Raw genomic sequence first — 53,155 nt, forward strand, 5'->3', positions numbered from 1 at the left:
AGGTCGACGGCGACCGGCTGTCCGGCCTTGTTCCACAGCACCTGCCCGCGGACGCGGTGCTTGCGTCCGCTGCGCAGGGTGTCGGCGAGCGGGGACTCCTCGAAGGGGAAGGGGGAGCCGTCGGCGCGGGAGTGCTGGATGAGGCCGTGCAGTTCGCGGTTGCCGAGGTCGGTGGCGCGGTAGCCGAGGATCTGGGCGGCGGCCGGGTTGACCAGCACCACCCGTCCGTCGGTGTCGGTGCCCACGACGCCCTCGGCGGCGGCGCGCAGGATCATCTCGGTCTGCCGCTGCGAGCGGGCCAGCTCGGCCTCGGTGTCCACGGTCTGCGAGAGGTCACGGACCACGAGCATCAGCAGCTCGTCGCCCGTGTACGAGGGCTGTGGCTCGCGATAGGCGTCGCGTCCGTCGAGATGGGCGCTGGTGAGCTCGACGGGGAACTCGGAGCCGTCGGTACGGCGCGCGGTCATCCGCTTGGGTTTGGCGCGGCCGCCCTCGTCCTCGCCGGGCCGGCGCATGGAGCCGGGGATCAGCTTGGAGTCGAACTCGGGCAGGAGGTCGAGCACGCCCCGGCCGACGAGCCCGGTACCGGGGCTCTCCATGATCTCGAGCGCGATCGAATTGGCGTTGACGACCGTGCCGTTGGCGTTGACGAGCAACAGCGCGTCCGGAAGAGCGTCGAGTATTGCTGCGAGGCGAGCAGCGCCTCGGGATGGCCTGCTGCTCACGACGAGCTTCCTCCCTGACCAACAACTACCGGCAAGTCACGGGAGGAGTCTAAGGCCACAGGCCCGCGATGGGGTGGCCGATGTATGGCGGATACCGCCCATCCCGCGCATCCTCCCAGGTCAGGAACGCCCACTCGGAAGCAGAGGTTCCAACTCGTCCCAGCGGCGGATCTCGCATCCGTTGGTCCGCCGGAACGTGGCGTCCACCTTGTGGCCGTTCCAGGTTCCGGTGATCCGGGCGGTGGCGGGGCCCCCGTGCTGCATGGTGCAGATCTGCCGCCTGGAGACGGGGGTGAAGGGGTCCTTCCCCTCGCGGGCGAACTGATCCAGCCGGGCGCAGGCCCCTTCCGCCTCCGGGTGGTCGCCGCCGACGGGGCCGCATTCGAGCCGGTACTCCCGGTCCAGCCGACGGTTCCCGGTGTCGGCCATGGCGATGGTGAGGCGGTCGGGTGTCGCCAGCAGCCGGCCCAGCGGGAGCGGGGGCAGTGGCCCGGCCACCGTGGCGGCCAGGGCGGAGGTGACGGCGAAGGCGGCGAGACGCAGCATGGGGCACTCCAGGTCGTCCGTACGTCGTACGCCTGCCCAACGACGCAGGCGCGCTGACGTTGCGTGCCGCGGCTGCTTTAAGGCTTTGCCCTCCGCCCGTCCCGCCTAGTACCGTAGGAGCGGATTGGTGAGGGGCCCTGCGCCTGTGTCATCATCTGCACGCACCCTCGTACGCGGGGGTGTGCTGGAGGCGTCGCCTAGTCCGGTCTATGGCGCCGCACTGCTAATGCGGTTTGGGTCTTACCACCCATCGAGGGTTCAAATCCCTCCGCCTCCGCACCTCATCGAAGCCCCGGTCCTGACGGACCGGGGCTTCGATGCGTTCCCGGGCGATCCGGTCCGCTCGGCCCTCTCCGCGAACCCATCCGGATGATCTCCATCCGGCTCGTTTCCGCAGGTCAGCAGTGGTTTGGGTAATGGATTTCGCGTCCCGGCGAGGTCCATGTATTGTTGTTCTCGCAAGGCCAACGGGGCGCAAAACCCCGGGAAGCCCAAGCACTCGTAGCTTAACGGATAGAGCATCTGACTACGGATCAGAAGGTTGCAGGTTCGAATCCTGCCGAGTGCACGCAGATCAAAGGCCCCCTGGAGATTCTCCAGGGGGCCTTTGACATCAACGGGTGACATCAACGTGTGAAGCCGGACCGATCAGGCAGCCGGGGACTCCTCCCGAGCGTCGCCCTCCTCCTCGCCGGATTCGTCAACGCCGAGTGCGTCATCCATCCGGTCGGCGGCGGCCCGCAGCGTCGTCTGCATGACGTGTGCGTACGTATCCAGCGTCATCGTGATCGTGCTGTGCCCGAGCGTCTCCATGATCGTGCGAGCGTCCACACCCTGTGCGAGCAGCAGTGAGGCGCACGTGTGGCGCAGGTCGTGCACGCGGACCCGGCGGACCTTGGCATTGCCGCACAAGATCGTGAGCATCCGGTTCAGGCTGCGCGGATCGGTGGCGCGGCCGGTCGCCGTCGTGAAGATCAGTCCGCTCGGCTGGTGGGCGACCGGCTGCCACTTCTCGCCGGCCACCTTCCGGGCTGTCTCCTGCTGCTTCTGGTGGGCGAGCAGCGCGTCCACGCACCGCTTGGGGAGCGACACGGTACGGATGGAGCGCGCCGTCTTCGGGGTGCCGAAGATCAGCTCTCGCCGGATTCGCTGGAGGTTGCGTCGGACCCTGAGCTGTCCGCCCACCAGGTCGACGTCCGACCACGTGAGTGCCAGGACTTCTCCGCGCCGCAGCCCGGTCGAGATCAGCAGGAGCCACAGCGCGTACAGGCGGTGAGGCCGGGCGGTCTTCAGGAGCATCCGCACTTCTGCCGCGTCCAGGGGGTGCACTTCGTCTCGCTTCACGGTGGGTGTCTCCACGATCCGGGCGACGTTGCGCGCCACGAGTTCTTCACGCACTGCCTGCTGGAGTGCCGAGCGGAGCACGGCGTGCAGGTACTGGACCGTTCGAGCTGACGGCCGGCGGGCACAGCACCGACCCACCGCGCAACAGGTCCGGTCCTCCTTGGCGCGCGCGGCATCGGCTCCACGCATGCAGCAGAGACACCCCGCTTTGAAGTCGGCGAGGAACCGTCGGACGTCGGTGGGCGACAGCCGGTTGAGCCGCTTCGTACCGAGCGCGGGACGGATGTAGAGGCGAGACAGCCCCTCGTAGCTGCTGAGCGTCGCGGGCTTGAGCCGGTTCGGCGCGATGGCGGCGAGCCAGTACGTCAGGTACTCCCCGAAGGCCATCGACGACGTCGCGGCCGGGATGCCCTGGCGTGTCTTGTCTTGCAGCTCGATGAGCTTGTCGCTCACCTCCTCGCGGGTCTTGCCGTAGACGAACTTCCGGACCCGAGTGCCGTCCGGCCGGTACACGTAGGCAGCAGCCTGATAGCGGCCGTCCTTGCGCTTTGTGATGGTGCCTTCTCCGTTGGCGCGCCTCTTGGCCATCAGGCGGCCTCCTCAAGCTTGTTGCGCAGGTACGTGTGGAGTGACTCAAGCGGAACGCGCCGTGCACGCCCCTCGGTGTAGCTGGGCAGCGCACCTGAGCGGATCAGGTCGTAGACCTTGCTGCGGCTGAGTCGCAGGGCATGCATGACCTCGGGAACGGTGACGACTTCATGGGTGGGCGGAAGGGCGGTGGACACGCAGCCTCCAGGGATCGGGAATGGCCCTTAGCTCGCTGGGGATCCGCAACAGCCGCAACACCGCAACATGCCTGGTCAGCGGCGTGTGTTTGTTGCGGGTCGCGGATTTGTTGCGGATGGGCGCCGCCACACGCGGGGTGGCGGCGCCCGCGGGGTGGTGCTGGTCAGCCGGCGATGTGGAGCGGGAGTGTGGCGGTTTCCGGGGGCGTGTTGCGGATGTCGGTGGGGGTATCCGCAACAGATTCACCCCCTGTGACCTGCAATGTTGCGGATGTTTTGGATGTTGCGGACCTGAGCGGGGGGAGGGGGCAGTAGCGGGTCCACGCGTCGGAGAGGTCTTCGGCGAAGTAGCCCTTGGGCGTGCCGGAGGGCAGGCGGAAGGTTCGGGGCTTGATGGGCTTGTTCGCCGGGGTGACGTACTGGCTGAGCATCTTGGCCAGGGTCCGGGAGGTGATCGGCTTGTCGTCGAGATCGGCCCACGGGGAGTCGTCCAGGGCGAGGAGGCATTCGAGGATCACGGCGGTGGGCATGCGGTCTGCTCCGGAGAACACCTTGTCCCGCAGGTCGGTCAGCAGCCGGATACCGAGGGACGCTTCCTCGTTGTCGTGGGCGGCGTTGATCAGTTCTACACAGGCGGCGCGGGCCCGCTCGGGCCAGTCGCCGCCGGCGGCGTCGGCGACGGCGAGGAGAGGCTCCCACACGTCGGCGGGCCGGTCGGTGACCCCTTCGGGCATCTCGGGCCAGGCTTCGGAGACCTGGTCGCGGACGGTGTCGGCCCACTGGGCGAGGCGGTCGCGCAGGGCGTGGCCCTGCTTCTCGTGCTGGCGCCGACGGTAGGACTCGCAGGTCTCGTTCGGGGCGCGCTTGCGCATGCGGATGATGACCGAGCGGGACAGGATCGTGTCGGGGAGGGAGCCGAGCCCGGCCATGGCGACCGCGCAGAACGAGGAGAACCACCCGGCGGTCTGGTTGGCTCCGTCACCGACGCAGCGCAGGGAGTTGCCGCCCCGGCGGTAACCGGAGTTCAGGAACCCGCGGACGGGTTCGTTGTCCCCGGCCTTGGGGCCGAACACGGTGTCAATCTCGTCGAAGAGGAGCGTCGGGGGTCCTTCAGGCGCGTCGACCAGGCGGAAGAGCGCGTTCGGGGACGCGTTGACCGTAGTCGCGGCTCGCGGAGTCAAGGTCTCGATGATCTCCAGTGCGCGTGACTTCCCCGACCCCGGCTCCGGGGACAGGAACGCAATGCGGGCGGTCCCGTCGAAAGCGTCGATGAGGTGGGCGTGTGCGTCCCACAGGGTGACTGCGACGTAGGCCGCTTGCCTGGGGAAGACGTTGAAGCGGCGGTGGAAGGCCTCCACCTCGTCGAACAGAGCGGCTCCGTCGATGGGTGCGGCCTGGGGCTTGTGGTCGCTCATCAGGCGGCCTTCCCTTCCTGGGATACGAGCAGGGGGCAGGTGGTGCGGTGATGGTTGTGGTCGGTGATCAGTGCGAGCGCGCGTTGCTGGCCTGCGGCGAAGAGGTCCCGGCCGCACTGGCACCACGACCGGACGGACGGGGTGACGCCGCGACCAGGAGTGACGATGTGGAGCCAGGCGACGGGCCGGCGTCCGTCGTCGGCGTGGGGGTCAGGGCGAACAGATGAAGGGACGCCTTCGGCGACGACCTTCGGCGCGCTACGGCCGTCGGGGGCGGGGGCTGGTTCGGCGGGGCGGATCCCGGGAGGGGTGGGGGTGGGGCCTTCCAAGGGGGGATGGGGTTGGGTGGTCATGCGGTCTTCCGGGCGCGGACCGTGCGGGCGGAGCTGTCGAGGGCGCTGCGGATCGTGGCGCGGCACTCGGCCACGGTGAGTCCGCGCTCTTCCCCTGCCGCTTGGAAGGCCTCCTCGACCTCGTCGCGGGGGAGGTCGCCCCATGCGACGAAGCGCCCCACCTTGAAGGCGCTGCGGTTGAGCGTGTTGTTCGCCTGCTTCGCGGGCGCACTGCGGACGAGGTCGCACTCGGCGTCCAGTGCTGCGCGGGCCGCGGTGCCGCTGCGGACCGCTCCGGGCATCCGGAGGCAGAGCGGGCGTGGTGTCGGGGGCTGGAGGAGGGCCAGGAGCCAGGCGGGGAGTGCGGCGACGGGTGAGTCGTCGGTGACCTGGTAGGCACCGGCCGCTGTGGTGCTGCCGGGGGCGACGACGTATCCGCCGTGGGCGCGGGTGTCGATGAGCGGGGCGAGTCTGCCTGCGGTGTTCCCGAGGCGGATTCCGTCGGGGGTGGTGAAGTACAGGTGGGTGCCGCCGGAGGGAGTCCGCACGGTGAGGGTGGCCGGGACGGTCTGCCCGGCGCGCTCGCAGAGCGCCAGCAGGTTCTCCGCGCCGCCAGGCGCGTCCTGACTGCTGTCGGGCTTGGGCATGTCGAGGTCGATCACGATCAGCCCGGCGGGGCCGGTGGCCAGGCCGATGTTGTACGGCTTGTGGCTCCAGCACCGGACGATGAGCGCCTCGTCGGTGGTGGCACGCTGCTCCCACTTCACGTGCCCGTCGCCGCATACGCCGGTGTGGGGGCAGCGGTCCTGGCGGTGCAGGGCAGGGTTCTTGGCCCCGGGGCGGAGCGGGAAGACCGGCCAGCCCCGGGCGGCAATATCGCGGGCCGCGTGCAGCACGTCGTTCATGCGGCCGCTGCCGGGGTGAGGGCGGCGAGGTGGGTCAGGGCGTGGGCGCCGATCCAGTGGGTGTAGGCGGGCGGGATGCATTCGCGGATCCCGTCCCGGTTCATCCACGGCACTTCCATGACCTGGCGGGCCAGGTCGACGCCGGAGAAGTTCCCGACGAACTGGCCGTACCAGCCGTCGGGGACGGGGCGGCCCATCTTGGCCTGCGGGACGGTGTGGGCAGGGTGCGGGAGCTGGGGGAGGGTGAAGCCGCCGCCGGTCTCGAAGTACCGGTGCCGGTAGGTGCGCAGGCCGAACATGGCGCCGCAGAGCATGACCGGCTGACGGAGCTTGTGGGCTGCGCCGCGGACGTTCTCCATGACCCACGGCCGCCCCGTGGCGTTGAGCGCGTAGCGGGTGGGGCCGATCAGGTCGGGGTGGCTGTTGCCCTGGATTCGCTGGCAGTCGGTGTCGTGCTGGCAGGGCGGGGAGGCGTGGATGAAGGCGAAGCCGGCGCCGAACTTCGCGATGTAGTCGATGGCGTCGGACTGGTGGAAGCCGAGCGGGTAGCGGGTCTGTGCGTTCTTGTCGACGCCGGTCACGTCGAATCCGGCGCGGTGGTAGCCCATGCCGGCGCCGCCCTGGCAGCAGTACGCGTCCAGTAACAGGGGCCGGTGCTCTCGCGGGATGTCGGTGGGGTGGGTCATGCTGGATACCTCCAGTAGGTGCTGGATGAGGGCGGCCCCGGTCATTGGCGTGAGGGGGCCGCCTTCGGCGTTCAGCGGTGGTTGACGGTGCCGTTGGCGCGGCCGAACATCCCGGACGCGCTGATGTGCTGGGTGATGTGCGTGGTCGGCCGGGCGGTGGTCCGGCGGGGCCGGGCTACGGCGACGACTGCTCCGGCGGCGATGAGGGCGACGGCGGCCCAGAGGGCTTCGGTCAGGGCGATCAGTCCCGGTGCGGCGTAGGCGAGGCCGGCGGAGGCGGCCGCGATGCCTCCGCCGACAGTCGGGGCGAGGAGCGCGGTGGTCTTGGCCCACGCGGGGACCGGCTGCGCGGCCGGTGCCTCCGGCTGGGCGGTGTAGGCGAGGGTGTGGGTGCCGTCGGGGAGGGTGACGTACTGGACGCCGGGCGGTATCTCGGCGGGCAGCATCCGCGGTTCGGGGACGGCGGGCGGGTAGAGGATCGCGTCTCCGTACCGGAGCGGCGCCGGGGTGGTCGGGTGGGCGGGTTCGTAGGTCATGGCGGACTCCAGGGGAAGGCCGGCAGGGCCCGGGCCGGGGTGGCTGGGGCCCTGTCTGGGCGGGATGTCTGGGGTGTCAGGGCGGGTGTCTGGTGGGGGTGTCTGACGCGTCAGACACCCGTCTGACACCCCTCGCGCGCACGTATGACCTGTGTTTGGGGCTGCTGGCCTGGCAGGGGTGTCAGACACCGTCTGACGCGTCAGGCCGCTGCCTGGTACGGGACGATCCGGTAGCGGCCGACCTCGCTGGTCTCGGCGAGACGGCCGGCCATGACGAACTGGGCGACCTGTCCGGAGACCCAGGAACGGCCGCGGCCGTAGCGGTCGCAGTAGGCCATGAAGTCCGCCGGGCCGACCACGTCCCGGCCCTCGTCCTCGAACTCGTCGAGGACTTCCTCCATCGCCGCGCGGGCCTCGGCGGTGCTGATCTTCGGACGCGGTTCGTCAGCCGGCGGCCGGGCCGCGAACTGGACGACCTGCTCAACTGGGGGGAGTTCCTGCTCCGCGTCGATGGACTCCCCCTCCACGTAGTCGTCCTCCTCATCGACCTCCCGGTCGTAGTCGTCCTCGCCGGGGTAGTAGCCGTCCTCCTCGTCCTCGTCCGGGCCGTAGCCGTTGGGCATGGTGTTCTCCGGCTGGTCGGTGTTGCCAGGCAGCGGGTAGCGGGTGCGGCCGGTGAACGCCCGGTCGGCGGAGCGGGCGGCCGCTCCGGCGGTGACCGGGTCGATCGCGGCGCGGGTGCCGTCGAAGGTGACGGTGACCCAGTTGAGGTAGTCGACGCTGCACAGGTAGTCCCGCATGGGGGTGGCCCACGCGTGGTTGGGGACGCCGTTGGCGACGAGGTAGGAGTAGCCGGGCTTCTTGTCCTTCCACACGTGCGGGGCGGCGCCGGCGTCGAGGACGTCGTCGTCGAGGGCGAAGCGGGCGTCCTGCTCGGTGCGGACGCCGTGGCACCAGGAGGAGCCGAGGGAGCCGCGGGTGTCGGTGGAGACCTGGTTGCCTGAGGCCCGCTGCATGGACAGGACGATGGAGACGCCGGCGGAGCGGGCTTCCTGGGCGAGGCCGGTGAACACGTCGTCGTCGGTCTCACGGATCGTCTTCGCGGCTTCCTCGAACCAGGCGACGAGGTAGGGCATGCCAGGGGAGCCGTCGGTCTGGGGCGCGGCGCAGGCGGGGACCCATTGCTTGTAGCCGTACTTAGCCAGCCACGCCGTCCTCGCGGGGATGACCGCGGTGAGGGCTTTGATCATGGATTTGGTGGAGGGCATGTCGAGGGCGGCCCAGTCGATCGCGGGCAGGAGCGGGCCGAGGGTCTGCTCTGCCTTGGACGGGTCCGACGCCCACACGATCACGTCCCGCCGGGTCAGGATCTCCGCGAGCGCGGTCAGCCCGCCCTCGGACTTGCCCGAGCCGGTCATGCCCATGAGCAGGAGCATCATGGCGTTGCGGGCCTCATCCGGGTCGCCCGGGAACCACATGACCGCCGGCGTCCCGTCCTCGTAGATCCCGACGACGACGGGGTAGCTGATCGACTCCCCGGGGGCGCTGGGGCCGGGGCAGGGCACCGTGTTCTTCAGCAGGTCCAGCGGGACCACGGTCAGCATCACCCTGGACGCTGAGTCCGGGTTCTCCTGGATCCGGATCGCAGTCTTCGGCACGTCCAGCGCGCCCGCGATGCGGGTCAGGTTCTTGCTGACGTCGTCCGGAGTCAGTTCGCCGCGCGGCAGCTGCAAGTCGAAGGAGGCCTTGTTCGGTCCGACTTCCGTGCGGAGGACCTGGGTCTTGGCCAGGCCGACCTTCTCCAGGAATCCGCCGTCCGTGCCGGCGGTGGTGCCTTCGACGTTCTTGCGAAGGATCTGGCGGATGTTCCATGACAAGGCGAGGGCGGGGGCGCCGATGAAGTACAGCTCTCCCAGCGGCCCCGCTCCGGGTCCGGCGATCGCCGCGGCGGTGAACCAGGTGGATGCGGCGGCGACGGTGACGGCGGAGTGCAGGCGGCGCTGCTGGGTGGTCGACTTGCCCGCCCACCAGGTCAGGCCGGTGAGGGCGACGGAGGCGAGGGTGAGGCCGGCGGTCACGCCGGGCTCGCCGGACCAGAAGTAGTGGGCGGGCAGTGAGGCCAGGCCCGCACCGGTACCGGCGAGCCACGGCGGCAGGTGGGGCTTTGCGCGGTGGAGCAGGTACTCGCCGATCCCGCCGCCCTCGCCGTGGGCGTCGTACTGCTGCCGGGTGTCGTCGGCCGTGGTGGTTCGGGGCATGTTCTGACCTCCCTGCGATCAGGTGTCGGTTAGCCGTTGAAGTCGAAGCGGCGGCCCTGGCGCGGGCGGGCGTGCGGGGCGAGCTGGGGGTCGAACTCCCGCTGGAACGCGGCGTAGGTGGCGGCGAGGTTCTTTGCGGTGCCGAGGGCGTCTTCGGCGGCCTTCTTCATCCGCCGTGACACCCGCCGGGCCCGGGCCCGGGAGCCGAACGGGCGGCCCTCGGGGTCCGGGATCTCCTTGAGGACGGCGTTGAGCATCTCGGCGGCGTTGGCCAGCTCGAACGACATCTGCAGGAACAGCCCGCGGCCGCCCTCGCAGTAGTTGCGGATGTCCACGTTGGAGAAGAACTCCGGGTCACCCAACGGGGAGTGCATCCGCCCGCCCCGCTGACCCTGCCCGCCGCCCTGCTGGCCGCGGCTGTTCCGCGGGCCCCCGCCACCGCTCTGCACGCCCGGGTCGCTGATGTGGAAGTGGTACTCCCGTGACTTGCTGCGGTTCGTCGTCCGCGACCGCGACTTGCTGCCGGGGGCGCCGGCCGGGCCCGGCTGCTGCCACGGACCCTGCTGCCATCCGCCCTGCTGCTGGCCGCCGCTGCCGTTCTGGGGACGGCGGGGGCCGGGGGTGCCGTTGTTGGGCATCCAGGTGTTGTTCGACATCAGCGGGTCCCCTTAGCGGTGAGGGTGGAGCGCAGGCGGGCGAACAGCCACGTGATCTGGGCGTGGAGGGTGATCAGCGACCACAGGCCCATCAGGACCGGTTCGGCGGGCCCGACCCACAGGGCCAGGGCGAGCCAGGTCAGAGAGGCCAGTGCGAGGACCGCCAGGGAGGTGCGGCGGGCGCGTTCGGCGGGTGTGCCGGCCGGGCGGCTCTTGGCCTTCCAGCCCTGGATCGCCAGCGGGATGGCGGCGGCCGGGGCCGCTGCGAGCGCGGCCCACGGGGTGATCAGGTGGACGATGCCCGTGACGGGCAGCAGCAGGATCGCGAGGCCGGTCGGGGCCCAGGTCCGGCGGTGCTTCCACACCCAGCGGCCGGACGCGGCGGCGGCCCGCTGGGTCAGGGTGGGGTCGTCGGAGACGACCACGATGATCTGCGGCCCCTGGCGGTGTCCGCGCTGGCGGGGGATGTGAACGGTGGGCGCGGCGCCCTTCGCGGTGTGTGTGCGGGTACGGCGAGACACAGCAGAACTCCTTCAGGCAGCAGAGAGGGTTCGGGCGGCGCGCTGTTCAGGGAAGTCGTGGCAGGCCACGCACATGCCGAGCGAGGCCGGGATCACGTACGGGAGGTGATCGCGGCAGACCGGGCACCGGCGGCGGGCCGCGTCCGCCTTGGCGAGCGCCGCCCACCGGTTCGGGGTCATCGGCCGGACCGGCTTCGCGAGGTCGATCCGGTACAGGTAGGCGACCAGCGGGCCCCGCCGCCGGCGGGGCCGCTCCAGCTGGGCTACAACGTCCTGGCCGCCGGGCCGGAGCCCGGCAGCGCGGAGCTGACGACGGGTGGCCAGACCCTCAGGCGCGAGGCGCCACTGGTAGACCGGCAGGGTGCTCATCGGCCGAGGGCCGGAGCGGTGGCGGCGTTGCCGTCGCGGTGTTCCTGGTAGCGGGCGGAGGCCCAGCCGACCGACCAGCCGGACAGTTCCGCGGCGACCCGGACCGGCACCCCGGCCGCGAACGCGGCGGCCACGGTGGCGCGTGCCTGCTCCTCGGGCAGCTTGGCCGGCGGAGGTCCGGCGGCGAGGAGGGCGGCGCGTTCACGCTCCATCCGCTCCTGTTCACGGACCCGTTCACGGCGCTCACGCTCGGCCTGCTCCTGGGCCTCCAGCTCGCGCTGCTGCGCGGCTTGACGCTCCAGGCGTTCACGTTCGGCCTCGGCCTGTTCACGCTCGTGTTCACGGCGTTCAGCCGCTTCCCGCTCCGCCCGGTCGGCAGCCTCGGCCCGCTCGGATTCCTCGCGCCGGATCCGGTCCTGCCGGTCGGCTTCCTCGCGGGCCAGACGGGCCTCGTGGTCACGTTGTTCACGGGCGGCCCGGAGCCGGTTCTCCTCCCGCTCCGCCGCCGCCCGTTCCCGGACGTCCTGCTCGGCCCGCTTGCGGGCTTCCACGGCCAGGATGGCCGTGGTCAGGGCCCGCCGGTAGGCGAGTCCTGCTTCCGCGGTGACGATCAGGAGGAGTGGGGCGACGGAGTGCACGGCGACCCCGACGAGGTCTCCGGCCAGTGCGGATACGCCGATGTTCAGGGCGAGGGTCATGGTTCCGGTCATCCACCGCAGCGCCACCGGCCAGGCCCCGCCGTGCCCGCTGAGACGGGCCAGGACGGAGTCGAGGCGGACCACGATGACCACCGCCGCGTCGACGACGAGGGGCAGGATCGGGGCCGTCCACTGCCACTCAGCCGGCGTGTGGGCGGCCATGAGGGGGGTGACGGTGAGGACGGAGTAGAGCATGGCCCCGCCGACGATCAGCCACGTTCCGACCGACAGGGCACGCTCGGATGAACGGATCTGAACACGGTTCACGATCCGCCCTCCGCCCGTGAACGCTCCCCGTCGGAGATGAGGATCTTGGCGAAGCCGATCAGCTGCACGCGCCCGCCGGAGTAGGTGGTCTCGGCCCTCAAGACGAGAGTGCGGCCACCCTCCTGAACACCGTGAGACACCTTCCGGGACGGGATCCCCAGAGCCACACACCACGTCTCGAACCCGTCCAGGTCATCGTGGAAGGCGAGCTCCAGCACGTCGGGGCAGACCTTGGAGATCGACACACTCGGCACCGGAAGGTGCCGGTAGCGGTCCTCGAAGATGCGCAGCGCCATCAGCGGCGCGGCCATGGCCGAGAGGGGCATCGGAGTGCTCATGCAGCACCGCCCGGCATGCCCACAGCGGCGGCGGCCTGGTTGGTCAGGTCCCGGCGGATGGCGAGCATCCGCCGACGGGCCCGGCGGATCCGCTGCTCGTCCAGCTCGGACGGCACCCGGTCCAGAACGGCGATCTGCGCGTCGAGCAACGCGACCCGCGCCTCGATGAGGGGCATCTCGCGCTCGATCGCCTCCAGCTCCGCATCCGACGGCTCCAAGCCGTCGGACCACGGGGTAACAAGGTCCTGAAGTGCGGCGATGGACTTCATGGGTCTTGCTCCTTCAACAGAGGAACGGGACTCAGCAGCCCTCGGCGCGGGAACGCCGGGGGCTGCACTGCGTTGGCTCAGGCCAGGGGCACACTTGATCCTGCTGCGCCTCTTGCTCAACTTGTTGGTACAAGCTGATGCAGTGATGTTGCACCCACGGACAGTGAGTCGTCAAGGGATTGGGGCCCACATGTACCAACAAGTTGAGCGAGTGCGTCATGATGGGCAGATGAACAAGCAGCCGAAGTACCGGCAGGTTGCCGACGCGCTCCGTCGGGAGATCGACAACGGCGTCTACCCGCCGGGATCTCGCCTGCCATCTGAGAGTGAACTCTCAGTCCGCTTCGACGCGTCGCGGAACACCGTGCGGTCGGGGCTGAACCAACTGGTCAGCGAAGGGTTGATCTCGTCCAGCCAAGGGCTTGGGTATGAGGTTCGCAAGCACGAGGTGTTCGAGTTGAACGCGTCGCGCTTCGAGAACCTGACCTTCGAGCAGAACGGCGACGCCTACAACACGGACGTCACCAACGCCGGACGCCGACCGAGCCAGACGTTTCGGGTTGAGATGACGCCGGCCACTTCGTACGTCGCCGAGCGACTGACCGTGGATGGCGGCTCGACCACGGTTCTCCGCTTCTGTCATCGGTTCGTGGATGACGTGCCGTGGTCAACGCAGGCGACGTACTACCCGGATTGGCTGGCCAAGGAGGCGCCCCGGCTCGCCGAGCCGGGCGATATCGCGGAGGGGACGACGCGGTATCTCGCTGCTGCCGGCATCGAGCAGATCGGGTACTTTGACGAGATCGCCACTCGGATGCCGACGCCGGATGAAGCCCGCCTCCTGGACATAGGAGCCGGCATTCCGGTGCTGCTCTGGACCCGTACGGGCTACTCGGACGAGCGGCCCATCCGGTGCACGATCACTACCTTCCGGGGCGACCTCAACCGGATGAACTACGAGATCGGTGACCTGTCCGCCCGACCCGAGAACGAGCCGACGTGATCATCGAGAGTGCGACACCCGCCGACGTGGCCAAGCTGCTCGCCTTCCGTGAGGAGGCAGCAGCCTGGCTGAGTGAGCTTGGCTCCGACCAGTGGCGCCGCCCGTACCCGGCGGACCGGCTGCTGGCCACCATCGAGGCCGAGACAGTCTTCATGGTCCGTGATGGGGATGTCACCGCCGCGACGATCACGCTGACGCATGATGCTGAGGCCGGATTGTGGTCAGGCGAGGAGCTCGCCGAGTCGTCGATGTTCGTGAACAAACTGACGGTTGCTAGGACGCATGCGGGACTCGACCTCGGCGGGCGGCTGCTCGATTGGGCCGGCGACCGGGCGTATCGTTCCGCCGCGTCATGGCTCCGTCTTGATGCGTGGACGACGAACGCGGACCTACAGCGCTATTACCTGCGCCACGGCTTTGAACACGTCCGCACTGTCACGGAAGGTGGGGCGGTGAACGGCGGGCCTCGCGTCTCGGGGTGGCTTGCTCAGCGTCCGGCACGGCTCGATGCGGGCCATGGCCTCACGGACAAGACGACCGCGCCGACATCTATCCGGACGGTCTGACATCAGTCGCTGACATCAACGTCCGCGCACACCAGCAGACAGCCGTGGACGTGGCTCCGCTCTGACGGTCCCTCAATGGCTCAGGCGGGAGAGGTTGACCTCACCTGCTCAGCGCGATCGTTAGTAGTAGAGCCATAGGGGGAATGAGCCGGTCCTCGTGTCAAGTGTGAACATCACTTCGCCTGGGCCTTGTGCTGGAGGCTGATTCGCCAATGTTGCGCACGACTCCGGGCTTCCAGCGTTCCCATTCCAGTGCCATTGCTTATCTGAACTGTCTTCTGCGGTCCTTCTCTTGTACTCGGATGCTTCCTCTGGTGTGGCTTCTCGATCGAAGGGAAGCTCCTCATAGTCCTGGGTGCCCATGGCTTTCCTCCTCTGTTCCTGTTTCCAGCATGCTTGGAGTTGCACAGGTTCGCCATTTCGCGGCTCCCATCCCATGCGACACGGGTTTGAGCCGTGGGTGAGCCATGGTCATCACTGAGCACGGGTCAAACGGGCCATCAGGGAAGCCCGGCGTCGCTGCGTCTGTCACCGCATCTTCCCGTCTGGCCGATGTGATGCTCGTTGCCAGGGCGGTCGAAGGCTGGAACGCCAACGCCATCAGCGGCACAGTCTCTGTCAGCACGGGCGCACGCGCCTACGGATCAGAAGGTTGCAGGTTCGAATCCTGCCGAGTGCACAGCAGAGCAGAAGCCCCCAGGAGAAATCCTGGGGGCTTCTGTCGTATGTCCTGACGGCCCGCCGTCTCCTCCTTGATGGGGACGGGGTCCCCCGGAGGATGTCAGGGCTGAGATGGCTCTGGCGGGGGACGTGGACGAGTGGCCGGCCTCGGTACGGTTTCTGGAGATCGTCCGAATCCGGAAATCCGGAGCTGGAAAACGGGGGCACTCATGGGACTGTTCGGGAACGCGCACACCGTCGACCCTGTGTCGGCGCAGCGGGACTACGCGCGGCTGCTGGGGCAGGGGGAGCAGGTGCATGCCGCGTACCTGCTGATCCGGGACACGATCCTGTTCACCGACCGGCGGCTGGTGCTCGTCGACAAGCAGGGGCTCACGGGGAAGAAGGTGGAGTACCACTCCATCCCGTACCGGAGCATCACGCACTTCTCCGTCGAGACCGCCGGGCACTTCGATCTCGACGCCGAGCTCAAGATATGGATATCCGGCAGCCCGGCGCCGATCGAGAAGACCTTCACCAAGGGCGTCGACATCTACGAGGTGCAGGCGATCCTGACCCAGTTCGTCGCCCGGTAGGCGGCGGCTGGGCCCTCAGAGGACCCGGGGCAGGCCGGTCACCGACATCACCAGGGAGTAGAGGGAGGTGGTGGCGGTGATGAAGAGGCGGTTGTTCTTGGCGCCGCCGAAGGCGATGTTCGAGACCGGTTCGGGGACGCGGAGGCGGCCGATCAGGGTGCCGTCCGCGGCGTAGCACTGGACGCCGTTCTCCATCGCGGCCGCCCACAGCCGGCCTTCGTCGTCGAAGCGGATGTTGTCGACCCCGGGGCAGGTGGTGAAGACGCGGTCGTCGGTGAGGGTGCCGTCGTCGGTGACCTTGAAGGCGCGGATGTGGCCGGCCCGGGTGTCCGCGGCGTACAGCTCGCTCTCGTCGGGGGAGAAGACCAGGCCGTTGGGGCCGAGGAAGCCGTCGGCGACCGTCCGGACCTCGCCGGTCGAGGGGTCGGCCCGGTAGAGGTTGCAGGCGCCGATCTCGCTGGGTGCGCGATGGCCCTCGTAGTCGCTGGTGATGCCGAAGTCCGGGTCGGAGAACCAGATGGAGCCGTCCGAGCGGACGACCGCGTCGTTCGGGCTGTTGAGCCGCTTGCCGTCGAAGCGGTCGGCGATGACGGTGAGGCTGCCGTCCGGTTCAGTGCGGGTGACGCGCCGGTTGCCCTGTTCACAGGTGATCAGGCGGCCTTCGCGGTCCAGGGTGTTGCCGTTGGAGTGGCCGGCCGGGGAGCGGAAGACGGAGACGGCGCCGGTCGCCTCGTCCCAGCGCAGCATCCGGTCGTTGGGGATGTCGCTCCACACCAGTTGCCGCCAGGCGGGCAGGTAGAGCGGGCCCTCCGCCCAGCGGCAGTCGTCGTAGAGCCGGTCCAGCCGGGCGTCGCCGTTGGCGCAGCGGCCGATCCGGAAGCGCTCGTCCAGAATCTCGTACAAGGTGAGGTCGGCTATGGCAGACATGATTCCCCCTGGAAGAGTCACGCCGAATCTTGTTCGGTCTGATGGTGAGATTGCAGGATCAGGTACCGTCTTCGCAAGGGTCGACAGGCCCATGAGAGGAAGATTGCGTGGACGACATCGACCGTGCGCTCGTCCTGCGCCTGCAGCAGGACGCCGGCCAGTCGTACGCCGCTCTCGGTACGGCCGTCGGACTCTCGGCGGGGGCCACCCATGAGCGGGTACGGAAACTGCGCGAGCGCGGGGTGATCCGGCGGACCACCGTCGACGTCGACCCGGCGGCCGTCGGCAGCGGAGTCCTGGCCTACGTGATGGTCGACTCCAACGCCTGGATGGGCGAGTCCGGTGCCGACTTCGCCGCGATCCCCGAGATCCAGGAGGCGCACATCATCGCGGGCAGTGCGTCCGTGCTGGTCAAGGTGCGTACGGCCTCGACCGAACAGCTGCAGGACGTGCTGCGCCGCCTCTACGCCATCGACGGCGTCAGCGGTACGCACGCCACCGTCGTCCTGGACACCTTCTTCGAGCGGCCGCTCCCGCTGTGACCTGGTGGTGCACCGGAATCCGGTGGAAGGACGGCCGCCCCGCCATCGGGTGGTACGGGGAGGGCCGCGGCGAGCGGGTGAGCGAGCTCGCGTACGGGCAGCGGATCGCCTTCACCGCACGCGGGGAGCGGCACTGCCTCGGTGTGTGGCGGGCCGGGAAGCGGACGCCCTGCCCCACCGCGGACACCGTGCCGGGCCGCGCCGGGAACGCGCAGTGCCCCGAGTGCGCCCGCCTCGACCGGTCGTTCTCCGTGGCGGCCGACACCAACGCCGCCGATCCGCGCACCTACCGGGTCTACCTGGCCTGGTTCGGTCCCGGCATGGTCAAGGTCGGGATCACCGCCGAGGAGCGCGGCCCGGCCCGGCTGCTGGAGCAGGGAGCGGTGGCATGGGCCTGGCTCGGCCGCGGTCCGCTGATGGCCACCCGGCGCACCGAGGAACTGCTGCGGGCGGCGCTCGGGGTGCCCGACCGGATCGCGTACGCCCGTAAGCGCGGCGTACGGGCCCACCTGCCGGCCGCGCCCGACCGGGCCCGGGAGGTCGCCGAGCTGCACGCACGGGCGGCGGCGCTGGCCGGATGGCCGGAGTCACTGGAGCGGGTGGAGTGCGAAGTGGCCGACCATGCCGGGGCGTTCGGGCTGGACGCCCTGCCGGACCTGCCCGGGCCGGCGCGGGTGCTCACCGAGATGGTGTCCGGCGGGTCCGTCGTGGGCCGGCTGGCGGGCGCGGCCGGTCCCGATCTGCACCTCGCGGACGGACTGGTGGTGGACACCCGGCTGCTGGCGGGCTGGGAGCTCACCGCTCCGGGGAACGAGGCCGTGACCTCGGTCCCGACGGCGCAGATCCCGTCCCCCTCCTCCGCTCCCGCCGAGCAGGGCGGGCTGTTCTGACACCGGTGGACCGCGGCTCGGATCGTGGCGGCCATGGTCAAAACTTGGATCCCTTTGGCCTTCCGGGGCCGATTCCGGTGGACATGCCAGGGGCGCTCCGCCGAGGGTGTCGGACATGACCACTCAGCCGGTACCGGCCTTCGAACCGCCCTATGTCATGGCCGTTTTCAGCAACATCCGCACCGATGACGACAGCGGATACCCCGAGGTCCTCGCACGGATGAAGGAGATCGTCCGGACGAACCCGGGATACCTCGGATACGAGTCCGCGCGTACCCCCGGAGGCCTCGGCATCACCGTCGCCTACTTCCGCGACCACGAGTCCCTCGCCGTGTGGCGGGAGGACCTGGAGCACCAGTCGGCCATGAAGCAGGGCCGCTCCGACTGGTACGAGAGCTACACCCTGCACGTCGCGACCGTCGAGCGGAGCCACGGCTTTGTCCGCAACGGCTGAGGCGGTCCGCGCCTTCCGGGAGCGGCTCGGGCTGCCCGGACTGGTCGACGTCCACACCCACTTCATGCCCGAGCGGGTCCTGGACAAGGTGTGGGACTACTTCGACGCGGTCGGCCCGCTGACCGGCGTCGAGTGGCCCATCACCTACCGGCACGAGGAGGAGCAGCGCGTCGCGCTCCTGCGGGAGTTCGGGGTCCGGGCCTTCACCGCCATGCTCTACCCGCACAAGCCGGCGATGGCCGCCTGGCTCAACGCCTGGTCCGCCGATTTCGCCGCCCGTACCCCCGACTGCCTGCACACCGCGACGTTCTTCCCGGAGGAGGGCGTGAGCGCGTATGTCCGCCAGGCCGTCGAGTCCGGAGCCCGGATCTTCAAGTCGCACCTCCAGGTCGGCGGCTACGACCCGAACGACGACCGGCTCGACCCCGTCTGGGGGCTGCTCGCCGAGGCCGGCCTCCCGATCGTGATCCACTGCGCCTCCGGTCCCGTCCCTGGCAAGCACACCGGACCCGAGCCGGTCGCCCGGCTGCTGGCCCGCCACCCGAGGCTGCCGCTGGTCATCGCCCACATGGGCATGCCCGAGTACACCGACTTCCTCGACCTCGCCGACCGGTACGCCGAGGTGCGCCTCGACACCACCATGGCCTTCACCGACTTCTCCGAGCAGATGTGCGGCTTCCCGCCCGGGGATCTCGGACGCCTCGCGGACCTCGGCGACCGGATCCTCCTCGGAACCGACTTCCCGAACATCCCCTACCCCTACGAGCACCAGCTCGCCGCGCTCGAACGGCTCGGCCTCGGCGACGACTGGCTGCGGGCGGTCTGCCACGACAACGGCGCCCGGCTGTTCCGCCTCGACGGCTGACGCCCCTGCGCCCTGCTCCGGCTCCCGGCCCCGGCGCCCTGCCTTCCTTCCCGGATCTCCTTTCTCAGGAAATTCACAGGAAGGCACAAGAACGCTCTCAGAGGCACGGGACAGCGTGTTCGGTATGACTGCGACGACCACCTCCCATGCGTCCACGTCCACCCACCACCCCATGGCCCTGGTGCGGCCCGACGGCGGCCCCTGCCGGGTGCTCGTCGTCGACGACGAGGCCTCGCTCTCCGAGCTGCTGTCCATGGCCCTGCGCTACGAGGGCTGCGAGGTCCGCACCGCCGGCGACGGGGCGGGCGCGGTACGGGCGGCACGCGAGTTCCGGCCCGACGTGGTCGTCCTCGACATCATGCTTCCCGATATGGACGGCCTGGCCGTCCTCGGGCGCCTGCGCCGGGAGATCCCCCAGGTGCCCGTGCTGTTCCTGACCGCCAAGGACTCGTTGGAGGACCGGATCGCGGGCCTTACGGCGGGCGGCGACGACTACGTCACCAAGCCCTTCAGCCTGGAGGAGGTCGTGGCCCGGCTGCGCGGCCTGGTCCGGCGCTCCGGCGCGGCGCAGGCCGCGCGCGGCGGTTCGGTGCTGACCGTCGGCGATCTGCGGCTGGACGAGGACAGCCACGAGGTGGTGCGGGGCGGCCGGGAGATCCACCTGACCGCCACCGAGTTCGAGCTGCTGCGCTACCTGATGCGCAACCCCCGGCGCGTGCTGAGCAAGGCGCAGATCCTGGACCGGGTGTGGTCCTACGACTTCGGCGGCCAGGCCAATGTGGTCGAGCTCTACATCTCCTACCTGCGCAGGAAGCTGGACAGCGGCCTCGGTATGCCGCCGATGATCCACACCCGGCGCGGCGCCGGTTACCTGATCAAGCCGGCCGAGTAGTGGCCCTCCGCACGAAACGGCGCCCGCGCGGCCGCCGGCCCTGGTCGCTGCGTACCCGGCTCGTCGTCTCGGCGGTGGCGCTGATCGCCGTGGTGGGTGCGGCCATCGGGACCGTCACCACCTTCGCCCTGCGCTCGTACCTGGTCACCGAGCTCGACGAGCAGCTGAAGGCTTCCGTGAAGATGGCCGTCCGGGCGCCCGGCGGGAAGCCGGCCCGGGAGAACAGCGCCGGCTTCGTCATGGCTCCCGGCAGCCCGCTGGACGCCGCCGGGATCCGGCTCGATCCCGCCGGGACCGTCCTCGGGACGGCCCGCAACGTCCGCGCCGAGGGATGGTCGGTCGACCAGCCCCCGCCGCTGACAGAGGCCCAGGGCAAAGCCCTGGCCCAGGCCGCCCGGACGGTCGCGGAAGGCAGGCCGGAGCCGGTGGACGCGGAGCTCCCGGGTCTCGGCAGCTACCGGGTGCTGCTCGCGCCCGACGGCACTCTCGCCCTCGGTTTCCCCCTGAGCGACGTCGACTCCACCGTGCGCGCCCTGGTCGGGGTGGAGCTGTGCGTCACCCTGGCCGGGCTGATCGCGGCCTCCCTCGCCGGGCAGGCCCTGGTCGGGGTCGCGCTGCGCCCGCTGCGCCGGGTGGCCGCCACCGCCACCCGGGTCTCCGAACTTCCCCTGCACAAGGGCGAGCCGGCCCTCCACGAGCGGGTCCCGGACGCCGAGGCCGACCCCCGTACCGAAGTGGGGCAGGTCGGCGCGGCCCTCAACCGCATGCTGGGCCATGTCTCCTCCGCCCTCACCGCCCGCCAGCAGAGCGAGATGCAGGTCCGGCAGTTCGTCGCCGACGCCAGCCACGAGCTGCGCACCCCGCTGGCCTCCATCCGCGGCTACGCCGAACTGACCCGCCGAGGACGGGAGGAACCCGGCCCCGACACCCGGCACGCCCTGGGCCGGATCGAGTCCGAGGCCACCCGGATGACCGGCCTGGTAGAGGACCTGCTGCTGCTGGCCCGGCTCGATGCGGGCCGCCCGCTTTCCACCGGCGACGCCGACACCGACCTGGCCCCGCTCGTCGTCGACGCCGTCAGCGACGCCCGGGCCGCGGGTCCCGAGCACCACTGGCGCCTGAGCCTGCCCGAGGAGCCGGCCCCGATCCGGGCCGACCCGGCCCGGATCCAGCAGGTGCTGGTGAACCTGCTCGCCAATGCCCGTACGCACACCCCTCCGGGCACCACCGTCACCGCGCATGTTTCACGTGAAACATCCGCCGTCCGGCTGCGGATCGAGGACGACGGGCCCGGCATCGCACCCGACCTGCTCCCCCGCGTCTTCGAGCGCTTCGCCCGCGGCGACGCCTCCCGCTCCCGCGCGGCGGGCTCCACCGGACTCGGGCTGGCCATCGTCCAGGCCGTGGTCACCGCGCACGGCGGGCGGGTCGGTGTACGGAGCGAGCCCGGACGGACCTGCTTCGAGGTCCTGCTGCCGCATGCGCAGCCGGACCGGACGGACTCACAGGCAGGGCACAGGCTCAGCACACAACGGTGACAGGGCGCCCCGCGAGTGTCGGAACATGCGAACCGACACCTCTCCCGGGGCCCTTCCGGCACGGGCGCCCCTCGCGCCCGTGCCCGGCGAGCCCGTCCTCGACGTGGTGATCCCTGTCTTCAACGAGGAGAAGGACCTCGGCCCGTGCGTGCGCAGACTGCACGAGCACCTCAGCCGGACCTTCCCCTATCCCTTCCGGATCACGGTCGCCGACAACGCGAGCACCGACCGCACCCCTGAGGTCGCGCGTGGGCTCGCCGCCGCGCTGGACGGCGTACGCAGCACCCGACTGGAGGAAAAGGGCCGGGGCCGGGCCCTGCGCCAGGTGTGGTCCGGTTCCGACGCCCCCGTCCTCGCCTACATGGACGTGGACCTCTCCACCGACCTCAACGCCCTGCTGCCGCTGGTCGCACCGCTGATCTCCGGCCACTCCGACCTCGCCATCGGCACCCGCCTGGCCCGGTCCTCACGGGTGGTGCGGGGCGCGAAGCGGGAGTTCATCTCGCGGGCCTACAACCTCCTCCTGCGGTCCTCCCTCGCCGCCCGGTTCAGCGACGCGCAGTGCGGATTCAAGGCGATCCGGCGCGAGGTCGCCGAGCGGCTGCTGCCGCTGGTGGAGGACACGGGCTGGTTCTTCGACACCGAACTGCTCGTGCTCGCCGAACGGGCCGGGCTGCGGATCCACGAGGTGCCGGTGGACTGGGTCGACGACCCCGACTCCACCGTCCACATCGTCCGGACCGCCACCGAGGACCTCAAGGGCGTCTGGCGCGTGGGCCGGGCACTGGCGGTCGGCGCGCTCCCGCTGGACCGGCTCGCCCGCCCCTTCGGCGACGATCCGCGCGACCGCGCCGCACTGCCCGGAGTGGAGGGCGGACTCGCCCGCCAGCTGCTCGGCTTCTGCGCCGTCGGAGCGCTGTCCACCGTGCTCTACCTGCTCCTGTACTCCGCCTTCCGCGCCGGGACCGGCCCGCAGTTCGCCAACGGCGCCGCGCTGCTGCTCTCCGCGCTCGCCAACACCGCCGCCAACCGCCGGCTCACCTTCGGGGTGCGCGGCCGGGACCGGGCCGTGCGCCACCAGGCCCAGGGCCTCGTGGTGTTCGGCATCGGGCTGGCCCTCACCAGCGGCTCCCTCGCCGCGCTCGGGGCGGCCACCGCCGATCCCGCGCACAGCACCGAACTGGCCGTGCTGATCACCGCCAACCTCGCCGCCACCGTGCTGCGCTTCCTGCTCTTCCGCGCCTGGGTCTTCCCCGAGCGGCGCGACACTCCCGTGAAGGACGACATTCGATGACCACGGCAGCACCCTCGCTCTTCCCGGTCCCCGAGGCCCGCGCCGGCACCGGCCGCCGCGCGGCGGCCGACCGTCCTCGCTGGGAGCTTCCCGCCCTGGCCGGGCTGCTGATCGCCACCGCCGCCCTGCTCCTGTGGGACCTCGGCGCCTCCGGCTACGCCAACTCCTTCTACTCCGCCGCCGTGCAGGCGGGCAGTGAGAGCTGGAAGGCCTTCTTCTTCGGCTCCTCCGACGCCGGCAACTCCATCACCGTCGACAAGCCCCCGGCGGCCCTGTGGCCGATGATGCTGTCCGTCCGGCTCTTCGGGCTCGGCGCCTGGCAGATCCTCGTGCCGCAGGCCCTGATGGGCGTCGCGACCACCGGTGTGCTGTACGCCGCCGTGCGCCGCCAGTTCGGTCCCGCGGCCGGGCTGCTGAGCGGCGCCGTCTTCGCGCTGACGCCCGTCGCCGCGCTGATGTTCCGCTTCAACAACCCCGACGCGCTGCTGACCCTGCTGCTGACCGTCACCGTGTACTGCGTGCTGCGCGCCCTCGACGGGGCCCGCACCCAGTGGCTGGTCTGGGCCGGGGTGGCGGTCGGCTTCGCCTTCCTCACCAAGACCCTGCAGGCCTTCGTCATCCTGCCGCCGCTGGCCCTCCTGTACGCCGTCTGCGGGCCCACCGGGCTGCGCAAGCGGCTCGGTCAGTTGCTGCTGGCGGGGCTCGCGATGCTGGTGGCCGGCGGCTGGTGGGTCGCCGTTGTCGAGCTGTGGCCGGCCTCCTCCCGCCCGTACATCGGCGGCTCGCAGAACAACTCCTTCCTGGAGCTGACCCTCGGCTACAACGGCCTCGGCCGGATCAACGGCAACGAGACCGGCAGCGTGGGCGGCGGCGGCCGGGGCGGCGCCGGAGGCGGTGGCGGAGGCTGGGGAGAGACCGGCATCGACCGGCTCTTCTCGGGCAACATCGGCGGGCAGATCGCCTGGCTGCTGCCGGCGGCCCTGGTACTGCTGGTGGCCGGTCTGCTGATCACCTGGCGGGCCCGCCGGGCCACCGACTCGCTGGAGGGCACGGCCCGGGCGGCGTTCCTGGCCTGGGGCGGCTCGATGCTGATCACCGCGGCCGTCTTCAGCTACATGCAGGGCATCTTCCACGAGTACTACACGGTGGCGCTGGCGCCGTTCGTGGCCGCGCTGATCGGCATGGGCGTGGCCGTGCTGTGGGAGGAGCGGGGCGGCAAGGCGGCCGCGCTCACCCTGTCCGGCACGCTCGCCCTGACGGCGGTCTGGTCGTACGTGCTGCTCGGCCGGGCGACCGGCTATCTGCCGTGGCTGCGCTGGGCGGTCCTGGTGGGCGGGCTGCTCGTCGCGGCCGCGCTGCCGTTCGCCGCGCGGGCCGGGCGCCGGGCGCTGCAGGCCACGGCGGCGCTGGGCGTGGTGGCGGCGCTGGCCGGGCCGTTCGCGTACTGCCTGACCACCGTGAGCACCGCGCACACCGGCTCCATCGTGACCGCCGGACCGGCGGTGGCGGGCGGCCGGGGCGGACCGGGCGGGATGATGGGCGGCCCCGGCGGCTTCGGCGGACCCGGCGAGATGCTCCAGGGTGGCCAGGGCCGCCAGGGCGGGATGCCGAACGGCGGCCGACCGGGCGCGGGGCAGCAGGGCGGTATGCCGCCGCAGGGCGCGATGCCGCAGGGCGCGATGCCGCAGGGCGGGATGGCCCCGGGCGGGATGCCGCAGGGCCAGGGCCAGGGCGGTGCGGGCGCAGGGCCCGGCGGCGAGCGGTTCGGCGGCGGCCAGGGCGGTCCGGGCGGCCTGCTGAACGGTGCCCGGGTGAGCGCGGAGGCCAAGAAGGCCCTCACCACCGACGCCGACGAGTACACGTGGGCGGCGGCCGCGATCGGCGCTCAGAACGCGGCGAGCTACCAGCTGGCCTCCGGGGCGCCCGTCATGCCGATCGGCGGCTTCAACGGCAGCGACCCCTCGCCGACCCTGGAGCAGTTCCAGAAGTACGTGCGGGACGGGAAGATCCACTGGTTCATCGGCCAGAGCACCACCACCGACGGCGCCGAGGGCGGCATGCCCGGGGGCGGCGGCCAGGGCGGCGGTCGGGGCGGCCCGGGCGGGGGCACCAGCACGGACATCGAGACCTGGGTCAAGGCCACCTTCAAGGCGTCCACGGTCGGCGGAGCCACCTTCTACGACCTGACGGCTCCGACGGCCTGATCCGGTCTCACGGCAGCGGACCCCGCCCGCTGTTCCGGCCCGATCGGCGGGACACCCCCTAGCATCAAGAGGGCGGACCGGGCATTCCGGACTGATCCACCTGTCGTGAGGAGGGTGCCTGCATGGTGACCGCGGCCGATCCCGGCGAGACCCGCACCAGTGTGTGGCTGGCCGCCAGGCCTGCCGCACCCACCAGACGCCGCAGCGAGGCACCCTCCGGGCTGCACCGGGAGCGGATCACCGCCGCCACCGTACGGCTGCTCGACGCCGACGGGCTGGCCCGGTTCTCGATGCGGCGGCTGGCCGCCGGGCTCGGGGTGACCGCGAAGTCCCTGTACTGGTACGTGGACACCAAGCAGGATCTGCTCGAACTCGCCCTGGACAGCGCCCTGGGCGAGCTGGAACTGCCGCCCGAGACGGCGGAGAGTGCGGTGGCGAGTACGGCAGCGAGTGCGGTGGCGAGTGCGGCGGCGAGCGCGGTGGCGAGCGGCGAGCCGGGCTGGCCGGGACGGCTGCGGGCGCTGGCCCGCGGCTACCGGCGGGTGCTGGGGGACCACCCGTGGGTTGCTCCGCTCACCGCCGCGTTCCCGAACATCGGCCCGCACGCGCGGGCCTTCGACGCCGCCCTCCAGCGGCTGCTGGACGCCACCGGCCTGGTGGACGCCGCCCGCACCGGCGCCCACCTGGCCGTCTCGCAGTTCCTGCACGGATGCGGCGGGACGGTCCGGCGGGCGCCGGAGGGCGACTTCTGCCTCGCGCTCGACATCCTGATCGCGGGCATCGAGGCCAAGGCTCCGGCCGGTCGGGCCCGGCAGGATCCCGAAGAGGCGAATTAGGCCTTGACGGCGGTCTCGGCGGGGGCCGGCTCGTTCGACGCCGCCGGGGCGTGTGCCGCCGGCTTCGACTTCAGGGCGACCTCCTTGATGAACACCACCAGGACCAGTCCGAGCAGCGCGAACGGGGCGGCGTAGAGGAAGACGTCGCCGACGCCGTGCCCGTATGCGGACTCGATGACCTCGCGGATCGGCGCGGGCAGCTTGTCGAGGTCGGGGATCCCGCCCCCGGCGGTGCCGCCGTGGCCGAGGGCCGCGGCTTTCGGGCCGAGGGCGGCGAGACCGTCCTGGACGTAGTGCGTCACCCGGTGGGCCATGACCGCGCCCAGCGCGGAGACGCCCATGGCGCCGCCGAGGGAGCGGAAGAAGGTGACGACCGAGCTGGCGACGCCCAGGTCCTCGGGGGCCACCTGGTTCTGGGTGGCGAGGACCAGGTTCTGCATCATCATGCCGAGACCGAGGCCGGTCACCGCCATGTAGATCGCGATGTGCCAGTACGGGGTGTCGTGGCGCAGGGTGCCCAGCAGACCCAGGCCGGCCGTCAGCAGGACGCCGCCGGAGACGAGCCAGGCCTTCCACTTGCCGGTCTTGGTGATCACCTGACCGGAAACCGTGGAGGAGACGAAGAGGCCGGCGATCATCGGAATCGTGAGGATTCCGGACATCGTCGGGGACTCACCGCGGGCCAACTGGAAGAACTGGCTGAAAAACACGGTCCCCGAGAACATCGCGATGCCCACGAACAGGGAGGCCGCCGAGGCGAGGCTGATGGTCTTGTTGCGGAACAGCCGCAGCGGGATGATCGGGTCGCTCGCGCGGGACTCGACGAGGACGAAGAGCAGGCCGAGCAGCAGCGCGCCGCCCGTCATCGCCCAGGTCTGCCAGGAGATCCACTCGTAGGAGTCGCCGGCCTGCGTGACCCAGATCAGCAGCAGCGAGACGGCGCCGCTGATCAGGAAGGCGCCCAGCCAGTCGACCTTGACGTCGCGGCGCACGACCGGGAGGTGCAGGGTGCGCTGGAGCACGATCAGCGCGATGATCGCGAACGGCACGCCGACGTAGAAGCACCAGCGCCAGCCCAGCCACTCGGTGTCGGTGATGACACCGCCCAGCAGCGGGCCGCCGACGGTGGCGACGGCGAAGACCGCGCCCAGGTAGCCGCTGTACCGGCCGCGCTCGCGCGGGGAGATCATCGCGGCCATCACGATCTGCGCCAGGGCGGAGAGGCCGCCGACGCCGATGCCCTGGACCACGCGGCAGGCGATCAGCGTGCCGGTGTTCTGGGACATGCCCGCGACCACGGATCCGAGGACGTAGATCACGAGGGATATCTGGACCAGCAGCTTCTTGCTGAAGAGGTCGGACAGCTTGCCCCACAGCGGGGTGGCGGCCGTCATCGACAGCAGCGCGGCGGTGACCACCCAGGTGTACGAGGACTGGGTGCCGCCCAGGTCGCTGATGATCTGGGGGAGGGCGTTGGAGACGATCGTGGACGACAGGATCGCCACGAACATGCCGAGCATCAGCCCGGACAGCGCCTTCATGATCTGCGGGTGGGTCATGGTCACGGAGGTGGCCGCGGGGGTGGTCGCGGGGGTGGTCGCGGACGCGGGCGGGTCGTCGGTCGTCGTCTCCGACTGGGCCATGTCTTTCCTTTGTCTAGAAGCTCGATCGGAGTCGGGCCAGCAGGGTGTTGAGTACGTCGATGTCCTGGGGGGACCAGTCGTGCAGGGCTCTTTCCAGCGAGGCCGTGCACCGGGCACCGAGCTCGGCGAGGAGCGCCCGCCCGGCCGGGGTGAGCCGCAGGATCCGGCAGCGCCCGTCGCCCGGGTCGGTCTCGCGCTCGATCCAGCCGCGGTCGGCGATGTGCGTGACGTGCCGGCTGGTCACGGAGATGTCGACGCCCATGAACTCGGTCAGGCGGCTCAGCCGCATCTCCCCGTGCCGGTCGAGCAGGGTGAGGACGGCGGCGGCGCCGGGCGGGCAGTCCGGGGGCAGGCAGCGCGCGAGCTCGCGCTTGACCGCGCCGATTCCGGTGAGCTGGCGGGCCAGCTCCGCGTACGGAGCGGTCGGCGCGACCGCAGGCGGTGCGGCCGGTGCGGTCGGAGCAGGCGGTGCGGTCGGTGCGCTCTGCACGGTCGGAGCGGTCTGCACGGTCACCGGGTCCCCCATCTTGTTGCTTGAGGCAACCATAGAAGCGCATGGTTGCTACAGGCAAATGAATCTGGGGGTGGGGCGGTAAAGGAATCGGAAAACCGGCTAGGGTCCTGCTCCATGGCTGACAACCACAACTCACAGGTCCCCGAGGGCAGCTACGACCCCGCGGGCAGCACGCAGATGTTCAAGGCCTTCGTCGAGGAGGCCGCACCGGCCCGTCAGGCGGGTCCTGGGGCCCGTCAGCAGCGCCGCGCGGAGCAGCGGTCCGGGGCGTCCTCGAACCCCGCCCTGAAGGTGGGGCTGGTCCTCGCCCTCGTGCTCGTCATCGGCGTGGCCGCCTGGGTGGCCCTGACCTGACGGCCCCGGGCGGCGCCCCGAGGACGCCTCACCACGCCTCACCGCACCGCACCGCGCCTCACCGCACCTCACCGCACCTCGGCTCAGCTCCAGGTGGCGGTGACCTTCCGGGTGTCCACGTGCATGCCCAGCGGCACCCGCCAGGACTCCACGCACACCGTGTAGGTCTGCGTCTTCGAGGTCCCGCCCGCCACCGGTGCCGGCAGGGGCTGGCTCGTGGTGATCGTGGCCCAGTCGATGCCGAGGGCGCCGATGATGTGCGTCGCGAAGCTGACCGTGCCCGAACGGGCCGCGGTGGTCCCGGTGTTGGTGAAGGTCACGGTGACCCGCTCGCACCAGCGGTCGGCCGCGGCCGCCCTGACCGGCACGGACAGCGTCAGCCGGGCCGGTGTGGACGCGGGCGGGGCCGGCGGTGTCGTCCCGGGCCTGCCGGGCGGGCCCGTCGGGGTGCCCGGTGAGGTCGGCGAGGTGGGTGAGGTCGGCGAGGTGGGTGAGGCCGGGGCGGTGGGCGCCGTCGGCGTGCCGGGTGTGCCGGGAGGCGGTGAGGTCCTGCCCGGGTCCGAGGGGGTGCCGGGGGCGCCTGCGGAGCCGCCGGGGCCGGTGGTCGTGGCTCCGCCCGGGGCGGAGCCACCAGGGCTCCCGGATCCCGCGGTCCCGGTCGGCGTACTGGAGGTTGTGTCCGACTGCGCGGATCCGCCCGCCACGTCCGGGCCTCCGAGCTGCTGGAACTCCACCCGGCCCCGCGGGGCCACGTTCTCCCCCGCGCCCCGTTCGGGGCCCGGGGCCGCGGCGCCCACGGCGACGTAGCCGTCCCGCGCCGGGCCGCCGCAGCCGGTGAGGCCGGCGGCGGCCGTGCAGCACAGGGCGAGCAGGGTGGTGGCGGCGGCCGCTCGCGATCCCTTTCGCATCGCGCCAGTTTTCCTGACGGATCGTCAATTTGGAAGCGCGAGGCGCCGGATCACTCCCCGATGAGGCCTACGCGCAGTTGCGCGAGGGTTCGGGTCAGCAGCCGGGAGACGTGCATCTGGGAGATGCCGACCTCCTCGCCGATCTGCGACTGCGTCATGTTCGCGAAGAAGCGCAGCATGATGATCTGCCGTTCCCGGGGCGGGAGTTTGGCGAGCAGCGGCTTCAGGGACTCGCGGTACTCGACGCCCTCCAGCGCGGTGTCCTCGTACCCGAGGCGGTCCGCGAGGGAGCCCTCGCCGCCCTCGTCCTCGGGGGAGGGCGAGTCGAGCGAGGAGGCGGTGTAGGCGTTGCCGACGGCGAGGCCGTCGACGACGTCCTCCTCCGAGACCCCGAGCACGGCGGCGAGCTCCGGCACGGTCGGCGAGCGGTCCAGCTTCTGGGCGAGCTCGTCACTGGCCTTGGTCAGCGCCAGGCGCAGTTCCTGGAGCCGGCGCGGGACGCGGACGGACCAGGAGGTGTCCCGAAAGAATCGTTTGATCTCGCCCACGACGGTCGGCATCGCGAACGTCGGGAACTCGACGCCGCGTTCGCAGTCGAAGCGGTCGATCGCCTTGATCAGGCCGATGGTGCCGACCTGGACGATGTCTTCCATCGGCTCGTTGCGGCTGCGGAATCGGGCGGCTGCGTAGCGCACGAGAGGCAGGTTCAGCTCGATCAGGGTGTCGCGTACGTACGCCCGTTCGGGGCTGTCCGCATCCAGGGCGGCGAGCCGCAGGAAGAGGGAGCGGGAGAGGGTCCGGGTGTCGATGGCTTCCGAGCGGTCGGGCGCTGCAGGTGCTGTGGGCGCAGGCGCGCTCTTGACGAGCGTGAGCACCTTGGAGCTGCCCTGGTCTACGGACATGCCACCCCCTTGAGGTCGCGGACGGTCGCGTACTGCGCGCCCGTCGGAGGAACGCAGCCTCCACCTGAATACCGGAGGCGGGGCTGCGGCAAACGCGGTTCACGCAGAATGTCACATGTCGGCAACGCGCTGTAGCGCCATGTCGACATATATCTCCAGCGACAGAGAGGGCCAGAGGGTGATTAGCCCGATCTGTCGGGAAACATGTGAATGATCTCCACTCGTTCCGGTTACGCCTCGATCCTGTTTGCGGATCTCAGTCGGGCGAAACTCCGGGCGAGGAGTCGGGAGACGTGCATCTGGGAGACACCGAGCTCCACGCTGATCTGTGACTGCGTCAGATTGTTGTAGTACCGCAGGAGCAGGATCCGTTGCTCGCGTTCGGGCAGCTGTACGAGGAGGTGGCGGACGAGGTCGCGGTGCTCGACCCCGGCCAGCTCCGGGTCCTCGTAGCCGAGGCGGTCCAGCAGCCCGGGCATGCCGTCGCCCTCCTGGGCGGCCTCCAGGGAGGTCGCGTGGTAGCTGCGCCCGGCCTCGATGCAGGACAGCACCTCGTCCTCGGTGATGCGCAGCCGCTCGGCGATCTCGGCGGTGGTCGGGGTGCGGCCGTGGAGGGTCGTGAGGTCCTCGGTGGCGGCGTTGACCTGGACCCAGAGCTCATGGAGGCGGCGCGGCACGTGGACGGTGCGGACGTTGTCGCGGAAGTACCGTTTGATCTCGCCCACGACGGTCGGCATCGCGAAGGTCGGGAACTGCACGCCCCGGTCCGGGTCGAACCGGTCGATGGCGTTGATCAGGCCGATGGTGCCGACCTGGACCACGTCCTCCATCGGCTCGTTGCGGCTGCGGAAGCGCGCGGCCGCATACCGGACGAGGGGGAGGTTGGCCTCGATGAGGGCCCCGCGCACCCGGCTGTGCTCGCCGGTGCCCGGCTCCAGGCTCTTCAGCTGGCCGAAGAGGACCTGGGTGAGCGCCCGGGTGTCCGCGCCCCTGCTCGGGGGTCTCGGCGCGACCGGGGGCTCCTCGGGCGGCTCCTGGCGGGGCTCCTGGCGGTGTTCCCGCTGGGGCTCCGGCTGGGGCGGTACCTGGGGGTCCTGCTGGGGTGGTACTTGAGGCGCAGTACTGGCCGGCACGGTCACGCCACCCCTTCAGTCAACTCATTCATCAAAAGCGGTCATAGCATCACAAGAGATGTGCACTGTGTGCAAGCACCGTATAGCTCCGTGTTGAGGGCAAATTGGGCATATCGGGGCAATACGCCCAACGATAGGTATACAAAAAGCCCCCCACCCGTCGGAGTGGGGGGCCGGAAGGCCGGTAACCGCTTCAGCGTACGGGTCAGCGCACCAGTTCGGTCATGAACTCGCCGATGCCGGAGGCGGCATCCGATATCCCCTGGAAGCCTATTTCCACGATCTCGGCCGCTCTCTTCGGCTGGGTGATGATCACGAAGAGGGCGAACACGGTGAGGGCACCCGTGATGAGCTTCTTGGTGTCCACGTGCGGGCGGCCTCCCCAACCGGTCCGAGCAAGTCGGGTGAGTCTAACCGGTCAAGATTGGACACTCGCCTGCCCTTTAAGGACCAATGGCCCGGTACTCCGGGTCCTTTGCCGTGGAGCGTGCGGTCGCGGTGGGCGCAGGATGGGTGTGCGCCCACCGGTTCTGGCAGGAAACCGGCGGGTGAGGGGCAGGGCCTCACTGCGGGGTCCGGGCCGCGGGCTTCCCCCTGATCGCGGCCCGGACCGGCAGGTCCGTCCTCGTCGGGGGAAGTGGTTTGTCCCCCTGATGCCACTTCCCCCGTTCCACGCGAAGAAGGTCCCGACTCCGGTCGGGGCCTTCTTCGCGTGGCCCCCGTGGCCCGTGCGGGCCACGGGGGCGTACGGGGGCGTACGGGGTGCTCGGGCGCGCTCAGGGCGTACGGGGGCGCACGAGGGGCGTGCGGAGGCTGAGGCGGTTCAGGCCCCCGGTGGCTACTCCAGGCCGCCGGCCAGGTCCGTGAGGGGCTGTACGGGCGCGATGACGGGGGCCAGGTGGTCGGGCAGTTCCATCAGTGCGTTGAGCTGGTTCGCGCCGGCGCTGAGCTGCGACCCGATCTCCTGGACGGACGTGGGCTGGGCCCCGGCCGGCATCCCCGGGGCGGCCGCCGGCAGGTCCGGGAGGGTGAGCGGGGAGACCGGGGCGGCCGAGGCGGCCGAGGCGGCGGGTGCGGCGAGGCCCGCGGCGGCCCCCGCGAGGGCGAGGGCGGCGAGCATGCGCTGGGTCTTGGTCATGCCGTGACAACGGCCGAAGGGGCGGGCGGTCACGCGGGTGTCCTCCGGAGAGGCGACCCGGAATACGCCGAGAGCCCCGACCCTTGCGGGTCGGGGCTCTCGATCGAAGCGGTAGTGGAGGGATTTGAACCCCCGATGGGTTGCCCCATACTCGCTTTCGAGGCGAGCTCCTTCGGCCACTCGGACACACTACCGAGATGGATCCTAGCCTAAGGAACCCCATCCGCTGAAATCGTTGGGTACGGGGGCGTCGCGGCGGCCGTACACAGGCCTTTTCCGGGCCCTGGGCGCCGGTCCCGGGCCGGTCCGCCGGTTCAGAGGTCGCGGAAGAAGTCCGTCAGCTGCCGCGCGCACTCGTCGGCCAGGACACCGCGGACCACCTCGGGACGGTGGTTGAGCCTGCGGTCCCGTACGAGGTCCCACAGCGACCCGGCGGCGCCCGCCTTCTCGTCGTCCGCGCCGTAGACGACCCGGGCGACGCGCGACTGGACGAGCGCGCCCGCGCACATGACGCACGGCTCCAGGGTCACCACGAGGGTGCACCCCGGAAGGCGCCATTCCCCGAGCTCGGCGGCCGCCCGGCGCAGTGCCACGATCTCGGCGTGCGCGGTGGGGTCGCCGGTCGCCTCGCGCTCGTTGTACCCGGTGGCGAGGATCCGCCCGTCCGGGCCCAGCACGACGGCGCCGACCGGCACATCGCCGGCCGGCACCGCCCGGGCGGCCTCCTGGAGCGCCAGGCGCATGGAGTCCCGCCACGGGTCCCGTACGGGATCGTCGGTGTTCGCAGGGAGCACTAGCGGACGGCCTCCAGGACCTCGGTGGCGCCGAGGGAGTCGGCGATCTCCGAGAGTGCGTCCCCGTCCAGGGTCATCAGTTGTTTGTTGGTCACCCCGAGATCGTCCAGCAGCCGGGGGTCACCGAGCGGACCGGCCGGTACCGGTTCCGCACCGGTCCCGCCCACCTCGTCCTCGTCGGCGTCCTCGTCCGCGAACGCGGCGACGGCATCCTCCTCGCCGTCCTCGGTGCCGTCCAGGTCCAGGTCGTCGAGTTCGTCGTCCTCCTCGTCGCTGCCCAGCAGCTCTTTGGTCAGCATCGAGCCGTAGGAGCTGCGGGAGGCCGCGGAGGCGTTCGATACGAAGTACCGCGGGTCCTCCTCGCCGTCCACGCGGACGACGCCGAACCAGGCGTCCTCCTGCTCGATGAGGGCGACCACCGTGTCGTCGTCGACAGCGGCGGACCGGGCGAGATCGATCAGATCACTGAGGGACTCGACGTCGTCGAGTTCCATGTCGCTCGCTTCCCACCCGTCTTCGGTGCGCGCGAGCAGTGCGGCGAAATACACCGTGACTCTCCCACTGGTCATAGGCGTGCCGGTTGGAGGTCCCCCCGGCCGGAGGTTGGGGCACAGCGGCCGTGCTGCTCGCCGTCCGTACCCCGCCCAATCGGCATCGTGGCAGAAACAGCGGCTTTGCGAGAGGTCTTCCGCGCTTGCGTCGTGCCGCGCCGTGCACCGGCAGGGGCTGTACGGGGTTGCGGCGCGGGGGCGGCGGGGTCGTGAGGAGGTGTGCGGGGCGGGTGGTGCGGCCCGGACGTGTCGCGGCGTGCCGGGCGCCGGATCACCAGCGGAAGGTGCGCATGCGCATCTGCTGGCGCATACGGGCCGCTCGGGCGCGGCGGGGCTGGACGCGATCGCGCAGCTCGCGCGCTTCCATCAGGTCGCGCAGGAACTGCGCGCGGCGTGCTCGGCGCTGCGCCGCGGTCTCCGGCACCTCGTCTTTCGGCTGCCTGTCGGGCATCGGCCACCACCCTGGCTGGTCGGTCGTCCCCCCTGCACCCACCTTCCCCCGGACGGCGCGTTTGATGCCACCCCGCCGCAGGTCAGACGTCGTCCTTGAGGGTCGGGACCACCGCCACCGGGCCGTGCGCGTGGTGGAGCACCGCATGGGCCACCGAACCGATCGCCAGGGACATGGCGGTGCGCCGCGGGTGGTGGCGGCCCACGACGACCAGCGCCGCCGCCCGGGAGGCGATGACCAGCCGGCCCGCGGGGTCCCCGGGCACCGCGGCCTGCTCGACCGGGACGTCCGGAAACCGCTCGCGCAGCGGTGCCAGCCGCTCCGTCTGGGACCGCAGCATCTCCCGCTCGGCAGGTACGCCGTCCCCCTCGTCGGCCAGCCCCTCCGGCGGGATCACCGCGAAGGGGCTGTCGATCACCAGGGTCGGGGAGGGCGGGATGGCGTACGCGGAGACCACCTGGACGGTGGTCCCCCGCACGGCGGCCTCGGTGAACGCGAAGGTCAGTACGTCGTCGGGCGTCTCGGCGGCGTGCAGCCCGACCACCACCCGCCCGGCCGACTGCTCGGCGTCGGCATCGGTGTCGGCGGCGCCGCGCTCCGCGTGCGGGACCACGACCACCGGGCAGGCGGCCGTGCTGGCCACGGCCCGGCTGCTGGAGCCGAGCAGCAGGCTGGCGAAGCCGCCGCGGCCCCGGGAGCCCATCACCAGCATCCGGGCCTGCGAGCCGATCACCCGCAGCGCCTCGGGTACGGAGCCCTCCAGGGCCTCGTACGTGACCCCCTCGGGCAGCCCGGAGCCGCCGGCGCCGAGCAGGGACTCGACCCAGTCGCGTACGGGGTCGGCGAATTCCGCGGGCTCGGAGGCGTCGTGCAGCGAGGCCCGGCGGCCGGCGTACAACTGGGCATGGTCGGGCAGTACATGGGCGACCAGCAGCCGGCTGTCGTGCCGGACGGCCTCCTTCCGCGCCCACTCCAGGGCCCTCAGGCTGTGTTCCGACCCGTCGACGGCCGCGATCACCGGTGTGTTGCTCATCCGTCCAGCCTGCTGGGCGTCCGCGCGGGTCGCATCCGCAGGGAAGCGGCGGGCGGGAGCGCCGCTTCGGACGCGAAGGAGCCGCGTCAGCGCGTAGCCTTTTGGGTGCAGGTCGCGTCGTGCGACCGTTTTTGCAGGTCGCAGGCTGAGTTTTGGAGGATGTTGTGCGTTTGCAGGTCGTCGATCACCCCTTGGTGGCGCACAAACTCACCACCCTGCGCGACAAGCGCACCGACTCCGCCACCTTCCGGCGGCTCGCCGACGAGCTGGTGACCCTGCTCGCGTACGAGGCCACCCGGGACGTGCGCACGGAGCAGGCCGACATCGAGACCCCGGTCGCCCCGACCACCGGCGTGAAGCTCTCGCACCCGCGCCCGCTGGTCGTCCCGATCCTGCGCGCCGGCCTCGGCATGCTCGACGGCATGGTGCGGCTGCTGCCGACCGCCGAGGTGGGCTTCCTGGGCATGGTCCGCAACGAGGAGACCCTGGAGGCCTCCACGTACGCGACGCGCATGCCGGAGGACCTCTCGGGCCGCCAGGTCTACGTCGTCGACCCGATGCTCGCCACCGGCGGCACGCTGGTCGCGGCGATCCAGGAGCTGATCAAGCGCGGCGCCGACGATGTCACGGCCGTGGTGCTGCTGGCCGCGCCCGAGGGCGTCGAGATCATGGAGCGCGAGCTGGCGGGCACGCCGGTGACGGTGGTGACGGCCGCGGTGGACGAGCGGCTCAACGAGCACGGCTACATCGTGCCGGGCCTGGGTGACGCCGGCGACCGGATGTACGGCTCGGCGGAGTAGGGCCGCTCTGCGGAGGGGTGCCGCGCGGCGGTCCGGCACGCCGGATGCGTGCGGCACACCGGACGCGTTCCGCGCCGTTCGGCGCGGTTCGCGTCCTGCGCGTCAGCAGTTCTTGGGCGCGGGCGCGGGGTTGGCCAGCAGGGCCAGGGCCTTGTCCGCGTTCTCCTTCGTACTCAGCTCCGTGAAGGCGTCGCCCAGGATCAGGTCGACGTCCGCGGTCTCGCGGGTGTCGGTCTGCTGGGTGACGCCGGCGAGCTGCGTGCCGAGTACGGCGAATACGGCCTTGTCGGTCGTGGGGGAGCCCAGCAGTATCCCCGTGCCGGGGACCTTCTTGTCGAAGTCGGCCGGGGCGTTGCCCACCTTGCCGATGACGAAGCCGCGTTTGGCCAGCTCGTCACCGACGGCCTTGGCAAGGCCCGCACGCGGGGTCGCGTTGTAGACGTTGACCGTGATCTCCCCGGGCGGGGGGAGCACGACCGCGGGTTTGGCGGCGGCCGGGGCGGTGGAGGCGGCGCCGGGGCCGCCCTTGGCGGCAGCACCGGGAGGCGTCGTCGGGCAGTCCTTGGCACCCGCAGCCGTGTTCCGCTTTGGGCTGTCGCCCCGGAACACGTCGATGAGCTGCAGGGCCCCGTAGCCGACCAGGGCCAGCGCAAGGATCGAGCCGAGCACGGCGAGGACGATCCGGGTACGGCTCCGCTTACGACTCATACGGGGGTAGGCGGCTCCCGTGACGCGGTACTTTCCGCCCATGCCGGGGGGAGTGAGCATGCTCATGGGCGCAGCGTAGTGCGGCCCGGTGTCGATGCCTACTAAATGATCTGCTGATAGGTCAATGGTGACCCGAAAGGCGCAATCCAGACGAAGCCGTCAGTCCATCTCGAGGACGCGCGCGTGCAGCACCTGGCGCTGCTGGAGGGCGGCGCGCACGGCGCGGTGCAGCCCGTCCTCCAGGTAGAGGTCGCCCCGCCACTTCACGACGTGCGCGAACAGGTCGCCGTAGAAGGTGGAGTCCTCGGCGAGCAGCGTTTCGAGGTCCAGCTGACCCTTGGTCGTCACGAGCTGGTCGAGCCGGACCGGGCGCGGCGCGACGTCCGCCCACTGCCGGGTGGTTTCCCTGCCGTGGTCGGGGTAGGGCCGTCCGCTTCCGATGCGCTTGAAGATCACACGGAAAGCCTACCGGGCCGGTGCATGCGGGCGCAGCCTCGTGACGGGGGTGCAAAAGTGGCGAACAGCGCTATTTGGGGAGTGAATCATGAGTGAGAGCACCGACCCCGCCCTTCCGGAGGACCGGACGGACCCGGCCGGCCCGGCCGGGGAGATCGCCGCCGGGTACGCGTTCACCGGACCCGCGCTCGACCTCGGGGCCCTCCTCTGGGACGGCGACTGCCTGTCCGACCGTCAGATCCGCATCCCCCTGGCGATGCTCAACCGCCACGGACTGGTCGCCGGAGCCACCGGAACCGGCAAGACCAAGACGCTCCAGCTCATCGCCGAACAGCTGTCGGCGGGCGGCGTCCCCGTCTTCCTCGCGGACATCAAGGGCGACATCTCGGGGATCTCGGCGCCCGGGACGCCGGGTGACAGGATCGCCGAACGGGCCCGGGACGTGGCCCAGCCGTGGAAGCCCACCGGATACCCCTGCGCGTTCTACTCGCTGGGCGGGATCGGCCCCGGGATCCCGGTCCGGTCCACGGTCACCGGCTTCGGCCCGGTGCTGATGTCGAAGGTGCTCCAGCTCAACCAGACGCAGGAGCAGTCCCTCGGCCTGATCTTCCACTACGCCGACAGCAAGGGCCTGGAGCTGATCGACCTCAAGGACCTGCGCGCGGTCGTCGCCTTCCTCGTTTCCGACCAGGGCAGACCCGAACTCAAGGGGATCGGCGGACTGTCCACGGTGACGGCCGGGGTGATCCTGCGGGCGCTCACCGCCTTCGAGCAGCAGGGCGCCCCGGAGTTCTTCGGCGAGCCCGAGTTCGACACGGGCGAGTTCCTGCGGACCGCCGCCGACGGGCGCGGACTGGTCTCCGTACTGGAACTCCCGGCCGTCCAGGACAAGCCGCAGCTCTTCTCCACCTTCCTGATGTGGCTGCTCGCCGACCTCTACACCGGCCTGCCGGAGGTCGGCGACCTGGAGAAGCCCAAGCTCGTCTTCTTCTTCGACGAGGCGCACCTGCTCTTCAACGGGGCCTCGAAGGCCTTCCTCGCGTCCATCACCCAGACGGTCCGGCTCATCCGCTCCAAGGGCGTCGGCATCTTCTTCGTCACCCAGACCCCCAAGGACGTGCCGGCGGACGTCCTCGCCCAGCTCGGCAACCGGGTTCAGCACGCGCTGCGCGCCTACACCCCCGACGACGCCAAGGCGTTGAAGGCGACGGTGAAGACCTTCCCCCACTCCGCTTACGACCTGGAGGAGCTGCTCACCCAGCTGGGCACCGGCGAGGCGGTCGTCACCGTGCTCAGCGAGAAGGGCGCGCCCACCCCGGTCGCGGCGACCCGGCTGCGCGCCCCGCAGTCGCTGATGGGACCGATCGCGGCGGCCGACCTGGAGCAGGCCGTGAAGTCCTCGCTGCTCTGGTCGCGCTACGCGGCGCCGGTCGACCGCGAGTCGGCGTACGAGAAGATCAGCGCCGAACAGGCCGCCGCGGAGGCGCGGGCGGAGGCCGCCGCAGCCGCCGCCGAGGCCGAGAAGGAGGCCAAGGAGGCCGAGAAGGAGGCCAAGGAGGCGGAGAAGGAGGCCGCGCGGGCCGCGCGCACCGCCCCGAAGCCGGATCCCTCGCTGGCCGAGCAGGTGGTGGGGAGCGGGCTGTTCCGCTCGCTGGCCCGGTCGGTCGGGACACAGCTGGGCCGGGAGATCTCGCGCTCGATCTTCGGGACGGCGCGCAGGCGCAGGTGACGCGGTGACAGACTCGGTGCATGCGGACCGAACTCACCGACACCACGTCCAGCAAGGTCAACCGGGCCCTGCTCGAAGCCCGCCGGGCGATAGGCAGCCCGACCATGGGGCTGGTGCTGACCCTCGTCCTCGCCACCGACGAGGAGAACGCCTACGACGCCGTACGCGCGGCCTCCGAGGCCTCGCGTGAACACCCCTGCCGCATCATCGCGGTGATCAGGCGGACCTCACGCGGCCCGCACAAGCTCCGCGCGGACCGCGTCGACGCCGAACTGCGGGTCGGCTCCGACGCCGGGACCGGCGAGATCGTGCTGCTGCGCCTGCACGGGGCGCTGACCGGGCAGGCGGGCTCGGTCGTCCTGCCGCTGCTCCTGCCGGACGCACCCGTGGTGGCCTGGTGGCCGGCCGACGCGCCGACCGACCTGGCGCGGGATCCGCTGGGCGCGCTCGCCCAGCGCCGGATCACGGACGCGGCCGCCGCCTTCGACCCGGTCGGCGTGCTCGACGAGCGGGCCGCCGGCTACCAGCCCGGCGACACCGACCTGGCCTGGACCCGCCTGACGCCGTGGCGCTCGCTGCTGGCCGCGGCCCTGGACCAGAAGCCGCTGCCGGTGACCGGCGCGGCGGTGGAGAGCGAGCCCGACAACGCGAGCGCGGAGCTGCTGGCGCGCTGGCTGGAGGACCGGCTGGGGGTGCCGGTGGCCCGGGTGGCGAGCGAGGGCCCGGTGATCACGGGGGTGAGCCTGCAGACCTCGGGCGGGGAGATCCGGGTGGACCGGCCCGCGGGCGTGCTGGCCACCTTGAGCCTGCCGGGGAGCCCCGACCGCAAGGTGGCCCTGAAGATCCGCAGCGGCGCCGAACTGATCGCGGAGGAACTGCGCCGCCTCGACGCGGACGTGGTCTACGGCTCCGCGCTGCGGCGGCGGCCGCTCCAGACGGGGCTCTCCGCGTAGTGGTTGTCGTAGGTCGCCGAGCTGTCCTTGATGTCCTGCACGGTGGCCTCGCCCGCGTTGACCCGGCCCAGGAGCCGGTAGTAGTCGAAGCGGCCCATGCCGGGGGTGAAGCCGACGAAGACGGCGGCGGTGTGGCCGGCGGCGGGGGCGAAGGCGTGCTTGACGCCCGGCGGGACCGCGATGAAGTCGCCGGCGCCCAGGGTGTGGATCTCGTCGTCGACGAGGATGTCGAGCCGGCCGGCGGTGACGTGGAAGAACTCGGTGGCCTTGGTGTGGAAGTGCACCGGGGCGCCCGCCGCGCCCTCCTCGAAGGTGGCGGTGTTGCAGGTGAGCTCGGCGGTGTCGGTGAGCAGGGTGATGAGGCTGCCGGGGGCGTCGTAGATGGCTTCGGCAGTGGCGGCGCGGGTCGCGATCTCTGTCATGTCCACCAATCTACGATCTTGAGCGACCGGAATCAGGGGTCAATCAGCAGCCTGTGCGGCCGGTCAATTCCGCGGCCGGTCAATTCCGCCCGCCGTCGGAACGGGCCGGCGGAACGGGCCGGGGCCCCGGCGGCCGGGATCAGGCGCCGCCCGCGGCCTTGGCGGCCTTCGCGGCGGCCTTCATCTCCTGCTTGTGCGCCCGCACCTTGGCCAGGGACTCCGGGCCCGTGATGTCGGCCGCCGAACGGTAGACGTTCGCCTGGCCGTACCCGCCCGCGGCCTCCCGCCAGCCCGTCGGACGCACGCCGAACCGCTTGCCCAGCAGGGCGAGGAAGATCTGGGCCTTCTGCTCCCCGAAGCCCGGCAGCGCCTTGAGGCGCTTCAGCAGTTCCTGACCCGTCGCGGCGCCGGCCCAGACCGCCTCCGCGCTCCCGTCGTAGTGCTCGACGAGGTACGCGCACAGCTGCTGGATCCGCGTCGCCATCGACCCCGGATACCGGTGGACGGCGGGCTTATCGGAGAGCAGGGCCGCGAAGGCCTCCGGGTCGTACGCGGCGATGGTGTGCGCGTCGAGATCGTCGGAGCCCAGCCGCTGGGCGATCGTCCAGGGCCCCGAGAACGCCCACTCCATCGGCACCTGCTGGTCCAGCAGCATCCCGACGAGTGCGGCGAGCGGGCTCCGGCCGAGCAGCGCGTCGGCCTCCGGCTGCTGTGCCAGCCGGATGGTGATGTCCTTGTCCATGGCTCCAGCGTCCCGCCTGGGCGCGCTCCCCGCGCGGTCGCCGCACCGCGCGCCTAGCGTGAGTACGACCGTCCACGACGACGACAGGTACGAGACGAGGAGTCGATCGATCATGTCTGAGTTCTCCGAAGGCGCTCCGTGCTGGGTGGACGCGATGTTCGCCGACGTGGAGGGGGCCAAGACCTTCTACGCGGACGTGCTGGGCTGGACCTTCGGCGAGGCCAGCAGCGAGTACGGCAACTACACGCAGGCCTACTCCGACGGCAAGGCCGTCGCGGCCGTGGTCCCGCCGATGCCGGGGGCCGACGCCCCCTCGCAGTGGTGTCTGTACTTCGCCTCGCCCGACGCGGCGGCCACCGCCGAGAAGGTGACGGCCCACGGCGGCGAGGTGCTGATGGGCCCGATGCAGGTGGGCGCCTTCGGCACGATGCTGATCGCGAAGGAGCCGAGCGGCGCGGTCTTCGGCGTCTGGCAGCCGGGCGAGCACAAGGGCTTCGAGAAGATGGGCGAGCCGGGCTCGTACGCGTGGGCGGAGGTCTTCACCAGGGACCCGGCCAAGGTGGACGGGTTCCTGCCGAAGGTCTTCCCGTACGGCGCCCAGCAGATGGACCCGGGCGAGGACCCCGAGATGGCCGGCATGGACTTCAAGGTCTTCAGCGTGGGCGGCGCCGGGAACCCGGTGCTGGGCCGGATGAAGATGGACGACGACTTCCCGCCGGACCTGCCGCCGTACGTCCAGGTCTTCTTCGGGGTGCCCGACTGCGACGAGGCGGTGTCGAAGACCCAGAAGCACGGCGGGAAGCTGCACTTCGGCCCGATGGACAGCCCGTTCGGCCGGTTCGCGGCGGTCACCGACCCGCAGGGCGCGGCCTTCGCAGTGATCGACATGTCGACAACAGTGGGTGAGATGCCGAGCTTCGGCTGAGCGGTGCCCCCGCCGTGTCGCCGGGCCCGGCGACACGGCAGACTGCCCCGGCACACGGTTCCATCTGCGCGGGGCGGATTTCGATGAGACACGGGACGATGGCGGCTGCCGCGGGATGCGGACTGGCGATCCTCGCGACGACGGCGGCGTGCAGCCTGCCGCCCGCGCCGGCGCTCTCGCCGGCCGCGGTCCCGGCGAAGACCGCGCCGGCGCCGTCGTGGACACCGTCGGCGCCCGCGACGCCGTCGCCCGTACCGCCGCCCCCGGCACCTGCCCCGACGGTGTCCGGGCCACCGCGCGCGTCCGCGCCGTCCGAGCCCTCCGGGCCCGCGGAGCCCGTCGGGGACGCGAGGGTCACGGCCGCCGACGGCCGTCTGCTGCAGGCCGCCCGCGCAGGCTCGGACACCCGGGTTCCGGACGACGGATCCGTCATCGTGATCCACCGCGAACCGGAGGGCGACGCGGGCGAGCTCGCCTGGATGCCGGACGACCGGAACTACTGCCTGGCCGTGGTCCGCGATGCCCGCGCGAGCACCACCTGCAACCCCCTGCCGGGGTCCTGGGCGCGGATCGGGATCCGGCTGGTGACCCAGGGCGCCGCGTACCACGAAGGGCCCACGGTCTACTTCGCCGTCGTGGACGGCGGCCACGCCCCGTACGCGTACACCGGACCCGGGCCGCAGAGCCCGGGCACGGGCCCGGTCCGCGATGCCACGGCCGTCTTCGCCTCGGGCCGGACGCTGAGCCTGCTCACGTACGAACGCCCCGCCCGGCAGATCTCACCGGGCGACCGGGAGATCTGCAGCGCCGACAACGCCATCTGCTTCCCGGCCCTCGACGTCTACCTCCCCGGCAGCCCCTGAGCGCGGGCGGAAGTTTTTCGCGCGGCCTGTCACATCGGTGCGGCGGGGCGGGTCAGAGGAGTGAAGCAGGCGGGGAACAGACCGGAGCGAGTCCGCACCGGCGCCCGCCCGAGGGGAGCTCGGATGTCCACCACCGCTGTTGTTTTCGCCCTGGTCGGCGCGTTCATGGTCGGATTCTCGGCGGCTTCGATGTTCTTCAAGGCGAAGTGGGTCGTGGAGCCGCTGGCCGCGTACGGGGTTCCGCGCTCGTGGTGGACCTGGCTCGCCACCGCGAAGGCGGCCGGTGCGGCGGGCCTGGCGGCGGGTGTCTTCGTCCCGGTGATCGGCATCGCGGCGGCGATCGGGGTCGCCCTGTACTTCGCGGGAGCCGTGATCACGGTGCTCCGGGCGAAGTCCTACGCCCACGTGGCCTTCCCGGTGATCTACGCGGCCCCGGCGGTCGTGGCCCTGGCCCTCGGCTTCAACGGCTGAGCGGGGCGGGGAGGTCGGCCCGAGGCCTCCCCTTACGGGGTCACGAACGGCCGGTCGGCGGCGCGGACGCGGTGGAGCGGGCCGGCCGCGCGCAGGACCACGTCCAGGACGGCCTCGGGCCGGGCGGCGTAACTGTTCGAGAACCACGGCATGTTGGCCTCGACCACGGCGTACCGGCCCGTCGCGCCGACGAGGCCGACGTCGACGGTGACGGCGCTGGGCAGGTCCGTGCCCGTCGCGGCGAGCAGCGCGGCCGCGAAGCCGCGTACGTCCGCCCCGCGCGCGTCCTCGTCGAGGGGGGCGGGGTCCAGGCGCCCGTGCACGGCGTACCGGCTCCCGGCGGCGATCTCCCCGTCGAGCAGGAACAGCCGGTACTCGGCGGCGAAGTCCACCACCTCCGAGACCAGCACGGGGGTGGCGGCGGGCAGGGACTGGGGCAGCGGCGCGCCGGGCCCGTACACGGCGGGCGGGAAGGACTTCTCGCGCGGCGGCTTCACGAACGCCGGCCGCCCGGACCCGGCCAGCTCCCGCGCCGTCCGGCCCAGGGTGGTCAGCTCGATCCGGCGGCCCGTGAACCGCTCGGGCAGTCGCGTGAGCCAGTGGTCGGGCGGCTCCAGCAGCCCCAGCCCGAGCGCCCCGGCCACCCGCGCGGCGGCGTGCGGACCACCGCACCAGTGCACGGCCCGGCCGGCCAGTTCGCCGAAGCCGGGGCCGAGGGCCCGGACGGTCATCCCCCGGCGGGCGGCGGCTCCGGCGAGCAGCCCGGCCGTGGCGGTCGGCCGGGCCGGTATCAGAAACACCTCGTCCGTCATCCGGCCATTGTGTCGCGGGCATCCCCGCCGTTCTGCGGGGCGAAGGGGCACCCCCACCCGGGCGCGGTCATCCGCCGCTGCAGTGCCGCGCGCACTGAGACCGCAGAACGCAGAAGGCCCCGGCCGGTTTCCCGGTCGGGGCCTTCAAGTGCCCGGTGAGGCACTGGCGGAGGATACGAGATTCGAACTCGTGAGGGGTTGCCCCCAACACGCTTTCCAAATGTTCGTATGCCCATCCGGCTTGGGCCGTACCCGTCCTGACCTGCGGCGGAGTGGTCTGGCTGACTCCATCCGGACGGCCCCGGACGGAGGCGAATGCAACCAGAACTGCAACCAGGCCCCGTCTACTTACGGTCCTCCGGGCCATACCACTGGAGTGGTTGGCCGGTCACTGCCGCAATGCACTCGAAGTCGTGGTCACGATGCAGGAGAGTAAGCCCCTGCAACTCCGCCGTCGCGGCAACGACGAGGTCCACCGCGCCCGCGCTGCGGTGCTTGCCCTGCCTGGTGAGGGCCTCTTGGACCTGCCAGGCGCGGTCGTAGGCGCGGTCGTCGACGGGAACCCAGCCAAAGATCAGCCGCATGTCCTCGATGCCGCGCGCCCGGTCGGCTGCCGACCGGGCGCTGTAGAAGAACTCCAGCTCGGTGATGGGGCAGGTGGCGATGAGGCCGGCAGCTGCTGCCTGGTCCCAGCCGTACTGTTCGGCGTCGCCGCGCAGGAACCGTGCGAGTGCGCTGGTGTCGATCAGGAACTGTGCCGCGCTCACCGCCGGTAGTTCCTCTTGTCCTCGAAGAGGTCCAGGTCGAAGGAGCCCTCTCCGGCGGCTGCCCGCAGCCGAGTGAGTGCGAGGGCCCGCCGCCGGTTCTCCAGCACCTCGCGCAGGGCGGTGTTGACCGTCTCCTTCTTGGTGCTGGTCCCGAGCGCCTGAGCCACGTCGGCCAGTAGCTCGTCATCAAGGTCGATCACGGTTCGACTCATCCAGGCACCTCCTGTGATATCAGCTTAGGTGTCGAGTATATCTCGCATGATGTCTCCTGTGGAGGCCTTCAGAAGATCACAAAATGCCCCTCGTCAGGTGCTGACTTCGACCTTCGGGATGGCGAGCATGGTGATGAACCGGGGCGAGGAGGTGTCGAGTGCGGTGGATCGACTTCGCGGCACGGGTCCTCGTGGCCGTAGCGCTTGCGAGGTGTCTGCTGGCGCAACTCCGGAAGCTTCTCGCGGAGCTCGCCAACGTCATTCGAGCGTGGCGCGAGGTCCGGCAGCTGCTGAGGCGGGGCCGCCGTGGCTGCGAACGCAGAAGGCCCCGGCCGGTTTCCCGGTCGGGGCCTTCAAGTGCCCGGTGAGGCACTGGCGGAGGATACGAGATTCGAACTCGTGAGGGGTTGCCCCCAACACGCTTTCCAAATGTTCGTACGCCCGTCCGGCTGAGGTCGTACCCGTCCTGACCTGCGGCGGAGCGTTCGACTCGGCCCCGTCCGAACAGCCCCGGACGGGGGCGAATGAGACCAGAACTGAGACCGGCTACCAAGCGATCGGCCTGGTGGCTGTGCCCCCAAGCCCGCTCGAGTGTGGTGTCAGGCGCCGTCACGGGTCGCGGGCCGCAGATGGGCGGGCAGGGAGCAGGCTGCCGTTCCGCCTGGGAGGCGGTGGCGGTTCATGGCCACGGCCCGGTACACGAGCCGGGCGGTCCAGTTGAGCGGGGGCATTGCCATGGCCTGTCCCGCGAGCCGCCAGGAACGGCGCGGGCTCTGCTTCAGCAGGTGGGCCACCGCATCCGCGCCGCCGTGCACGACGGCAGCGCCGGGCTCGATCCACAGGACCTCGCTGTCGGCTTGTTCGGCGGTGACGCCCAGTGTGTCCAGGTCGGCGAACTGCCAGGGGGTGATGTCGGCGTCGGTGTCCAGCAGGCGCACAGCGGTGTTGACGGCTTTGGTGCAGAAGCCGCAGTCGCCGTCGAAAAGCAGGATTGGACGTTCGGCCATAGGGATTCTCCTTTGCCTCCTGAGCTGCTGACGCCGCCTTCGGCGTGCGCACCCTCGTGTGCGGCTCCCTGTCGGCATTACTGCCGACTTTGTGTGAGTCCCGTTTCGTCCATCTGCCCGCGCCGTGGGAGTGCGGCCGCCCCGGCTTGCTCGCCGACGTGCACCGGCTCGGCCTCTTGTTCGGGCGTGGAGGGTGTGGGGACTGCTGGTTTGGTGATGTGGAACTGGAGGGTGGAGCCGAGTGGCAGGCACAGCAGGAGGATTCCTCCGGCCATGGCCAGGGCGAAGCTCCACAGGCCCATCATCAGGGCGATGGAGAGGTGGAAGAGGAGGCCGGCGCCCATGGCCCACCATCGCAGGCGCTGCGGCAGCAGCAGGGAGATGGCCAGGGAGCCCTCGATAACCAGGGGGAGCCAGGTCATCAGCGCCACTCCGAGCGGGGTGCCGATGACAGGTGCGATGAGCGTGTCGAGCCATGGGGCGGGGCCGAAGTCGAGGTTGGTGCCCCAATACCACATGGCGGTTCCGTCCTGCCATTCGGCGTGAGGCAGTTTGGCGACGGCGGCCTGGAAGTAGACGACGATCATCTGGAGGCGCAGCATGATCAGTCCGCCGGTACCGATGAGCGCGAGCAGTTGGGTGGCGCGCGTCTGCGGCGTCCGGACTGGAGGTTGTGCCCAGTGCCAGCGCCGCCTGTCCCCGAGGGCCGGGAGGACGAACAGGACGGAGAGGATCAGGGCGATCTGGTCGCCGCCGTCGACGATCGCGATGCCGGAGAAGACGCTGTAGTTGATGTAGGCGTGAGGCAGGGCGGTGAGCTGGGGACGCCAGCCCGATGCGACGACCAAGAGGGCGATGACGCACGCCCATTTGATCCAGGTCAGGTGCGTGTAGTCGTCCGGAGAAAGACAGAAGAGGCTGGCTGCGGTGGTGGAGGTGCAGGCCGGGTAGTCCCCGATGGTGGCCACGGGCCGGAACAGGGTTTCGGCACTCGATGCAGCCAGGGTTCCGGCGGTGCCCAGGGCAACGAGGGTGCGGGCGAGGCCGTAGACGTTGGTCCAGGGCAGCGGGATGCGTCGTTGGTTCACGGGCACGTCACATCCCAGACAGCGATGCGCTCGGGGGTGTGAGGCTCAGGGGAGAGGTGACGCCAGGCCCAGGGAACCGGCCGCATCTCCGCCACGGCGGCGCGTCCGCACAGGGTTGGGTCCGGCGAGGGGTTGGTCGCCGCCGTTGCCTGGGCTGCTGCTCTCTTCAGGCAGTCCGTCACCGAACGCGCTTCCGCGCACGGGGTCCACGTGACGTTCTCCTGGTGGAGCAGCAGGGCTACCTCGATGCCCTGGGACCTGGAAGCGCGGTCGAGCCCGAAGGCGTTCGACGGCCTGGAGTGCGGGGTGAGCGCCGCACTGTGCCACTGGCCGCCGGTCATGCGGTAGGGGGCGTACTGAGGGTCCTTTGCGGACTTGGTGAAGAAGGCCCAGCCCTGGGGAGCCACCACGGTCGCCACCTTCCGGGTCTTGCCCTGTCCGGGAAGGGAGATGGTGTTGTGCGGCAGGAAGCTCTGGGCCACGTAGAGGCAGATGACGACCCAGGCCGCAGTGGTCGCCGTGACCCAGGTGCGGGGCACTGTGACCGAGTGGTCGGGAGAGTGGGAGTGCAGCTGGATTCTGTAGGTGAGACGCATGGGAAGGGGGTGCCCTTGACTGGTCGGCGAAGCCTGGGGGCCTGCGGGAGCGGAGGACGAGGGGCGGCGGGCCGGCCGCCAGGCGCCTTGGAGGCCGGCCCGCCGCTGTGCGCCGCGCTTAGGCCGCCAGGACCTGCGTCAGCCCGGCGATCTGCTCGTCCTTCGTCAGAGAACTCCCGCCGTTGACCGGCGAGGACCAGAAGTTGAGCGCGTTCACGATGTTGCCCGCCGCCTGGAGATTGACGGCGACGGCGACGTTGACCGCGCCACCGAGGTTCACGGCGACCAGGACGTTGACGGCGAGCACCACGGTCGCGCACTGAGCGGTTCCGGTTCCGATGTCGCCGACGTTGGCCGCCTTCGACGATGCCAGCGACTGCAGGATCTTGTCGGCCTCGGCGACCCCGCTTTCCACCTGTCGCGGGTCGCCGGAGCGGAGCTTTGCCGAGAAGGAGCCGAAGAACTGCGGCTGCTCCCTCTGTATCCGGTCCAGGACCCCGGATACGGCCTGCCGCTGCTCGGCGGTGCTGTTCTTCTCGCGGAGGGCCGCGACGTCCACGAACTTGCCGGAGTCGGCAAGTTCTGCTGCTACGGAGCCCTGGGCGAAGGCCAGGCCTTCGAAGAGGGCCCGGCCGTCCTGGGCGGCCTCGGCCGTGGACGCGGCGGCTAAGGACGAACCGGCCTGGCTCGCTACAGGTGTGGCCACGGCCTGCTGGGCTACGACACCGCCGAGCCCGAGGATGGTGACGGCGGCGATGGCGACGCTTGTGCGCCTGTGCATGTATAGCTCCCTGTTTCTCGTGATGCTCCAGTGGTTACTCATCGCAACCGTGGATCATGGACGAGTGAACGCTACAAATGTTCGATGGTGGGGTGATGTTCTTTATGGGGCGATGCCAGGCGATCAAGCCAAGTGCTCAAGGTTGCGTGTAGCTGACAGCAACCTGGGTATACGGATCACCAATCGATATGATTGCTCTAGCTCGATGCAAACAAATCCAGTGACGTGGTCCACAGAGAGGATCGATGTCGATGTCGACGCATCCCGCGCCGCCTGCCAGCCTCACGCGACGCGCGGCCTTAGTCGCCGCGCCCTTCGCCATCGGGGCATTGGCCACCTCAATCGCGTTCTTGCTGCTCCGGGACTCGTTCCCCGACAAGATCGCCACTCACTTCACCCTCGACGGCGCCGCCGACGGCTACAGCTCACCCGCCACGACACTTGGCCAATACATGCTGTTGTTCGTGATCGAAGCCGCCGGCACCATCGCCGCGGGCTTCTCCTCCAGGTCGGCCCTGACGACGGTCAGGTCGCTGGCCGTCTTCGCCTCTGGCCTGTCCGCCGCTACCGCCTACGCCTTGGTTGCCGCCATGCGGGCCGTCAGCGACTCCGACGGACACGGCATCCAACTGCCCCTCTACCAACTGCCTGTAGCCATCGCAGTCGGTGCAGCAGTGGGCGCTGTGGTCTGGCTTGTCTCCCGGAGGCGGGCATGAACCGCCCTTCCGCTTCGCACCCGGTAGTGGTTTGGCATCGCTTCCTGGCCAGTGGCTGGATGCTCGCCACCGGCGTTGTCTCGGCTGTCGGCCTGACTGTCGTCGCGGTCGTCGACCGCCCGCACAGGGCCATCGCCCTGTGGCTCCTGATCGTCTCCGCGGCTTTCCTGGCGACCGGAGCCATCCGCGTCACCGTCTCTGCCCACGGCGTCACTGCCGGCTCCGCTGTGCTTCCCTTCCTGCGCCGGCGATTTCCCCTCGAACGCATCGAGAGCGCCTCCGCCCGCTGGACCCGGCCCACTGAGATCGGGGGATGGGGCTACCGCTGGAACCCGGGCCTCAGCTCCATATCGCTGCGCGAAGGTGACGCCCTATGGCTCACCCTGACAGGCGGCAACCAGTTCGTGATCACCATCGACGACGCCGGCACCGCCGCTGAACTCACCAACGATCTCCTGGCTCACGGACGCAAAGGTCCCTGACATGCTGGTCACCATCGACCCGTCCTCACCCCAGAGCCTCGCGGAGCAGATCGCCGCCTCCGTACGCCGCGGCATGGCCGACGGCAAGCTCCGCAGGGGCGACCGCCTGCCCTCCGCCCGCGCCTTGGCCCGCACCTTGGACATCAACATGCACACCGTCCTGCGCGGCTACCAGATCCTCAGGGACGAGCGGCTCATCGAACTCCGCCCCGGACGCGGCGCAGTCGTCACCGCCGAAGCCTCCGGCCAGGCCCTGGTCATCGACGCATGCCGACACTTCATTTCCCTCGCTAGAGGAACAGGCATGACAAGGCCCGACATCCTCCAACTCATCGCCGAACAGCTCGATCCGACCACCTGAATAGAGGCGTTCCTGTCCGCAGCGAACCCGGCATCGGTCGGGTCTGACGGCTGGACAGACCCGACCAGGGCTCGCCTCACCTGCCGCGTCGACGAGGAAGGCTCGATCGGAGGGAGCGCCTGACTGAGCCGGGCCCTCGGGCGGCCCACCGGCGGCCCCACGATCACCGCACGCTGGCCAGGAGACGCCGAGGGACCCACGTGGAACACGGAGGCGGTTTCGGGCAGCGGGGCCCCGCCCGGACAGCCCCGGACGGGGCCGAATGAGGCCAGGGAAGCGTGGTTGATCAGGGTGTACCGAGCTTCACGCTGAGGCAGTCGTTCGAGTCCACCGTCATCCCGGTTGGGGTGAAGGCGATGACGCCGTACTCGGGCCCGGCCAGTGCCCGCATGGCGGTGCAGCGCTGGCTACGCAAGAGCGAGTACGTCGAGATCCCGACGCACCTGGAGGAGGCGGTCATCTCGCACTGCGCCGCCCACTTGCGTGGCCACTTCGAGATCGCCCCGCAACGGATACCCACCCAGCCAGCGGTCGTCTACCGCTACGGCCCCGGCGTCGGCTTCGTCGCCCACCACGACGAGGTCACCGACATCGAACGCGAGCGGGCCCGGACCAACGGACAGCCCGTCGTCGGCGGCGACCTCACCCTCGTGATCTGGCTCAACACCCCTGACTCCTACGGCGGCGGCGAGCTGTTCTTCGAGAACCCCGCCCAGGAGATCAAGCCGCCCTGCGGCACCCTGGTCGCCTTCCCGGCCACCCGCGACCACATCCACGGCGTACGGCCGATCACGAGCGGCGACTTCTTTGCCGCACGGAGCCGGTCGCGCTCCTTCACGAGTTCGTCGACGGCGGCGTCGCTCTGGGCGGAGCCGGTGATGTCGAAGGTTCCGAAGAGGTTGTTCACGTCCTCGATCAGCCGCAGAGCGGCCGGGCCGGCCGGCTCCTCCATGCGGTTCTGCTCGCGGATGTACCGGAACAGGACGGCGAGGGCGCCGGGGGTGTCGAAGTTGATCCGCGGCGGGTATCGGTATCTCCAGGTCTGGAAGTGTGTGCCCAGCAGTGACCGGCACTGTCCGCTGACCGACGGGGCGGGCCATTGCGGCGCGTACCACTCGGAGTGGTTCCTGCCCGCGCTGTGCCTGCCGGAGAAGAAGGCCGTCCGTCTCGAAGACCTTGTGCTGTCGAGCGCGACGGGCGAGAGCGTGCCGGTCTACGTACCCAATCGCGGGAGCGGCCGGGCCGGACGGCACATGTGGGTGCCCGCGGCCGACTGTGAGCGATGGCGGGAGATCGTCGGCGAGAAGACTCCCCTCCCCGCGGTGTCGGAGCAGGAGGGCGACGATGAGATCACCTTCGCCGAGCAGGAGATCGATCGGAGGTGCCGGGCCGGGGAGGAAGGCTGGTTCGTCAGCGATCCACGGCCCATTCGAGACCTGGGCCAGCCGACCGGCGGCTTCACCCTGCCCAGGATGCCGCCGCAGAGGTCCCGGAACCCCCTGCTGATCACGCCCGTCGAGCGGGCTGCCGCCTCTGCGGCCCTGGGCTGCCCACCGTGGGAGCTGGGGCCGTGCTCCGAGTGTGGCCAGGTGATGCGCCGCTACGGGCGTGACGCGGCCATGTTCTGTGGCTGCTGTCGCGCCTTGCTGAACGGGAGGTAGCCCGAGCCAGGGCTGCAGAGGCAACTGCGACCAGAACTGAGACCACGGAACGCAAAGAGCCCCACCGCAAGCGGTGGGGCTCTTCAACGTATTGCCCGGTGAGAGCAATGGCGGAGGATACGAGATTCGAACTCGTGAGGGGTTGCCCCCAACACGCTTTCCAAGTCTGTTGGCGCAGGTCAGGCCCGTATACGTGGACGTTCGCCAGGGTTCACGAACGTTCTCGGAGCCTTCCCCATGTCAGGTGCGGACGGTCGTGAACCTTGCCGAACGGAGCTGAATGAGACGGAAACTGAGACGCCACCCGTCCTGGCGGCCCCGTCCTGGTAGACCGCTCTGAGCCCCTCCCGAGCCCATTGTGCGACGACGGCGTTGTCCATACGCCATGCTCAACAGCGCCGCCACCGTGCAGGCGTCGGCATACGAACCAATCGCGGTTCCGAATACCGGCCACGCGATCATCACGATGACGATCACGGTGATCACCCACTGGGTGGGGACAGGGTTTGACAGTCCCCCCTGGTTGCGGGTCAAACTCATGAGTGAGCCTCCTTGAGGTTCCTTGCCCGTCCCACCGCTTTCGCCTGGAAGCCCTTGCGGTGTGGCGGGCTTTCTTGTGGCCATATTGGAGGCCTGGTTGACGGTGGTCCAGCCGCCAGATGTTGTGTCACGGCGGTACCTCCCAACACGTAGTTGGGTATTCGGGAGGGTGTCGCAGCGGGTGGCCTGACTGGCCTTGAACTGCGATTTCGGGCGGGGCATAGCACAGGCCCCTGACGGCGGTGTGGCAAATACCAGCTTTCAGCCGGGTGCAATGTGGCGCATAGAGGCGCATTGCACACATATCTATGTGGGCTAGATCACACGAAAAATCTCCTCGGCCGTGGGCTGCCCGCTTGGGGCGCAGCGAGTTTCAAGAGCGCTCCGGCCCCGCACCGGCACGGGTCCTGAGCTGTGCAGGAGTCCACTTCGGAGACCCCTATCGCCACCCCTGGCGCACGTATGGCCCGTAAGGCGTCGCGAGCCAGTAAGGATCAACGCCCGGCACCCCCGTGGGCGCTGCGACCCTGACGTAAGGAGCTGAATGAGACGGAAGCTGAGACGAAGCGGCGGGCTGGCGGTGCTGGTCAACCGAGGTCCTGACCTTCGCGTGGGCACGTGGGAAGCTGGACGCAGCGAGCCCCGTCAGCACGAGGGCAGCGAGGTCAAGGGAAGGGGAGGTCACGTGCCGCAGGCCAGTCCGCGAGGTACGTACTTGCAGATCT

63 protein-coding genes and 3 tRNA genes (2 of these 66 cut by a window edge) are annotated in these 53,155 nt (G+C 70.7%); 26 read left to right on the forward strand and 40 right to left on the reverse strand.

From position 1 onward, the window contains the following. Positions 1–725, reverse strand: partial view of a PAS domain-containing protein gene (locus ACFY04_RS29640; protein ID WP_389121315.1) — the 5' portion only. Its footprint begins 2,617 nt before the window's first position; the window shows 725 of its 3,342 coding nt (coding positions 1–725); it begins with the start codon at positions 723–725; the stop codon falls past the left edge of the window. 120 nt (positions 726–845) lie between these two features. Next, positions 846–1,271, reverse strand: coding sequence for an SSI family serine proteinase inhibitor (locus tag ACFY04_RS29645; protein ID WP_389121317.1), 426 nt, complete (start codon positions 1,269–1,271; stop codon positions 846–848). Positions 1,272–1,457: 186 nt separating this feature from the next. On the opposite strand from ACFY04_RS29645, the gene ACFY04_RS29650 reads away from it, so the two are divergent. Then, positions 1,458–1,548, forward strand: a tRNA-Ser gene (locus ACFY04_RS29650). A 218-nt stretch (positions 1,549–1,766) separates the two neighbouring features. Then, positions 1,767–1,839, forward strand: a tRNA-Arg gene (locus ACFY04_RS29655). Positions 1,840–1,919: 80 nt separating this feature from the next. Here the strand turns inward: ACFY04_RS29655 and ACFY04_RS29660 are convergent. From ACFY04_RS29660 to ACFY04_RS29725, 14 genes are all read right to left on the reverse strand, one after another. After that, a complete protein-coding gene (locus ACFY04_RS29660) occupies positions 1,920–3,203 on the reverse strand; it encodes a tyrosine-type recombinase/integrase (RefSeq protein WP_389121319.1) in 1,284 nt (427 codons plus the stop codon). Further along, positions 3,203–3,400 carry a helix-turn-helix domain-containing protein gene (locus tag ACFY04_RS29665; protein WP_161290726.1) on the reverse strand — a complete coding sequence of 66 codons (198 nt, stop codon included), beginning with the start codon at positions 3,398–3,400 and terminating at the stop codon, positions 3,203–3,205. Before ACFY04_RS29665 ends, ACFY04_RS29660 begins: the two co-directional genes overlap by 1 nt. Positions 3,401–3,564: 164 nt before the next feature. Beyond that, entirely contained in the window at positions 3,565–4,815 is a 1,251-nt protein-coding gene (locus ACFY04_RS29670) for a DUF3631 domain-containing protein (protein ID WP_389121322.1), read from the reverse strand. Further along, positions 4,815–5,168 (reverse strand): hypothetical protein, encoded by a 354-nt coding sequence (locus ACFY04_RS29675; protein ID WP_389121323.1) that lies wholly within the window; start codon positions 5,166–5,168, stop codon positions 4,815–4,817. Before ACFY04_RS29675 ends, ACFY04_RS29670 begins: the two co-directional genes overlap by 1 nt. After that, entirely contained in the window at positions 5,165–6,052 is an 888-nt protein-coding gene (locus tag ACFY04_RS29680; RefSeq protein WP_389121325.1) for a bifunctional DNA primase/polymerase, read from the reverse strand. The genes ACFY04_RS29675 and ACFY04_RS29680 overlap by 4 nt, the downstream gene beginning before the upstream one ends. Continuing rightward, on the reverse strand, positions 6,049–6,738 hold the full coding sequence (locus ACFY04_RS29685) for an SAM-dependent methyltransferase (protein ID WP_389121326.1): 690 nt from the start codon (positions 6,736–6,738) through the stop codon (positions 6,049–6,051). Before ACFY04_RS29685 ends, ACFY04_RS29680 begins: the two co-directional genes overlap by 4 nt. A 71-nt stretch (positions 6,739–6,809) precedes the next feature. After that, complete coding sequence (locus tag ACFY04_RS29690) at positions 6,810–7,274, reverse strand: hypothetical protein (RefSeq protein WP_389121328.1); 465 nt, start codon at positions 7,272–7,274, stop codon at positions 6,810–6,812. Positions 7,275–7,474: 200 nt separating this feature from the next. Beyond that, positions 7,475–9,532, reverse strand: coding sequence for a plasmid transfer protein TraB (traB, locus tag ACFY04_RS29695; RefSeq protein ID WP_389121329.1), 2,058 nt, complete (start codon positions 9,530–9,532; stop codon positions 7,475–7,477). A 29-nt stretch (positions 9,533–9,561) separates the two neighbouring features. Continuing rightward, on the reverse strand, positions 9,562–10,188 hold the full coding sequence (traA, locus tag ACFY04_RS29700; protein ID WP_389121330.1) for a plasmid transfer protein TraA: 627 nt from the start codon (positions 10,186–10,188) through the stop codon (positions 9,562–9,564). Further along, positions 10,188–10,709: a hypothetical protein gene (locus ACFY04_RS29705; RefSeq protein ID WP_389121333.1), complete on the reverse strand. Its 522-nt coding sequence runs from the start codon at positions 10,707–10,709 to the stop codon at positions 10,188–10,190. The genes traA and ACFY04_RS29705 overlap by 1 nt, the downstream gene beginning before the upstream one ends. A 12-nt stretch (positions 10,710–10,721) precedes the next feature. Beyond that, positions 10,722–11,078 (reverse strand): RRQRL motif-containing zinc-binding protein, encoded by a 357-nt coding sequence (locus tag ACFY04_RS29710; protein WP_389121334.1) that lies wholly within the window; start codon positions 11,076–11,078, stop codon positions 10,722–10,724. Beyond that, positions 11,075–12,043 carry a DUF2637 domain-containing protein gene (locus tag ACFY04_RS29715; protein ID WP_389121335.1) on the reverse strand — a complete coding sequence of 323 codons (969 nt, stop codon included), beginning with the start codon at positions 12,041–12,043 and terminating at the stop codon, positions 11,075–11,077. Before ACFY04_RS29715 ends, ACFY04_RS29710 begins: the two co-directional genes overlap by 4 nt. After that, positions 12,040–12,381: a hypothetical protein gene (locus ACFY04_RS29720; protein ID WP_389121336.1), complete on the reverse strand. Its 342-nt coding sequence runs from the start codon at positions 12,379–12,381 to the stop codon at positions 12,040–12,042. Before ACFY04_RS29720 ends, ACFY04_RS29715 begins: the two co-directional genes overlap by 4 nt. Next, positions 12,378–12,650, reverse strand: coding sequence for a DUF6284 family protein (locus tag ACFY04_RS29725; RefSeq protein WP_389121338.1), 273 nt, complete (start codon positions 12,648–12,650; stop codon positions 12,378–12,380). The genes ACFY04_RS29720 and ACFY04_RS29725 overlap by 4 nt, the downstream gene beginning before the upstream one ends. Before the next feature lie 229 nt (positions 12,651–12,879). Here ACFY04_RS29725 and ACFY04_RS29730 point away from each other — a divergent pair, with 229 nt between their 5' ends. From ACFY04_RS29730 to ACFY04_RS29740, 3 genes are all read left to right on the forward strand, one after another. Further along, positions 12,880–13,653, forward strand: a complete 774-nt coding sequence (locus ACFY04_RS29730; RefSeq protein WP_389121339.1) for a GntR family transcriptional regulator — start codon at positions 12,880–12,882, stop codon at positions 13,651–13,653. Continuing rightward, complete coding sequence (locus ACFY04_RS29735) at positions 13,650–14,219, forward strand: GNAT family N-acetyltransferase (protein WP_389121341.1); 570 nt, start codon at positions 13,650–13,652, stop codon at positions 14,217–14,219. The genes ACFY04_RS29730 and ACFY04_RS29735 overlap by 4 nt, the downstream gene beginning before the upstream one ends. 890 nt (positions 14,220–15,109) lie before the next feature. Beyond that, positions 15,110–15,475: a PH domain-containing protein gene (locus ACFY04_RS29740; protein ID WP_190620409.1), complete on the forward strand. Its 366-nt coding sequence runs from the start codon at positions 15,110–15,112 to the stop codon at positions 15,473–15,475. Positions 15,476–15,490: 15 nt separating this feature from the next. Here the strand turns inward: ACFY04_RS29740 and ACFY04_RS29745 are convergent, their stop codons facing one another. Continuing rightward, entirely contained in the window at positions 15,491–16,402 is a 912-nt protein-coding gene (locus ACFY04_RS29745; protein WP_389121344.1) for an SMP-30/gluconolactonase/LRE family protein, read from the reverse strand. 107 nt (positions 16,403–16,509) lie between these two features. Here ACFY04_RS29745 and ACFY04_RS29750 point away from each other — a divergent pair, with 107 nt between their 5' ends. From ACFY04_RS29750 to ACFY04_RS29790, 9 genes are all read left to right on the forward strand, one after another. Beyond that, on the forward strand, positions 16,510–16,944 hold the full coding sequence (locus ACFY04_RS29750; RefSeq protein WP_033223357.1) for an Lrp/AsnC family transcriptional regulator: 435 nt from the start codon (positions 16,510–16,512) through the stop codon (positions 16,942–16,944). Further along, positions 16,941–17,834: a DUF2797 domain-containing protein gene (locus tag ACFY04_RS29755; RefSeq protein WP_389121346.1), complete on the forward strand. Its 894-nt coding sequence runs from the start codon at positions 16,941–16,943 to the stop codon at positions 17,832–17,834. Before ACFY04_RS29750 ends, ACFY04_RS29755 begins: the two co-directional genes overlap by 4 nt. Before the next feature lie 115 nt (positions 17,835–17,949). After that, positions 17,950–18,288 (forward strand): antibiotic biosynthesis monooxygenase family protein, encoded by a 339-nt coding sequence (locus ACFY04_RS29760; RefSeq protein ID WP_389121348.1) that lies wholly within the window; start codon positions 17,950–17,952, stop codon positions 18,286–18,288. After that, a complete protein-coding gene (locus tag ACFY04_RS29765) occupies positions 18,272–19,153 on the forward strand; it encodes an amidohydrolase family protein (protein ID WP_389121351.1) in 882 nt (293 codons plus the stop codon). The genes ACFY04_RS29760 and ACFY04_RS29765 overlap by 17 nt, the downstream gene beginning before the upstream one ends. A gap of 124 nt (positions 19,154–19,277) precedes the next feature. Next, a complete protein-coding gene (locus tag ACFY04_RS29770; protein ID WP_389121354.1) occupies positions 19,278–20,045 on the forward strand; it encodes a response regulator transcription factor in 768 nt (255 codons plus the stop codon). Then, entirely contained in the window at positions 20,045–21,583 is a 1,539-nt protein-coding gene (locus ACFY04_RS29775) for a sensor histidine kinase (RefSeq protein WP_389121357.1), read from the forward strand. The genes ACFY04_RS29770 and ACFY04_RS29775 overlap by 1 nt, the downstream gene beginning before the upstream one ends. 25 nt (positions 21,584–21,608) lie before the next feature. After that, the gene (locus ACFY04_RS29780) at positions 21,609–22,877 is read left to right on the forward strand and encodes a glycosyltransferase (protein ID WP_384390306.1); all 1,269 of its coding nucleotides are present in this window, start codon (positions 21,609–21,611) and stop codon (positions 22,875–22,877) included. Next, a complete protein-coding gene (locus tag ACFY04_RS29785) occupies positions 22,874–25,081 on the forward strand; it encodes an ArnT family glycosyltransferase (protein WP_389121361.1) in 2,208 nt (735 codons plus the stop codon). The genes ACFY04_RS29780 and ACFY04_RS29785 overlap by 4 nt, the downstream gene beginning before the upstream one ends. Positions 25,082–25,203: 122 nt before the next feature. Further along, on the forward strand, positions 25,204–25,917 hold the full coding sequence (locus ACFY04_RS29790) for a TetR/AcrR family transcriptional regulator (RefSeq protein ID WP_389121363.1): 714 nt from the start codon (positions 25,204–25,206) through the stop codon (positions 25,915–25,917). On the opposite strand, the gene ACFY04_RS29795 is transcribed toward ACFY04_RS29790, so the two are convergent. Next, a complete protein-coding gene (locus tag ACFY04_RS29795) occupies positions 25,914–27,476 on the reverse strand; it encodes an MDR family MFS transporter (protein ID WP_389121446.1) in 1,563 nt (520 codons plus the stop codon). The genes ACFY04_RS29790 and ACFY04_RS29795 overlap by 4 nt on opposite strands. A 97-nt stretch (positions 27,477–27,573) precedes the next feature. After that, complete coding sequence (locus tag ACFY04_RS29800; protein WP_389121450.1) at positions 27,574–27,966, reverse strand: MarR family winged helix-turn-helix transcriptional regulator; 393 nt, start codon at positions 27,964–27,966, stop codon at positions 27,574–27,576. 222 nt (positions 27,967–28,188) lie between these two features. Here ACFY04_RS29800 and ACFY04_RS29805 point away from each other — a divergent pair, with 222 nt between their 5' ends. Beyond that, positions 28,189–28,428, forward strand: coding sequence for a hypothetical protein (locus ACFY04_RS29805; protein ID WP_389121365.1), 240 nt, complete (start codon positions 28,189–28,191; stop codon positions 28,426–28,428). A gap of 83 nt (positions 28,429–28,511) precedes the next feature. On the opposite strand, the gene ACFY04_RS29810 is transcribed toward ACFY04_RS29805, so the two are convergent. The 10 genes from ACFY04_RS29810 to ACFY04_RS29855 form a co-directional block, all read right to left on the reverse strand. Further along, positions 28,512–29,336 (reverse strand): hypothetical protein, encoded by an 825-nt coding sequence (locus tag ACFY04_RS29810; protein WP_389121368.1) that lies wholly within the window; start codon positions 29,334–29,336, stop codon positions 28,512–28,514. A 50-nt stretch (positions 29,337–29,386) separates the two neighbouring features. Next, entirely contained in the window at positions 29,387–30,238 is an 852-nt protein-coding gene (locus ACFY04_RS29815) for an RNA polymerase sigma factor SigF (protein ID WP_389121370.1), read from the reverse strand. A gap of 230 nt (positions 30,239–30,468) precedes the next feature. Beyond that, positions 30,469–31,371, reverse strand: coding sequence for an RNA polymerase sigma factor SigF (locus ACFY04_RS29820; protein ID WP_389121373.1), 903 nt, complete (start codon positions 31,369–31,371; stop codon positions 30,469–30,471). A 205-nt stretch (positions 31,372–31,576) separates the two neighbouring features. Then, positions 31,577–31,738 carry a hypothetical protein gene (locus ACFY04_RS29825; protein ID WP_167745563.1) on the reverse strand — a complete coding sequence of 54 codons (162 nt, stop codon included), beginning with the start codon at positions 31,736–31,738 and terminating at the stop codon, positions 31,577–31,579. A gap of 471 nt (positions 31,739–32,209) precedes the next feature. After that, positions 32,210–32,542, reverse strand: a complete 333-nt coding sequence (locus tag ACFY04_RS29830) for a hypothetical protein (RefSeq protein WP_389121376.1) — start codon at positions 32,540–32,542, stop codon at positions 32,210–32,212. A 76-nt stretch (positions 32,543–32,618) separates the two neighbouring features. Then, a tRNA-Ser gene (locus ACFY04_RS29835) sits at positions 32,619–32,703 on the reverse strand. A 120-nt stretch (positions 32,704–32,823) separates the two neighbouring features. Beyond that, on the reverse strand, positions 32,824–33,252 hold the full coding sequence (gene tadA, locus ACFY04_RS29840; RefSeq protein ID WP_389121453.1) for a tRNA adenosine(34) deaminase TadA: 429 nt from the start codon (positions 33,250–33,252) through the stop codon (positions 32,824–32,826). A gap of 50 nt (positions 33,253–33,302) precedes the next feature. After that, positions 33,303–33,851, reverse strand: coding sequence for a hypothetical protein (locus ACFY04_RS29845; protein ID WP_389121378.1), 549 nt, complete (start codon positions 33,849–33,851; stop codon positions 33,303–33,305). Positions 33,852–34,125: 274 nt separating this feature from the next. Further along, on the reverse strand, positions 34,126–34,305 hold the full coding sequence (locus ACFY04_RS29850; protein ID WP_030768873.1) for a hypothetical protein: 180 nt from the start codon (positions 34,303–34,305) through the stop codon (positions 34,126–34,128). A gap of 82 nt (positions 34,306–34,387) precedes the next feature. Beyond that, positions 34,388–35,338: a universal stress protein gene (locus ACFY04_RS29855; RefSeq protein WP_389121380.1), complete on the reverse strand. Its 951-nt coding sequence runs from the start codon at positions 35,336–35,338 to the stop codon at positions 34,388–34,390. Between the two features lie 164 nt (positions 35,339–35,502). On the opposite strand from ACFY04_RS29855, the gene upp reads away from it, so the two are divergent. Then, positions 35,503–36,138, forward strand: coding sequence for a uracil phosphoribosyltransferase (upp, locus tag ACFY04_RS29860; protein WP_030010426.1), 636 nt, complete (start codon positions 35,503–35,505; stop codon positions 36,136–36,138). A gap of 102 nt (positions 36,139–36,240) precedes the next feature. Here upp and ACFY04_RS29865 read toward each other — a convergent pair whose 3' ends face one another. After that, positions 36,241–36,912 (reverse strand): LytR C-terminal domain-containing protein, encoded by a 672-nt coding sequence (locus tag ACFY04_RS29865; protein WP_389121382.1) that lies wholly within the window; start codon positions 36,910–36,912, stop codon positions 36,241–36,243. Positions 36,913–37,005: 93 nt separating this feature from the next. Beyond that, positions 37,006–37,302: a type II toxin-antitoxin system VapB family antitoxin gene (locus ACFY04_RS29870; RefSeq protein ID WP_030010424.1), complete on the reverse strand. Its 297-nt coding sequence runs from the start codon at positions 37,300–37,302 to the stop codon at positions 37,006–37,008. An 88-nt stretch (positions 37,303–37,390) separates the two neighbouring features. Here ACFY04_RS29870 and ACFY04_RS29875 point away from each other — a divergent pair, with 88 nt between their 5' ends. Together ACFY04_RS29875 and opcA are read left to right on the forward strand one after the other, a co-directional pair. Continuing rightward, positions 37,391–39,031, forward strand: coding sequence for a helicase HerA-like domain-containing protein (locus tag ACFY04_RS29875; RefSeq protein WP_389121384.1), 1,641 nt, complete (start codon positions 37,391–37,393; stop codon positions 39,029–39,031). A 20-nt stretch (positions 39,032–39,051) separates the two neighbouring features. Next, entirely contained in the window at positions 39,052–39,984 is a 933-nt protein-coding gene (gene opcA / locus ACFY04_RS29880) for a glucose-6-phosphate dehydrogenase assembly protein OpcA (protein WP_389121387.1), read from the forward strand. Here opcA and ACFY04_RS29885 read toward each other — a convergent pair. Together ACFY04_RS29885 and ACFY04_RS29890 are read right to left on the reverse strand one after the other, a co-directional pair. After that, the gene (locus ACFY04_RS29885) at positions 39,933–40,406 is read right to left on the reverse strand and encodes a cupin domain-containing protein (RefSeq protein WP_314243380.1); all 474 of its coding nucleotides are present in this window, start codon (positions 40,404–40,406) and stop codon (positions 39,933–39,935) included. The genes opcA and ACFY04_RS29885 overlap by 52 nt on opposite strands. Before the next feature lie 139 nt (positions 40,407–40,545). Further along, positions 40,546–41,148 (reverse strand): HhH-GPD-type base excision DNA repair protein, encoded by a 603-nt coding sequence (locus ACFY04_RS29890; protein ID WP_389121390.1) that lies wholly within the window; start codon positions 41,146–41,148, stop codon positions 40,546–40,548. A gap of 112 nt (positions 41,149–41,260) precedes the next feature. Here ACFY04_RS29890 and ACFY04_RS29895 point away from each other — a divergent pair, with 112 nt between their 5' ends. The 3 genes from ACFY04_RS29895 to ACFY04_RS29905 all read left to right on the forward strand — a co-directional run bounded on the left by ACFY04_RS29895 (position 41,261) and on the right by ACFY04_RS29905 (position 43,407). Continuing rightward, positions 41,261–42,073 (forward strand): VOC family protein, encoded by an 813-nt coding sequence (locus tag ACFY04_RS29895; RefSeq protein ID WP_389121393.1) that lies wholly within the window; start codon positions 41,261–41,263, stop codon positions 42,071–42,073. 98 nt (positions 42,074–42,171) lie between these two features. Further along, positions 42,172–42,936, forward strand: a complete 765-nt coding sequence (locus tag ACFY04_RS29900) for a hypothetical protein (protein ID WP_389121396.1) — start codon at positions 42,172–42,174, stop codon at positions 42,934–42,936. A 123-nt stretch (positions 42,937–43,059) separates the two neighbouring features. Next, positions 43,060–43,407: a DoxX family protein gene (locus tag ACFY04_RS29905; RefSeq protein ID WP_389121398.1), complete on the forward strand. Its 348-nt coding sequence runs from the start codon at positions 43,060–43,062 to the stop codon at positions 43,405–43,407. A 32-nt stretch (positions 43,408–43,439) separates the two neighbouring features. On the opposite strand, the gene ACFY04_RS29910 is transcribed toward ACFY04_RS29905, so the two are convergent. From ACFY04_RS29910 to ACFY04_RS29940, 7 genes are all read right to left on the reverse strand, one after another. Next, on the reverse strand, positions 43,440–44,219 hold the full coding sequence (locus ACFY04_RS29910; RefSeq protein ID WP_389121400.1) for an ATP-grasp domain-containing protein: 780 nt from the start codon (positions 44,217–44,219) through the stop codon (positions 43,440–43,442). Positions 44,220–44,563: 344 nt separating this feature from the next. Further along, positions 44,564–44,986 (reverse strand): PIN domain nuclease, encoded by a 423-nt coding sequence (locus tag ACFY04_RS29915; RefSeq protein ID WP_389121403.1) that lies wholly within the window; start codon positions 44,984–44,986, stop codon positions 44,564–44,566. Then, positions 44,983–45,198, reverse strand: coding sequence for a type II toxin-antitoxin system VapB family antitoxin (locus ACFY04_RS29920; RefSeq protein WP_389121405.1), 216 nt, complete (start codon positions 45,196–45,198; stop codon positions 44,983–44,985). The genes ACFY04_RS29915 and ACFY04_RS29920 overlap by 4 nt, the downstream gene beginning before the upstream one ends. A gap of 599 nt (positions 45,199–45,797) precedes the next feature. Next, positions 45,798–46,205 (reverse strand): thiol-disulfide oxidoreductase DCC family protein, encoded by a 408-nt coding sequence (locus ACFY04_RS29925; RefSeq protein WP_389121407.1) that lies wholly within the window; start codon positions 46,203–46,205, stop codon positions 45,798–45,800. 77 nt (positions 46,206–46,282) lie between these two features. Then, positions 46,283–47,293 (reverse strand): sporulation-delaying protein SdpB family protein, encoded by a 1,011-nt coding sequence (locus ACFY04_RS29930; protein ID WP_389121409.1) that lies wholly within the window; start codon positions 47,291–47,293, stop codon positions 46,283–46,285. After that, positions 47,290–47,889: an SdpA family antimicrobial peptide system protein gene (locus tag ACFY04_RS29935; RefSeq protein WP_389121411.1), complete on the reverse strand. Its 600-nt coding sequence runs from the start codon at positions 47,887–47,889 to the stop codon at positions 47,290–47,292. Before ACFY04_RS29935 ends, ACFY04_RS29930 begins: the two co-directional genes overlap by 4 nt. A 118-nt stretch (positions 47,890–48,007) precedes the next feature. Then, positions 48,008–48,670: a sporulation delaying protein family toxin gene (locus ACFY04_RS29940; protein ID WP_389121414.1), complete on the reverse strand. Its 663-nt coding sequence runs from the start codon at positions 48,668–48,670 to the stop codon at positions 48,008–48,010. A 251-nt stretch (positions 48,671–48,921) separates the two neighbouring features. Between ACFY04_RS29940 and ACFY04_RS29945 the strand changes: the two genes are divergently transcribed. The 5 genes from ACFY04_RS29945 to ACFY04_RS29965 form a co-directional block, all read left to right on the forward strand. After that, positions 48,922–49,386 carry a DUF1648 domain-containing protein gene (locus ACFY04_RS29945; protein WP_389121416.1) on the forward strand — a complete coding sequence of 155 codons (465 nt, stop codon included), beginning with the start codon at positions 48,922–48,924 and terminating at the stop codon, positions 49,384–49,386. Then, positions 49,383–49,868, forward strand: coding sequence for a hypothetical protein (locus ACFY04_RS29950; protein ID WP_389121419.1), 486 nt, complete (start codon positions 49,383–49,385; stop codon positions 49,866–49,868). Before ACFY04_RS29945 ends, ACFY04_RS29950 begins: the two co-directional genes overlap by 4 nt. A 1-nt stretch (position 49,869) precedes the next feature. After that, positions 49,870–50,229, forward strand: a complete 360-nt coding sequence (locus ACFY04_RS29955) for a GntR family transcriptional regulator (RefSeq protein WP_389121422.1) — start codon at positions 49,870–49,872, stop codon at positions 50,227–50,229. Between the two features lie 278 nt (positions 50,230–50,507). Beyond that, the gene (locus tag ACFY04_RS29960) at positions 50,508–51,890 is read left to right on the forward strand and encodes a 2OG-Fe(II) oxygenase (RefSeq protein WP_389121425.1); all 1,383 of its coding nucleotides are present in this window, start codon (positions 50,508–50,510) and stop codon (positions 51,888–51,890) included. A gap of 1,225 nt (positions 51,891–53,115) precedes the next feature. Continuing rightward, positions 53,116–53,155, forward strand: partial view of a GntR family transcriptional regulator gene (locus tag ACFY04_RS29965; protein WP_389121428.1) — the beginning only. 407 nt of this gene lie beyond the right edge of the window; only the first 40 of its 447 coding nucleotides appear in the window; it begins with the start codon at positions 53,116–53,118; its stop codon lies beyond the right edge, outside the window.

It is taken from the genome of Streptomyces sp. NPDC001549, assembly GCF_042894025.1.
Lineage (GTDB): Bacteria > Actinomycetota > Actinomycetes > Streptomycetales > Streptomycetaceae > Streptomyces > Streptomyces kutzneri.

Coding starts and splice junctions, on each gene's coding strand:
- ACFY04_RS29645 (WP_389121317.1), bottom strand. CDS start 1,271: ATGCTGCGTCTCGCCGCCTTCGCCGTCACCTCCGCCCTGGCCGCCACG.
- ACFY04_RS29660 (WP_389121319.1), bottom strand. CDS start 3,203: ATGGCCAAGAGGCGCGCCAACGGAGAAGGCACCATCACAAAGCGCAAG.
- ACFY04_RS29670 (WP_389121322.1), bottom strand. CDS start 4,815: ATGAGCGACCACAAGCCCCAGGCCGCACCCATCGACGGAGCCGCTCTG.
- ACFY04_RS29675 (WP_389121323.1), bottom strand. CDS start 5,168: ATGACCACCCAACCCCATCCCCCCTTGGAAGGCCCCACCCCCACCCCT.
- ACFY04_RS29680 (WP_389121325.1), bottom strand. CDS start 6,052: ATGAACGACGTGCTGCACGCGGCCCGCGATATTGCCGCCCGGGGCTGG.
- ACFY04_RS29685 (WP_389121326.1), bottom strand. CDS start 6,738: ATGACCCACCCCACCGACATCCCGCGAGAGCACCGGCCCCTGTTACTG.
- ACFY04_RS29690 (WP_389121328.1), bottom strand. CDS start 7,274: ATGACCTACGAACCCGCCCACCCGACCACCCCGGCGCCGCTCCGGTAC.
- traB (WP_389121329.1), bottom strand. CDS start 9,532: ATGCCCCGAACCACCACGGCCGACGACACCCGGCAGCAGTACGACGCC.
- traA (WP_389121330.1), bottom strand. CDS start 10,188: ATGTCGAACAACACCTGGATGCCCAACAACGGCACCCCCGGCCCCCGC.
- ACFY04_RS29710 (WP_389121334.1), bottom strand. CDS start 11,078: ATGAGCACCCTGCCGGTCTACCAGTGGCGCCTCGCGCCTGAGGGTCTG.
- ACFY04_RS29720 (WP_389121336.1), bottom strand. CDS start 12,381: ATGAGCACTCCGATGCCCCTCTCGGCCATGGCCGCGCCGCTGATGGCG.
- ACFY04_RS29725 (WP_389121338.1), bottom strand. CDS start 12,650: ATGAAGTCCATCGCCGCACTTCAGGACCTTGTTACCCCGTGGTCCGAC.
- ACFY04_RS29730 (WP_389121339.1), top strand. CDS start 12,880: ATGAACAAGCAGCCGAAGTACCGGCAGGTTGCCGACGCGCTCCGTCGG.
- ACFY04_RS29740 (WP_190620409.1), top strand. CDS start 15,110: ATGGGACTGTTCGGGAACGCGCACACCGTCGACCCTGTGTCGGCGCAG.
- ACFY04_RS29745 (WP_389121344.1), bottom strand. CDS start 16,402: ATGTCTGCCATAGCCGACCTCACCTTGTACGAGATTCTGGACGAGCGC.
- ACFY04_RS29760 (WP_389121348.1), top strand. CDS start 17,950: ATGACCACTCAGCCGGTACCGGCCTTCGAACCGCCCTATGTCATGGCC.
- ACFY04_RS29770 (WP_389121354.1), top strand. CDS start 19,278: ATGACTGCGACGACCACCTCCCATGCGTCCACGTCCACCCACCACCCC.
- ACFY04_RS29780 (WP_384390306.1), top strand. CDS start 21,609: ATGCGAACCGACACCTCTCCCGGGGCCCTTCCGGCACGGGCGCCCCTC.
- ACFY04_RS29785 (WP_389121361.1), top strand. CDS start 22,874: ATGACCACGGCAGCACCCTCGCTCTTCCCGGTCCCCGAGGCCCGCGCC.
- ACFY04_RS29790 (WP_389121363.1), top strand. CDS start 25,204: ATGGTGACCGCGGCCGATCCCGGCGAGACCCGCACCAGTGTGTGGCTG.
- ACFY04_RS29795 (WP_389121446.1), bottom strand. CDS start 27,476: ATGACCCACCCGCAGATCATGAAGGCGCTGTCCGGGCTGATGCTCGGC.
- ACFY04_RS29805 (WP_389121365.1), top strand. CDS start 28,189: ATGGCTGACAACCACAACTCACAGGTCCCCGAGGGCAGCTACGACCCC.
- ACFY04_RS29810 (WP_389121368.1), bottom strand. CDS start 29,336: ATGCGAAAGGGATCGCGAGCGGCCGCCGCCACCACCCTGCTCGCCCTG.
- ACFY04_RS29815 (WP_389121370.1), bottom strand. CDS start 30,238: ATGTCCGTAGACCAGGGCAGCTCCAAGGTGCTCACGCTCGTCAAGAGC.
- tadA (WP_389121453.1), bottom strand. CDS start 33,252: ATGCGCCTGGCGCTCCAGGAGGCCGCCCGGGCGGTGCCGGCCGGCGAT.
- ACFY04_RS29850 (WP_030768873.1), bottom strand. CDS start 34,305: ATGCCCGACAGGCAGCCGAAAGACGAGGTGCCGGAGACCGCGGCGCAG.
- ACFY04_RS29855 (WP_389121380.1), bottom strand. CDS start 35,338: ATGAGCAACACACCGGTGATCGCGGCCGTCGACGGGTCGGAACACAGC.
- ACFY04_RS29865 (WP_389121382.1), bottom strand. CDS start 36,912: ATGAGCATGCTCACTCCCCCCGGCATGGGCGGAAAGTACCGCGTCACG.
- ACFY04_RS29875 (WP_389121384.1), top strand. CDS start 37,391: ATGAGTGAGAGCACCGACCCCGCCCTTCCGGAGGACCGGACGGACCCG.
- opcA (WP_389121387.1), top strand. CDS start 39,052: ATGCGGACCGAACTCACCGACACCACGTCCAGCAAGGTCAACCGGGCC.
- ACFY04_RS29885 (WP_314243380.1), bottom strand. CDS start 40,406: ATGACAGAGATCGCGACCCGCGCCGCCACTGCCGAAGCCATCTACGAC.
- ACFY04_RS29890 (WP_389121390.1), bottom strand. CDS start 41,148: ATGGACAAGGACATCACCATCCGGCTGGCACAGCAGCCGGAGGCCGAC.
- ACFY04_RS29895 (WP_389121393.1), top strand. CDS start 41,261: ATGTCTGAGTTCTCCGAAGGCGCTCCGTGCTGGGTGGACGCGATGTTC.
- ACFY04_RS29900 (WP_389121396.1), top strand. CDS start 42,172: ATGGCGGCTGCCGCGGGATGCGGACTGGCGATCCTCGCGACGACGGCG.
- ACFY04_RS29905 (WP_389121398.1), top strand. CDS start 43,060: ATGTCCACCACCGCTGTTGTTTTCGCCCTGGTCGGCGCGTTCATGGTC.
- ACFY04_RS29910 (WP_389121400.1), bottom strand. CDS start 44,219: ATGACGGACGAGGTGTTTCTGATACCGGCCCGGCCGACCGCCACGGCC.
- ACFY04_RS29920 (WP_389121405.1), bottom strand. CDS start 45,198: ATGAGTCGAACCGTGATCGACCTTGATGACGAGCTACTGGCCGACGTG.
- ACFY04_RS29925 (WP_389121407.1), bottom strand. CDS start 46,205: ATGGCCGAACGTCCAATCCTGCTTTTCGACGGCGACTGCGGCTTCTGC.
- ACFY04_RS29935 (WP_389121411.1), bottom strand. CDS start 47,889: ATGCGTCTCACCTACAGAATCCAGCTGCACTCCCACTCTCCCGACCAC.
- ACFY04_RS29940 (WP_389121414.1), bottom strand. CDS start 48,670: ATGCACAGGCGCACAAGCGTCGCCATCGCCGCCGTCACCATCCTCGGG.
- ACFY04_RS29945 (WP_389121416.1), top strand. CDS start 48,922: ATGTCGACGCATCCCGCGCCGCCTGCCAGCCTCACGCGACGCGCGGCC.
- ACFY04_RS29950 (WP_389121419.1), top strand. CDS start 49,383: ATGAACCGCCCTTCCGCTTCGCACCCGGTAGTGGTTTGGCATCGCTTC.
- ACFY04_RS29955 (WP_389121422.1), top strand. CDS start 49,870: ATGCTGGTCACCATCGACCCGTCCTCACCCCAGAGCCTCGCGGAGCAG.